The organism is Thiothrix sp. (assembly GCF_028714775.1).
Classification (GTDB): Bacteria; Pseudomonadota; Gammaproteobacteria; order Thiotrichales; family Thiotrichaceae; genus Thiothrix.
In genome coordinates this window covers 111915-167297 of the sequence record NZ_JAQTLS010000010.1, presented here as the reverse complement: position 1 = coordinate 167297, position 55383 = coordinate 111915, and the positions used below count along the sequence as shown (strand labels likewise).

The window sequence follows — 55383 nt, the reverse complement described above, 5'->3', positions numbered from 1 at the left end:
GAAGGCGACCCCGGACGCTTACGCCAGATCATGATCAACTTGGTGGGCAATGCCATCAAATTTACCGAAAGCGGGGAAGTCGCGGTGAGCGTCGCGCTGCAAAGCAGTACACCGACCGAACCAGTGCAGCTTTTGTTTGCCGTGCGAGATACCGGCATCGGGATTCCGCCGGAAAAGCAGGCGGCAATTTTCCAACCGTTCCAACAAGCCGACAGCTCCATTACCCGCCGTTACGGGGGCACGGGCTTGGGGCTGACCATTTCATCACGGCTGATTGAGATGATGGGCGGGACATTGCGGCTGGAAAGCGACCCCGGCAAAGGCAGCATTTTCTATTTCAGCGTGCCCTTCAAACAAGCCGCCACGGCAACCATCAGCACTCCCAGCGAAACGAAACCGCACCAGCCCTTACAAGTCGCCCGCCCGTTGCATGTGCTGTTGGCAGAAGATAATGCGGTGAACCGCATGTTGGCAGTGCGCCTGCTTAACCGCGCCGGACACACCGTCAGCGTTGCGGAAAACGGAAAAGAAGCCTTGGATGGCTGGTTAGCTAACCCGCCAGATGCGATCCTGATGGATATGCAAATGCCCGTCATGGATGGGGTGGAAGCCACTATCCTGATCCGCCAGCAGGAACAACGCGGCGGTTTACCACGCACCCCCATCATTGCCCTGACCGCCAACGCCATGTCCAGCGACCGCGATAAGTGCCTGCAAGCGGGAATGGACGATTTCCTCAGCAAACCGTTCAACACCCAAGACCTGCTGAATGTGCTGGATCGCACCTGCGTGCCCACGGAAGCAAGCGCATGATCCCTGCTGAAACCATCCTTTCCGCCAGCCGCTACCTGCAACATTGGCTTACACGTAACCCGCACTGGCAGCTTGCCTGCGAAACCAGCCAACCCTACCGCGACGGCGAGTTGGTGCAAAAGATTGCGGCTGAAATCCAAGCCGTTACCGATGCCACGGCACTACTCAGCACGGTACGCCAAATCCGCCACCGCGAAAGTGTACGCATCGCTTGGCGTGACCTCAGCGGGCTGGCGCAACTGGACGAAACCTTACGCACCACTTCCGACCTTGCCGATGGCTTGGTGGATGCCACCCTCAATGGATGTTACACCGAACTTACCGCCAAACACGGCATTCCCCGCAGCCGTAGCGGTACACCGCAGCACATGGTGATCATTGGTATGGGCAAGTTGGGGGGGCGTGAACTGAATTTTTCCTCCGACATTGACCTGATTTTCGCCTTCCCGGAAGCAGGGGAAACCGACGGCAAACGCCCGCTCGACAACCAGACCTTTTTCACCCGCGTTGGGCAACGGCTGATCGGGGTATTGGGGCAAACCACCGCTGACGGCATTGCCTACCGTGTGGACATGCGCTTACGCCCTTTCGGCGAGGTTGGCGCACTGGCGTTGTCGTTCGACGCGATGGAACATTACTACGAAACCCACGGGCGCGAGTGGGAACGTTACGCCCTGATCAAAGCGCGGGTGATCGCTGGCGACCAAGCCAACGGCGCGGAATTGATGCAACGCTTACGCCCCTTCGTTTACCGCCGCTATCTGGATTACGGAGCGGTCGAACAGCTACGCGATATGAAAGCCATGATCAACCGCGAAGCCGAACGCCGGGGCAAATACTTGGATGTAAAACTCGGCACGGGCGGCATCCGCGAAATCGAATTCACCGCGCAAGTGTTCCAACTGATGCGCGGCGGACGCATCCCCGAACTGCGTCAACGTAACTTGCTGGCAACCCTCGACGCGCTGCTGGCGCAACAACTACTGACGGTGGAAGAAGCAGCGGTGTTACACCCCGCTTACCATTTCTTGCGCCGCACCGAAAACCGCCTGCAAATGTGGAATGACGAACAAACCCATTCCCTGCCCAGCAACCCCGAGCAACAAGCCAGCCTTGCGCACTCAATGGGCTTTGCCGATTGGGAAAGTTTCCACGTGGAACTCAACCGCCACCAACAGGGCGTCAGCCACATTTTCCAGCGGGTTTTTGCCCTAGAAACCCAGCAAAGCCAGCCCTTACCCGAACACCCCGCTGTACAAGCGCTGCTCGCCAGCCGTTTGTACAGCACGCTGACGGATACCGGGCGTAACCGCCTTAACCGCCTGTTGCCGCAACTGGTTCACACTTGCCAAACCCAGCCGAACCCCGATGAAACCTTGGAACGCTGCCTGCGGGTAGTGCAGAAAATAGCCACCCGTTCCGGTTACATCGCCATGCTGGCGGACCACCCGAATGCGCTGGATCAGTTCGTGCGGCTGGTCAGCGACAGTTTGTGGATTACCAGCCAATTGACCCAGCACCCGATTTTGTTGGATCAACTGCTGGATGCCCGCCAACTTTACACCCCGCTCAACCGTGCCGAACTGGGGGCAGCCTTGCATTTGGAACTGGAACGCATCGACCAGCACGACACCGAACAGGTGATGGAACGCCTTCGCCAATTCAAGCAAGCGCAAGTATTACGGGTAGCGGCGGCGGACATCACCGGGGTGTTACCGCTGATGAAGGTTTCCGACCAACTGACGTGGATCGCCGAAGCCGTGTTGGAAGAAACCTTGCGCCACCTGTGGGACAGCATGACTGTACAAACGGGTGTGCCGCGCTATCAGGTTGGCGGGGAAACGCACACTGCCGGTTTCGCCATCATTGCCTACGGCAAGTTGGGCGGGCTGGAATTGGGCTACGGTTCCGACCTCGACATCATTTTCCTGCACGACAGTCACGGACAAGCGCAGCAAACCAACGGCGGCAAAGTGCTGGAAAATGCGGTTTTTTACGCACGGCTTGCGCAACGGATCATCCATACCCTAACCACGTTCACCCCCGCCGGACGTTTGTACGAAACCGATATGCGCTTGCGCCCCAGTGGTTCTTCCGGCCTATTGGTCAGCAGTTTGGAGGCATTTCGCACCTACCAACAGGAAAAAGCATGGGTGTGGGAACATCAAGCATTGCTACGCGCCCGCGCCATCACTGGCTCCGAGAGTTTACGAGCGCAGTTTGAACAAGTGCGCCGTGACATCCTCTGCCAGCCGCGTGATAAGGCGGAACTGCGTAAACAAGTCATCACCATGCGCCAAAAAATGTGGGACAGCCTCGGCAGCAAGCACAACAGCAGTTTCAACCTGAAAAAAGACCCCGGCGGCGTAACCGACATCGAATTCATCGTGCAATTCCTGATCCTTGCCCATGCACATGACCACCCGGAACTGGTCCGCTGGAGCGATAACATCCGCCAATTGGAGTCGCTGCAACAGGTCGGTATCTTACCTGCGGAAACGGCAGAAACCTTGGCGGACATTTACCGCAGCTTACGCGACCACATCCACGCGCTTTCTTTGCAAGAGCAAGAGGCCAAAGTCGAGCCGGGAGCGTTTGTGCGGGAGCGGGAATTTATCCGCACGGCGTGGGTAGATTTGGTGGAAAGCGACCAATAGCCGCCGTTTATCCATCTGCTTGCTGCCAAACCCCGAATTTTGCGTAGAATCATCAGGATATTAACCACAACTTACGAAAAATTATGCGTATCGGTCTGCTGTGTTTGCTTCTGGTGTTCAGCCTGCCGCTTCTCACCGCCAACGCGGGTGTTTACCGTTGGGTGGATGCGGATGGGAGCGTCGTCTATGGCGATAACCCGCCGAAAAAGAGCGGGGCGAAATCCGTCGACCTACCGATCCTGACCGTCGCCGATGGCTATGCACCGCAACAACCCGGAACAACCCCGGCGGCCACCGCCCCCGCAACTCCCCCGGAAGAAGAAAATACGGCAGCTTACAGCGACTTCAAAATCACCGCCCCGGCGGCGAATGAAGCTATCCGCGCCAATGATGGCAACCTCAGCGTCAATATTTCCCTGACCCCCGAACTCAAAAACGGCGACGGCATCACCCTCTACCTCGACTCAAAACAAGTCGCCACGGGCGCTGCACTGGCTTTCCCACTGACTGGCGTGGAACGCGGCGAACACACCGTCTTCGCGGTGCTCAATGATGCCAAGGGCAATATCATCCAGAATACTGAAACGGTGAAATTTAACGTGTTGCGGAATGTCGTGGCAAAGACGCCGTAGTACCGCTTTAACTTTTCGGACTACCCATACCGCGCAGCCGTTTCATGCACCATCCCCGATGAATGCATCACCAGCGGATTTACGTGCTTCACGCCTGCAAACCGCTTGAAATCATTGTCGCTGGAATAAACGCGATAGCCCTGCTCAATTGCCAGCGCAGCAATATGCGCATCTGTCGTCAAATTACCCGCCATACCCGTCTGTTGCAGCAGGTTACGCAAGATCGCCCAATGCTTGTCACCCGGTGAAACCAGTTTTGCCACAGGTTGCGCCAACCATTCATCCACATACGCCAATGCCTGTTCCGGCGTTAAGGGCTGCGGAAAAATACGCGGATTGGTAGTAATGCGCAGGAATGCCAGTGCCACAACCCACGGAATACCGACGGCTTGCGTACCGGATAAAACGCCTTCCCACCAACTTTTCGCCTGTTTGTGTAGCGGCGCATCTTGATTGATGGCGTAAATCAGCAAATTGGCATCAACCAGTATCATTTGCGTAACTCCATTTTTGCCATGATCGCCATGTCTTCAAGGTCATCCGCCAATTGCAGCGCCTTGTCGAGATTGATGCCGGGGTAAGCCGCACCCATTGCAACAGCTTGCAGGCGATAGGTTTTGGCTTGCCGCTGCTGGCTATGGGCAAGCCCTGCCATCAGGGTTTCATTGATGACTTGTTTGAATGGCTTACCGGACTGATGTGCCAGTTTTTTCAGGGAATCCGCTAAAGCATCGTTAAGCGTGAGCGTGGTGCGCATTTTGATGTTCTCCAATTAGGCATCAAGACATCAAAATTATAGGGCAAACCTTTCAAGCTTGCACCACCCGCAACAAATTTCCGTAATACAAATCCTTGCCGGTGCTGGTTTGCATCCACAGCTCGCAGATTTCCGTCTTGGCGGACTTAAAATACTGCTGCGCTAAGCGCGTGATTTCAGGTAAGCCGATGCTCGGTGAATAGGTATTGAGGATCAGGAAACCGCCTTTCGCCAGCAAACCTTGCGCCCCTTCCACCAGTGCTTCGAGCTTGTTTTCCAGCTTCCATTTTTCGCCTTTTGCTCCTAAGCCCCACGCGGGCGGATCCATGATGATGCCTTGGTATTTCCTGCCGCGTTTGAGTTCGCGTTCGACGAATTTCAGCGCATCTTCGCGCACCCACTTGATGTCACCCAGCCCGCTGCGCTCCATATTGCTATGCGCCCAGGTAATCAGTTGCTTGATGGAATCAACGTGCAAGGTTTCCGCCCCGGTTTGCCGCGCCATGCACGACGCCGCACCCGTGTAGGCGAACAGGTTGAGGAAACGTCCCTCTTCAGGCAGGTGTTGGGCAATAAAATCCCAATTGCTGCGCTGTTCGGGAAATAGCCCAAGGTGTTTGAAACGGGTCAGTTCCAACTGGAAGCGCAGGCCGTGGTAGCCGATTTCCCACTGTTTGGGGGCGGTGTCGCGCAAGGCATACCATGTGCCGGAATGTTTATCGGTTTCGGTAAATTCCCAGTGGGCGAGGCTTTGCCATTCGCTGTAAGGCTTGCCGGGTTTGAAATAGGCTTGCACGTCGGGGCGGATGGTGACAGTTCGCCCCCAACGCTCCAGCTTTTTGCCGTTGCCTGCGTCGATCAGCTCGTAGTCGTCCCAACCTTGGGTGTAAAGGCGTTGGTTCATTGCCCATTTCCTTGTGGTTTGCGTTGATTACCGAACAGGCGCTCGTAATCCCAATCGCGGATCGCCACCAGCACGGTGGAACCCTTGCGCTCGCCAATCGGCAGGCTGGCATCGTCTTTGCTCAGCGTATCGAAATCTTTCGCCAGTTGCGCCATCTTGCGCTGGAACAAGGCATTGCTGGCGTCACTCAACATGCCGTTGAGCACGATCAGTTTTTCGCTGTCCTTGGTAAAAGTGGTACGGAAATATTCAGTTTCAATTTTAGCGCGGAACAGTTGCATGATCGGGCCATCATCACGCCATTTGAAATTGGGCGCGACCAGCAGCTTGATGCGGTTGCCCGGTTGTAACTCAATAATGCGCAAGCGGTCGAGGTGCGCCAGATAACGGATCACCTGCGACTCGCTGAAATTGTAATAGGTGGTAATGTCCGGCAATCCCCAACGGTTGAGCACACACACCGTAACCATCATCAGTTGCAGGTCGTCGGCGATTTCCTTTTCCTGCGCGTAACTGATCTCACTGATCGGTTTGGCGTGTTCCGAATGCATCTCGCGCACAAGGTCAGAAATTTCCATTTCCAACAAACCACAAATGGCATCCAGCCGTTGCAGCGACAGATTCTGTTCGGAAAACAGGCGTTTGACGCTGGCTTCCGAAAGTTGCAGGCAATCCGCGACATCCACATAGGTCTTGTTGTGGCGCTTGAGCAGCTTTTTTAGGGTCGTCACAAGTTCGGTGGTTTGTGGCATGGGTCTCTGGAATCCGTTCTTGAAATACCTGACAATACTGCCTTTGCCGTTTAACAACAGCAACAACTACAATAGGTTTCAACATGAATGATTACCCAATGAATGCCGCACCGTCCACGGATTTCCTGTCTTCCACCTTTCTGATGGGCAATGTGGGCGCACCTTTTGTCATTGGCTTGGCGGTTGGTTATTTCGCCAAGAAAATGTTGCGCTTGGCGCTTTTCCTTGGCGGTGCTGCCATTGTGCTACTTTTCATCAGCGAATATTACGGTGTCACGCAAATGGCGGACGCTAAACTGCAAGGCGCTGCTGAAGCCGCCACCACAATGGCGAAACATTCCGGTGGTTTTCTGGTCGACCGCCTGTCGCACATTACCAGCAAAGGCATAAGCGCGGTCGGTGGATTTTTCGTTGGCTTGAAGTTCGGGTAATGCCAATTCACGGATAATCCTTGTATTTTTCCCAAACAGCTACCATATTTATGGAAACATTGCGGTGGGAAAGCGAACGAATTGCTGCTGCCAATGTCGATATAGCAAACGACATGCACACCAAGGGTCAGGACAAATGAAACAAATTTTAACCACACTGGCGATAGCCGGTATTCTGACAGCAGTACCTGCATGGGCAGACGATGCTGCTGCAAGCAACACAGGAAGTGAAAGCAACGCTTCTGCCGTTGCTAGCCTGTGCAGCACTTACGCGGAAGAAGATGGCATTGCTGCTGCCAAGAAAGATGCTTACATCCAAGAATGCCTAAAAAACATGACTGACTTGAGCGAAGGCGTGCAAGAAACAGTTCCGCTAGTGGCGGACACAACCGAAGAACCACTTGCTGCCCCGACCTCAGAAAAAGTTAACAGCGACCCCGAACAGCTTGTCAAAAGCGAATTGGTCGAAATTCCCGACCCTACCGCCGAACAATTGGACGCTGACAAAAAATAACTGCCGCCTTCCATCCCAATGCTGGTCAAGCCCGCCCGGTATTGGGATAATCCGCGCCTATGGCACTTTTACACTTACGCAATATTCACCTTGAAAATGGTGACAACCGCCTGTTCGACAGCATTGACCTGCAAATCGAACAAGGCGAACGCCTGTGTCTGGTCGGACGCAACGGTACAGGCAAATCCACCCTCATGAAATTGCTGTGCCGCGAGGTACAAGCCGATGACGGTGAGCTTATCCATTCCCCCGAATTGAAAATCGCCCGCTTGCAGCAAGATGTTCCACATGGAACCGAAGCCCGCGTGTTCGACATCGTGGCGCAAGGGCTAACTGACCTGCACCCCGAAGACGACTGGCAAATCCAGTGGAAAGTCGACACGGTGCTGTCGCGCCTGCAACTCGACGCAGACACCCCATTTGAAAGTTTGTCAGGTGGCTGGAAACGCCGCGCTTTACTCGCCCGTGCACTGGTTTCCGAACCCGATTTGCTGCTGCTGGACGAACCAACCAACCACCTCGACATTCCCGCGATTGAATGGCTGGAAAACTTCCTGCTCGGTTTCAAAGGCACATTACTGTTCGTGTCGCATGACCGCGCCTTCGTGCAAAGGCTTGCAACGCGCATTATCGAGCTGGATCGCGGCAGGCTTACCAGTTGGCCGGGTAATTTCCAGAAATACCAAGAAAACAAACAAGCGGCACTTGATGCCGAAGCCCAGCAAGCCGCGCTGTTCGACAAGCGTTTAGCCGATGAAGAAGTATGGATACGCCAAGGGGTCAAAGCCCGCCGCACCCGTAACGAAGGCCGCGTGCGCCGTTTGGAAGCGATGCGCGAAGAATTCAAGCAACGCCGCAACCTGCAAGGCAAAGTACAAGCCCAAATCGGGCAAGCAGAAAGTTCCGGCAAAGTGGTGATCGAAACCAAGCACCTGAACTACGGCTGGGATCAGATCACGCTGATTAACGATTTCAACACCACTGTGTTGCGCGGCGACAAAATCGGCATTATTGGCCCGAATGGGGTGGGTAAAACCACCTTAATCAAGCTGCTGCTGGGGCAATTACAACCCACTTCCGGCAAGGTTGAACAGGGTACGCGCTTACAAGTGTCCTATTTCGACCAGCACCGCTCGCAATTTGATGGTGAAAAAAACCTGCGTGATAACATCGTTTCCGGCTCCGATTTCGTCGAAATCAACGGGCAGAAGCGCCATATCATCAGCTATTTGCAGGATTTCCTGTTCACCCCGCTGCAAATCCAAAAGCCTGTGAAAGTTCTCTCCGGCGGCGAACGCAACCGTTTGCTACTGGCACGTTTATTCGCGCAGCCTTCCAACCTGCTGGTGCTCGACGAACCGACCAACGACCTCGACGCCGAAACACTGGAATTGCTGGAAGAACTGCTGATCGACTACCAAGGCACATTGCTGCTGATTTCACATGACCGGAGTTTCCTCAACTCGGTCGTTACCCGCAGCATTGTGTTTGAAAATGGCACGATTGGCGAATACGCGGGCGGTTACGACGACTGGCTACTGCAACGCCCAGCACCTGTTACTGAAAAACCGACGGCAAAAACTGACAAGCCAGCGGAAAAACCCAAAGCAGAAAGCAAACCTGCGCCCAAGAAAAAGCTCAGTTTCAAAGATCAACGCGAATTGGAACTGCTTCCAGCACGCCTTGAGAAACTGGAGACTGACATCAACGCCTTGCACACCGCTATGGGCACAGCAGAGTTTTACCAGCAGGACGCCGCCACCATCACCGCCAAACAGGCGGAAGTGGAGAAGCTGGAAGCCGAACTTGAACAAGCATTTGCACGGTGGGAAGAACTGGAGTCGATGACTTGAGCGCCCGCAACCATTGACGTATAATTTTCACTAATCAATACGTCACGGTGCATTCCATGCAAACCAAACTGACTCTCCGCCTCGAAGACAATCTCATCGAACAGGCCAAAACCTACGCCAAACAACATGGCAAATCCTTGTCGCAAATGGTGGCAGACTATTTCAGTTTGCTAACCATTGAGCCAGACAACTTCATGCCTGCCCCCATTACCCACAGTTTGACGGGCTTGTTGGCAGATTCTGGACTGGATGAAAGCCATTACAAACAACACTTGTCTGAGAAATACCGTTGAAAATCCTCTTCGATACCAACGTCGTGCTGGATGTGATCCTCAAGCGCGAGCCATTTGTGGCGACGGCGGTGATGCTCATGTCCGCCGTCGAAGAGCGGCGTATGACAGGCGTACTGTGTGCCACCACCTTGACCACCATTGATTATCTGGTCAGCAAAGCAAAAGACACCAACCAAGCACGGGCAACCGTCAAAAAATTATTGATGTTGTTTGATGTGGCTGCTGTGGATTCCCCGGTTCTGCAAACTGCCGCAGAATCAGGCTTTACCGATTTTGAAGATGCCGTTTTGTACTTTGCAGGCAAACGGGCAGGCGTTGATGGCATCGTAACGCGCAACCAAGACGACTTTACGGCAGCAGAATTGCCCATTTACCAACCCGACGAATTGCTGGCAATCTCAGGGTTGTTCCGCATCCATGAACAAGCCGCCGCTTATGGGCGTGGATAACCGCAAGGAGTGCGTATTGACCCTCATGAATAAACAGCAAGGCGAAATCCTGTTTTACACCACACCAAAGCAACAAGTCCACCTCGAAGTCCATTTTGAGGATGAAACCTTCTGGCTCACCCAAAAGCGTATGGGTGAATTATTCGCGGTAGAATCCAATACCATCACGTATCACCTCAAGGAAATTTTTACCAGTGGTGAACTTGATGAAAACTCAACCACTCGAAAAATTCGAGCAGTTCAACAAGAAGGCCAGCGGCAAGTTTCCCGCACGTTAGACTTCTACAATCTGGATGCCATCATTGCTGTTGGCTACCGCGTCAACTCTGCCGAAGCCACCCAGTTCCGTATCTGGGCAACACAAACCCTCAAGGAATACATCATTAAAGGCTTTGTGTTGGATGATGAACGCCTCAAAAATGGCAAACAATTCGGCAAAGACTATTTCGCCGAGTTGTTGGAACGTATTCGTGAAATTCGCGCCAGTGAGCGCCGTTTCTACCAAAAAATCACCGACATCTACAGCCAGTGCAGCATTGATTACGATGCAAAAGCCGAGATTACCCAAACTTTTTTCAAGACCGTGCAGAACAAACTGCACTTTGCTATTACGGGGATGACGGCTGCTGAACTGATCCAGCACCGTTCTGACAGTGAAAAACCCCGCATGGGCTTGAAAACATGGAAAAATTCACCTGACGGTAAAATCTTGCGCACTGATGTCACCATCGCCAAGAACTATTTGGACGAAAAGGAATTGCGCGACCTCAACCGCATTGTCACGATGTATCTCGACTTTGCCGAAATCCAAGCAGAACGCCAAACCGTCATGAAAATGAAGGATTGGGTAGACAAATTGGATGCATTCCTGCAATTCAATGGTTACGAACTTCTGCAAGATGCTGGGCGGGTACGCAAAACGGTGGCGGATAAACTGGCATTGGCACATTACGAAAAATTCCGCATCAATCAAGACCATACTTACGAATCTGACTTTGACCGTATGGTGAAACAACTGGAAGACAAACAACCATGACCCGACAATACCGCGCCGTTTCGCTGATTTCCGGCGGACTTGATTCGATGCTTGCCACCAAAGCCGTGCTGGAACAGGGTGTGCATGTGGAAGGCATCAATTTTTTCACCGGCTTTTGTGTAGAAGGCCACACCCACGCGATCCGCAAGCAGCACGGCGACAAGCCCAAACGCAACAATTCGCTATGGGTGGCGGAACAACTCGGCATTAAGCTGCACATCGTCGACATTGTGGATGATTACAAAGACGTGGTACTCAACCCCAAGCACGGCTACGGCGCGAACATGAACCCTTGCCTCGACTGCAAGATTTTCATGGTAAAAAAAGCCCACGAGTGGATTCAGCAGCACGATTTCGATTTCATCATCACTGGCGAAGTGGTCGGGCAACGCCCCATGTCGCAACGCGCCGCGACCTTGCCCGTGGTAGCGCGGGAATCGGGGGCGGAAGATTTGCTGTTACGCCCACTGTGCGCCCATCGCCTGCAACCCAGCAAGCCGGAACGCGAAGGTTGGGTCGACCGCGAAAAGCTGTTCGGTTTCAGCGGACGCAGCCGCAAGCCACAAGTCGCGCTCGCCGCCCACTGGGGGATTGAGGAATACGCCCAACCTGCGGGTGGTTGCTGCTTCCTCACCGATGCCAATTACACCCACAAGCTCAAAGATTTGTGGGCAAACCGCCCCAGCCGTGACTACGAACTCGACGACATCATGCTGCTGAAAATCGGGCGGCATTTGCGCCCACGCCCCAATTTCAAAATGATTGTGTCGCGTGAAGAAGGCGAAACCAACTTTCTGGAAGGTTACAAAAACCAATTTGTGTGGATCAAAACCGCCAGCCACGCAGGGCCATTGACCATTTTGGATGGCAAAGACATCAGCGACGCGGATATTGAATTGGCAGCGCAGATTTCCGCCAAATACAGCAAAGGCCGCAATGAAGAGGCCGTCATCTGCAAAGTGGCACGCCCCGGCGAGGAGTTCCGTGAGATCAGCGTAGCGCCCTTACCCGAAGAAATTCCGCCCGCTTGGGTGCTATAAGTCAGGCTGCGGCTTGCCCACGAAAGTGGTAAAGTAGCGCCTCGTTTTTGCTGTCGTTTGCCCAAAAGGATTTTTTCGCATGTTAGTCGCTGCCAATGTCACCATCCAGTTCGGTGCTAAACCGTTATTCGATAACGTTTCCGTCAAATTCGGGGACGGCAACCGCTACGGCCTGATCGGGGCAAACGGCGCGGGCAAGTCCACCTTCATGAAAATCCTGTGCGGCTTGCAAGAGCCAACCCACGGCAACGTTTCCAAAGACCCGAACGAGCGCATGGCTTACCTGCGCCAAGACCAGTTTGGCTTTGAAGACGTGCGCGTACTCGACGTGGTGCTGATGGGGCACGATGAAATGTGGAAAGTGATGGCGGAAAAAGATGCCATTTACATGAACCCGGAAGCGACCGAAGACGATTACATGAAAGCGGCGGAACTCGAAGGCCACTTCGCTGAAATGGGCGGCTACACGGCGGAAGCACGCGCGGGCGAACTGTTACTCGCGGTCGGCATCCCCACCGAACAGCACAACGGCCCAATGAGCCAAGTCGCCCCCGGCTGGAAATTGCGCGTATTACTGTGCCAAGCGCTATTCGCTAACCCTGACATCCTGTTGCTGGACGAACCGACTAACAACCTCGACATCAATACCATCCGCTGGTTGGAGGAAACGCTCAACAACCGCGAATCCACCATGATCATCATTTCGCATGACCGGCACTTTTTGAACCAAGTCTGTACCCACACGGCTGACTTGGACTTCGGCAAAATCCAGATTTACCCCGGCAACTACGACGACTTCATGGAAGCTTCCACCCAAGCGCGTGAACGCCAAGCGAACGCCAATGCCAAGGCCAAAGACCGCATTGCCGAGCTACAAGATTTCGTGCGGCGCTTCTCCGCCAACAAATCCAAAGCCAAACAGGCTACCAGCCGCCGCAAGCTGATCGAAAAGCTCAAACCGGAAGACATCAAACCTTCCAGCCGCCAATACCCGTGGATCCGCTTCGAGTATGACGAAAAAGAACGCCTGCACCGTTTTGCCGTCGAGGTCGAAAACCTCACCTTCGGCTACGAAGGCATGGCGAAACCGCTGATCAATAACTTCAGCTTCGCCATCGAAGCGGGTGAAAAAGTCGGTATCATCGGTGAAAACGGTGTGGGTAAAACCACGTTGCTCAAATTGCTGGAAGGCCAATTACAGCCGCAAAAAGGCAGCATCAAGTGGGCGGAAAAAGTACGTATTTCCACCTACGAGCAAGACCACGAAGACGAATTCAAAAGCGACAAATCCCTCACCGAATGGATGGCTGATTACGTGCGCAAGAGCGGTTACGAAGGTGAAGATGCCGAAACCCAAAACCGTGGCACGCTCGGGCGTTTGCTGTTCGGCGGCGACACCGTGAAAAAACCCGTGCGGGTACTTTCCGGGGGCGAAAAAGGCCGCATGATTTTCGGACGGATGATGCTGTCACGCACCAACGTCATGCTGATGGACGAACCGACCAACCACTTGGACATGGAATCCATCGAATCACTCAATGGCGGCTTAGACAAATACGACGGCACATTGTTATTCGTGTCGCATGACCGGGTATTCGTCGGCTCCTTGGCAACGCGCATTTTCGACGTGAAAGGCGACGGTACGATTGTCGATTACCGTGGCACTTACGAAGAATACTTGAGCAGCCAAGGGCTGGAATAATTCCCAGCCTCAGCCCTTACGCTGCGCATCCAGCACTGAGGGCAACTGCAAGAGCTTTTCCAGCACATCGCCCAGTTGCCCTACATCTCGGATTTCCAAAGTAAAATCCATGACCGCATAACACGGGTCATGGGTGTCGCGGGTGTGTAAGCTGCGGATATTGATCTGCTCCCGCGCCAACAAGTTGGCAATATCCCCCAGCACGCCGGATTTGTTGAAGGTGGAAACGGTAATATCCACTTCATACGCTGCCGTATTGTTGCCCCACGTCACCTCGATAATGCGTTCCTCACGCTCCCGCCGCAGGTTGGCAAGGTCGGGGCAATCCGTGCGGTGGACAATCACGCCGCGCCCTTGCGACAAATAGCCCTCAATCGCATCGCCGTAAACCGGGTGGCAACAGGTCGCCATCTGGGTAAACAGCTTGCTGACGCCGCGCACTTCAATCTCATTCCCCGCCGTTTCCACATTTTTGGTTTTACGCAGCTTGAATTCCGGCTCGTGGGAACGCAACAGGTAATTCCTGATCTGGGCGGGGGAAATATCCCCCTTACCCACGGCGACCACAAAGTCACGTTCGCTACTGCGGTTAAACTGGCGGGCGAAATCGGCGTAATCCAGCTTGACCAGATTGAGTAAGTGGCGCTCTTTTTCCAGCAGCTTTTCGCCATCGCGGAAATTCTGCTCTTGGTTTTGCTGGCTAAACCACTGGCGGATTTTCTGGCGGGTACTGGCAGACTTCACATAGCCCAGTTCCGGGTTTAACCAGTTTTGGCGCGGGCGCTCTTCCTTGCCAGTGAGGATTTCGACTTGTTCGCCGTTCTTCAATACCGTATTCAAAGGCACGATATTGCCGCAAACTTTCGCACCCCGGCAGCGATGCCCGACGCTAGTGTGTATGTAATAGGCAAAATCCACTGGCGTTGCGCCTTTCGGCATGTCGATGATTTTGCCTTTGGGGCTACGCACGAATACGCGGTCGTTGAACACTTCAGTGCGGAAATCTTCCAGCAATTCGCGGTCGGTTTCGTTGGAATCCAGCATCCGCCGCACAGCCGTAATGACCCGTTCCAGCTCCGGGTCGAGCCTGCCACCTTCCTTGTAACGCCAGTGGGAAGCCACGCCCTGTTCGGCACGCTGGTGCATCAAGCGGGTACGGATTTGCACTTCCACCGGCTTGCCTTGCGGCCCCAGCACAACGGTATGGATGGACTGGTAGCCATTCGATTTGGGGTTGGTGACGTAATCGTCAAACTCTTCGGGAATCGAACGCCACAGTTCCTGCACAAGGCTCAATACCTCGTAGCAAAGCTGCTTTTCTTCCACGATGATGCGCACTGCCCGCAAATCGTAGAGGTTGTCGATTTCGACATGTTTGCGCTTTTGCTTTTTCCAAATGCTGTAAATGTGTTTCGGACGCCCGTAAACCTCGGCCTTGATGCCGTGCTCAGTGAGCAACATTTTGACGCGCTGGATAAAATCGGCAATGAATTGCTCACGCTCAATGCGCTTACCACTCAGCGATTTGGCAATGGTTTTGTAAGTTTCTGGCTGAAGGAAACGGAACGCGAGGTCTTCCAATTCCCACTTGATCTGGCTGATGCCGAGCCGGTTTGCCCACGGCGCGTACAAATTCATGGTCTGCTGGGCAACACAACGGTGCAAGCCGGACACTTCCTTGCGTGACAGCAGGCGCAGGTATTGCAGGTTCCACGCCAGCTTGATCACAATCGCCCGCAAGTCGCTGACCATTGCCAACATCATACGGCGCAATTGTTCGCCCTGTTCCTCGTCGGTGACGCCGGGTTCACTCTGTTCCGTGCAGTCATGAAAATGTTGCAGGTTACGGATGTTTTCACACAGTATCCGCACGGTTTTGCCGTAATCCCGCCCAATTTCATCCAGACTGAGGGTTTGCTCAAAGCGCTCATCACACAACAGCGCAGCAATCAGGGTGGTCTGGTCAACATCAAGGTGACGCAAAATTTCCGCGACATCCAAGCTACAGGGCAGCAAGGGGTCAGCCGCAGGCGGCAACTGCAAAAGCGCATCAATGACTTTTGCCAACAGAAAATAATCCTGTTCATCGTCGGAAACAGTAAAGCGCTCAACCCATGCCTGACGGGTACGGGCTTCGGTATTGGAGAGATAGCTATGTTGCATGTTGGCACTATTCCTCTATGCCAGAATGGTCATTAATTATAGTAATCGACTAATTATAATAATGGAATTAATGTTTTAAGTTCAGCAAGCGTCGTCACCGTAGCATCCGGTTCCGTCCCGCCCGGCCATGCTTGTTGTTGCGGGTTAAACCAAACGGTACGCAAGCCCGCATTGGCAGCACCCTGTATATCCCTTACGGGGTCATCGCCGACGTAAACGGCTTTATGCGGCGGAATATTCACCTTTGCCAGTGCTTGCTGGAAAATCAGTGGATGCGGCTTGGCAACACCTGCTTCCGCAGCACTGTGCACAAACTGGAACAAATGCCCCACCCCGATATGGTGAACGTTGGCGTTACCATTACTGATGACGCCCATGACAAACTTTTCCGCCAGCGCATGGAGCACTTCCAGCGTACCGTCAAAAAAAGTGACTTCATTGCGGGCTAACCAGAATATTTCAAACCCATCATCCACCATCGTTTGTGGATAAGCGTATTCTGTTGCCAGTGTTGCAAGCCAATTTTTGCGCAGACGAGTAAGATTATAATGCAATTCGGGATATTGCTGCATGTAACTTACACGTTTTTTAACCAGCTCAGCGGATGTATGGTGCTGTGTAATGCGCGGGTAATGTATTTCCAGCCACGCATAAAAGCGCCGTTCAGCGTGTTCGATAACCGGCTTGCAAGCCCACAGGGTATCGTCAAGGTCAAAAGCAATACAGCGTATGGTCATGATGAAACTCACGGATTCCAGTAGAATCCCATATTAGCATTGACTAACGCATGATAACGATAAACGGAGGACAACGTGAAAATCCGCTATGTGATAATGCTGGCTTTAAGCCTGCTACTGCTACCTGCCTCCTTATGGGCAAAAACTGTCGTATTCGTACACGGCTTCCAGTCGAACGGCATGGGATGGAGGACAAGTGGTGTAACGCCCGTCCTCCAACAACGGGGCTGGCGGGACGGCGGTCATTTCGTCCTCACCCCGCAAGGCCCTTACAACCTGCTGCCTACGCTCAGCATGGGGCGACCCGAACAGGTTTTCTACACACTCGACCTGCCGCCGCGCTCCCCCATCGCGCTGCAAGCCAGTTTGCTGGACAGTTACCTGCAAGCCATTTACGCCCTGCGGCAAGAACCCTTAACGCTGGTCGGACATTCCGCAGGCGGGGTCGTGGCGCGGACATGGTTGGTGCGTACCCCCACCGTGCCGGTCAATGCGCTGATTACCATTGCCTCACCGCATTTGGGTACGCCATTGGCGGACATTGCCAAGCTCGCCACCAATACACCGATGGCAACGCTGGGCAACAACATGGGGCTGGATAAATGGCTGGAAGATGCGGAAAACTTCTACGATGACTTACGCCCTGAAAAGCCGGGGAAATTCCTTTACTGGCTGAACCATCAGCCGCATCCGGCGATACGCTACGTTTCAGTGGTGCGCGACAACCAGCCGCGTCCCGACCAGTATGATTTCACCGTACCGCGCAACAGCCAAAACATGAACAATGTCTTCGCCCTGTATGGACACTCAGAAGTCGTATCGGTGAAAGGCACGCACTTCCCCGACATTGAAGATGGTTTTGCACTAGCCGTCATCCTCAGCCGCCAGTAAACCTTACAGCCGACTGCGGATGGCTGCTGCCAGTTCCGCAGGTGGGGCGGCGTGTTGCACCACATCCTGTAACTTGCCGTCCTTCCCAATCACATACAAGGTGGCGGAATGGTCAACGGTGTAAGCCATCGCTGACCCCGGCATTTCCACCTTGCGGAAGAATGCGGCGTATTGCTTGGCAATGGCTTGCAACTCATCCAGTTTGCCACTGATACCCCTGATTTGGGGGTGGAAAAAGCTCGCGTAGCCTTGCACATGCTCCAAGGTATCCCGCTCTGGGTCAACGGAGACAAACAGGCATTGTACCTGCTGCAACTCCGCTGCGGTCAGTTGCCCCAACGCCGCTTTCAAGGTAGCCATTGAAGTCGGGCAAATATCCGGGCAGGCGGTATACCCGAAATACAGCACCACCACCTTACCCCGGAAATCGCTCAGGCTAACCGGGCCGGAAACCGATTGCAGGGTAAAATCACCACCAGCGGGTAAGGGTTTTGCCTGTTCCGCCACTGCTTTTTCGGGAGCACGCCATTGCACGGCATACCAGGCCACGCCAACCCCTAGCAACACTGCCAGTAGGACGCTAACGACTTGTTTCAACATAAGCACTACTCAATTTACCAGTAAAAGTGTTACGATAGTTTCTCATTAAAGGGGCATACCTTGAAAAAAAGCAAGCGGGATAATATTAAAATCAATATCCTGCCGACAGAATGAATTACCTGCGAACCAGACTATGCATGTTTTGCCGATGAACCTTGCGGATGAACCGCTTGCCAAGACACTTCCGATTGCACTGCTGCTGCACCTGTTGCTGATTGGCGGTGTTGGTTTCGTGCCGGGGATCAACCCGAAAGCCTACTTGTCGCCGGTACTGGACATCACGCTGGTGCAAACCCATGCCGACAAAGCTCCCGATGCAGTGGATTTCATTGCCCAAGCCAACCAACAAGCCAGTGGCAGTGGCGAAGAAAAAAACCGCCCTACCAGCCCGTTATCATCGCTCCAGCCCAATGACACGGAAGGTGAATCGCCCGTCCAGACTGATGCCAGCATGACGGAAGCTTCCCCCAAGCTCAGCCCGCAAATCCTTACCACCAAAGGCGAAACCTTCAAGCCTGTGGATAAAGCCCCGGAACAACCGGAGGATCAACAGCCCGTCGTCGCCGATGAACGTTCCGATTCCACCCAAGAAATTGCCCGCTTATTGGCTGAAATGGATGAGGACGAAGCGCGTTATGCCCGCCGCCCACGCATCCATTTCATTGATGCGGTCAGTGCCAAAAGCGCGGTGGAAGCCGAATACATCGACGATTGGGTGAAAAAAATCGAACGGGTCGGCAACATCAATTTTCCCGAAGAAGCCATCCAACGCAACCTCAGCGGCAAGCTGATCCTCAACGTTACGCTCGATCATGGCGGTCGTGTTGTCGATGCACAAATCAGTGTATCATCAGGCTATGACGTGCTCGACAAGGCTGCTTTGCGTATCGTCACGCTGGCGGGGCCGTATCCAGCCTTGCCAGAGGAAATCCGCCGCAAGTGGGATCAACTGAACATTACCCGCACGTGGATTTTCCATAGTGGAACCTTGAATACCCAATAAGATAACCTGACCGCTGTTAGTAGAAACCCCGTAATGAGTGAAAATGTCCTCAACCTGCGCAATCATTTGTTGATCGCTATGCCAAGCATGGGCGACCCCAATTTTGATCACAGCGTCAGCCTGATTTGCCAACACGATGAGTATGGCGCGTTCGGCATCACCATCAACCGCCCGTTGGAACTGACTGTCGGTGAATTGCTCAACCAACTCAACATCGAAATTAATGACCCACACATTTCAGGGCAACTCGCCCTCAGCGGTGGGCCAGTGCAAGCCGAACAAGGTTTTGTGCTGCACGATGGCGGACGCAACTGGGACAGCACCTTACGCATTACCGACAACCTCGCGCTAACTTCTTCACGCGACATCCTCAACGACATTGCTAATGGCATCGGGCCTACGCATTTCCTGTTGGTTTTGGGCTGCGCGGGCTGGAGTCCGGGGCAACTGGAACACGAAATCAAAGAAAATGCGTGGTTAACCTGCCCCTCAACAGCGCATATCTTGTTCGAGATGCCCTACAATCAACGCTGGAACGGCGCGGCTTTCACCTTAGGGGTTGATGTCAACTTGCTGGGTATCGCGGCGGGTCACGCATGAGCAGCATGACAGTGCTGGGTTTCGATTACGGTAAAGCACGTATCGGTGTGGCAGTTGCCAATACCTTAACTGGCATTGCCACCCCGCAATCCACCGTTACTGCCCGCGATGGCGCACCCGATTGGGATGCCGTTAGCCGTTGCCTGAAAGAATGGCAACCCTCCCGTTTGGTGGTGGGAATGCCGCGCAAATTGGATGGTTCGGATAGCGCGATGCAGGAGCCGATCTTGCGTTTTATCCGCCAACTGGAAGGCCGTTACCACCTGCCGGTAGACGTGGTTAGTGAGCAACTGTCCTCCCGCGAAGCCGAACAACGCCTAAAGTCGGCACGCCAAGCGGGGCGCAAACGCAAAGTCCGAAAGGAAGAAATTGATCAGGTGGCTGCCGCCATCATTCTCGAAAGCTGGATGCAGGAATATGCCCATGGATAACAACAACTACAACATCAATGCGCTGCTCGACCAACTGGCGCAACAAATCCGCGACTGGATGCAAACCACCGGGGTTGATAACCCGCTAATGGTCGGCATCCATACCTCTGGTGTGTGGATTGCCAAAGAATTGCAGAAACGCCTGCAACTGGAAGATGAGCCGGGGGAACTGAGCATCACCTTCTACCGCGACGATTTCAGCCGCGTTGGCCTGCACCCGCAAAGCAAACCCTCCTTGCTATCCGATGTCGACGACCGCCACATCCTGTTGGTAGATGACGTGCTCTATACCGGGCGTACCTTACGTGGGGCAATGAACGAGTTGTTCGACTTTGGGCGTCCGGCCTCCATTACCGCTGTGGTGTTGGTGGCGCGGGAAGGGCGGGAACTGCCGATCGAGGCGCAAATCGCTGCGTTGCGGGAAGAGCCGGGCAAGGAATTCAAGTATGAAGTTACCGGGCCGGAGCCGTTAGCGTTGGTTCTCCTGAAAAAGTAACGCCATCCGCCCATCCAAAAAACACTTCTCTCACGCACACATAATTGCTAGCATTGATAGCAACTTTCCTATGTGGAGCCTAAATCCATGTCAAACCTGATTGTCCGAAAACTTGAACCTGAAATCATCGAAGCACTGAAGCAACGCGCCGCCCGCAACGGCAGAAGCGCTGAAATGGAACACCGTAGCATCCTGCGGGAAGTCTTATTAGTGCTGAAAAAACGTAGCCTTGCTGAGGTGCTAGCGGCAATGCCTAACGTCGGAACAGATGCAGATTTTGAACGTATCCAAGGCAAGAAACAGGCCGCTGATGTATTTGCTTGATACCAATGTCATCAGCGAAAACCGTAAAGGGCAACGTGCTAATCCGGGGGTACAAACCTTTTTCCAACGGGTCATCAGCAACCGCGATAAATTATTCCTTTCTGTCGTAACGGTCGGGGAGTTGCGCCGTGGCATTGAATTGATCCGTCACCGCAATGACCACGTACAGGCAACCCAACTGGAACAATGGTTAGAACAAATATTGACTGACTACCAAGACAACATCATCGGGGTTGATGCCGACACTGCCCAATTGTGGGGAAGGTTGCGTGTTCCACACCATGAGCATGAACTGGATAAACTGATTGCCGCCAGCGCATTACTCTATGATTTGACGGTAGTGACACGTAATGTGGATGATTTCGCCGGGACAGGTGTTAAGTTGCTGAACCCTTTTGCTGATTGCACGTCGGATCATATTGTTTCAGGAACAGGATGTTGTCGTGATGCCAACCCCAAATGACCAGCTATATGCCAAGAATTCACACAAAAATCAGTCGATAGCGAACAAGCGTTTTACTTCACCGAATCCCAACATAGTGCGGTGACAACGGTAATCACCTGCTTCAAACTGGATGCGGCCTGCCACAATTGCCGGGTGAATATTCAGCTCACCAGCAAAACGGTGGATAGCGTCGCTGCTGACCGTTGGTTGTAACCCTGCCGTTTGCCATGCCGCTTCATCAATTAACATCCGCTTGGCGAAGTTATCGGCTTCTTGTTCCAGATCATCAAGCTCGTTCGCGCCTTTCAGATCGTCAAAAAAGGCCGGGGTATCATCGTTCAGATGCAAATACAGGTGGGATAACTCGTGCAGCAGCGTGAACCAGAAATTGTCCAGCCGGTCATGCCGGGTTGTCAGCCCAACAATGGGATTTCCATCCAGACCCAACATGACAGCACCATCCAGATAGGTTTTATCAAAGTGCGGCTCAACAATCAGGTGAATCCCTTGTTTATTCAACAATTCTTTTGCCAACAATGGCCCTTGGTCTGACCAAGAAGTTTTAACCACACGCTGGATGAATGCTTCATCAATCCCTGAATAACGGGTTGGTAACGGCTGCTGCAAGGCTTTTTGCTGCACGCTGACTTGCCATGCGTACAAGGCAAAACTGTCCATCGGTCGCCCGGAACGCTGGTGTATATTGCTCCGCAGCAAAGCAGGTATTGCGGCATCACAAGAAGGCAGTAAGTTTAAAAACCCCCGTACCAACTCTTCGGCATAGGTTTTCAGCTCGGCGATTTTTCCCGTGAAGCTGGGGAAACAGCCCCGTTCGTGCATCTCTTTGAGGGGGAACTTGTCCCATTCCAGCGCATGTTCATCACTGGCGGACAGTTTTTCCGCTTTCCCAATCAGCACAGCAGCGGGGATACCCAATCCCTCATTGAGGGAACGGATCATATTGAGGCTCAGGGGGCGACGGCGATTAAGGATTTCTGAAACACGCGCGGCAGTACCAATGTAAGGGATCAGGTCTTTTTGTGTCAGCCCTTGTTGATCCATACGGAAACGGATGGCTTCCACCGGGTCGGGCAAGTCGATGGGGAAGTGCTCTTCTTCGTATTTTTCAATCAGCGTCGCCAATACTTCGAGTTGGTCAGCTTCTGGGCTACCCTCTTCAGGGTTGGCATCCATCAACTCCATCAGCGCGTTCATGGCTTCTTCGTGTTCAATATCTGATTTAATGACCTTGAGTTGCATATCCTACCCTCTTCAAAATGTTTTCTTGTCATATTCTGCGTGAGTTCCCACCCACTCAACGGCGACTAGACCGTTCTGGTAGCGTACCTGAACAGCCAAACGGTAGTTGTTGCCCTTAATGTTAAAAATCACACGGTTATCTGCCAAAAAAGACGCAGAAGCGTAACGTTTTTTGATGTCTTGTGAAGTTTTCCACTGACATTCAGTGGCGCTTACCTCGTGAAACCAGCTATCCAGTGCTGTTTTTGCATCGGCGTGTTTTTTGCCGAATTTGTCTAATCTGTCACGTCCAAGGACTTTCATTGAGTTGCTCCATCCCGCTCATAGTGTCCTTGAGTTTCCTTATTGGGAATATATGATATACATCCCATAATGGGAACTCAATTGTTTTGATAGCCTTTCGTCCACATTTTATAACACCCGATGATACCGCATCGCCCTTAGCCACGCATGGCTTACCATCCCGCCGCCAAGCTCAGTTTTTCTTCACAATCGTAGCTTTATCCCCCTGTCACAAACCTGTAAGATAAGCGCACTCCCATCTGTCGAAAATATAAGCGAGTGATGAATGCTGAACGCTCATCTTTCTCCGGGCCCCCTGCCATCCAAGATGCAACTGACGGCGGATCGCAGGTTAAAACACTTCCTCACGGTTGAAGGGCTTCCACCGTTATTGCTGGAAGAAATCCTCGACCGCGCCGAACAATTCGTGACCGTACCCAATAAGCAGCAGAAAAAAGCCCCGCTGCTACGCGGCAAAACGGTGATGAACCTATTTTTCGAGAATTCCACCCGTACCCGCGTGACCTTTGAAATCGCTGCGCAACGGCTGGGTGCGGATGTCATCAACCTCGACATCCGCACTTCTTCGGCTTCCAAAGGCGAAACCTTGCTGGATACCGTGCGTAACCTTGAGGCCATGAACGCGGATATGTTTGTGGTGCGTCACGAACACGCGGGCGCTGCGCATTTCATCGCCCGCTACTGTGCGCCACATATCGCGGTACTGAACGCGGGTGATGGTCGCCATGCCCACCCCACCCAAGCGATGCTGGATATGTTCACCATCCGCCAGAAAAAGGGCAGTTTCCAACCGCTGAAAGTCGCCATCGTTGGTGATGTGCTGCATTCACGGGTGGCGCGGTCGCAAATCCACGCGCTGACCACGTTGGCTACCGGCGAAGTGCGCGTGGTTGCGCCGAAAACGTTGGTTCCGGCGGGCATTGAGAAAATGGGCGTAAACGTATTCCACAACATGGAAGAAGGCATCGCTGACGCCGATGTGGTAATCATGCTGCGCCTACAACGTGAGCGGATGCAAACCGCGCTGCTGCCTTCCGAACGCGAATTTTTCAAGCTCTATGGCCTCACCGAAGAACGCCTGCAACTGGCAAAACCCGACGCCATCGTGATGCACCCCGGCCCCATTAACCGGGGCGTGGAAATCGACTCGCGGGTCGCCGACGGCTTGCAATCGGTCATCCTTGAGCAAGTGACCAACGGGATTGCGGTGCGCATGGCGGTCATGTCGATGATCATGGGGCCACAAGCCGGAGGTGCGGCATGAGTTTACTGATACGCAATGCCCGTGTGCTGAACCCCGCTACCGGGCTGGATGGCTTACGCAATGTGCTGCTGGATAACGGGCGCATTAGCGCATTGGCAGAAGCTTCCGCCGATTTCCATACCGATAAGGAAATCAACGCGACTGGCCTATGGGTATTCCCCGGTGGGGTGGATTTATCCGCGTGGCTGCGCGAACCGGGGCTAGACCACAAAGCGACTTTACGCAGTGAAACTTTGGCAGCGGCGGCGAGCGGTTTGACGACCCTGTGTTACCAACCCGAGCCGGGGGCGAATTTCGATTCCGCCGCGCAGGTCAAACTGATTGACGAAATCAGCCGCCGTGCGGGTTACGCCAATGTCGCCGTGCTGGGCAACCTGACCCAAGGCATGAAAGGCGAGCAGCTCAGTAACATGGGTAGCCTGAAACGCGCCGGATGCGTGGCTGTCACCAATGGCTGGCAACCGTTCCATAGCTTGCAAACCTTGCGCCGTGCGATGGAATACGCCGCCACCCATGAGCTGACGGTGTTCGTCTATCCGCTGGAACACGCGCTGGCAGCAGGCGGTTACATGCACGAAGGCGAAGTTTCCACCCGCGTGGGGATTCCTGCGATCCCTTCCGCTGCCGAAACTGTTGCGGTGGCACAAACGCTGGCGTTGGCAAGCCACACCGGGGCAAAGGTGCATTTCTGCCGCCTTTCTGCGCGTTTGAGTGTGAAACTGATCCGCCAAGCCAAAGAAAGCGGCCTCGACATTACCGCCGATGTAGCTGCCCACCAGTTGTTCCTGACCGAAATGGATGTGAGCGATTTCAACCCACTGTGCCACGTGATGCCGCCGCTGCGTTCCGCCCGCGACCAAGACGCGCTGCGTGAAGGGCTGGCAGATGGCACGATTGACGCGATTTGTTCCGACCACCAACCGCATGAGTTGGATGCCAAACTCGCACCTTTCCAACAAACTGCACCGGGCATTTCTGGCTTGGAAACGCTGTTACCGCTGACCTTGCGCTTGGTGGAAGACGGTGTGCTGGATTTGCAGGCTGCGTTACGCAAAATTACCAGCAACCCCGCCAAGATCATTGGCAGCGATGCGGGGCAAATCAGCGTTGGCGCACCGGCGGACTTGGTGCTGTTCGACCCCGATGCCTTGTGGGATTTGGACATCAGCACGATGCGCAGCGCGGGCAAAAACACTCCGTTTGCGGGCTGGAACTTCAACGGTGCGGTCAAGCACACTTTATTGGCTGGGAAAACGGTTTTCAGTAGCTGATCATGATTGAAATTGCTTTATACCAGCCGGAAATCCCCCCGAATACCGGCAATATCATGCGTTTGTGCGCCAATACTGGCTGCCGTTTGCACCTGATCCACCCGCTGGGCTTTTCGCTGGATGAAAAGCAGGTGCGGCGGGCGGGGATGGATTACCGCGATTTGGCGGTGGTGCAGGAGCATGAAAGTTTCGCCGCCTTCAACCTTGCCATGCAGGGGCGGCGGGTATTTGCCTTGAGCACCAAAGCCAGCCGCACTTACGCCCAAACCGAATTCCAAACGGGCGATGTGTTGCTGTTTGGCCCGGAAACCCGTGGCTTACCGGAAGCTTTGCTGTTGAGCCTGCCGGATGAACTCAAATTGCGCGTGCCGATGTTACCCGATAGCCGCAGCTTGAACCTGTCAAACACGGTGGCGGTGGTGGTGTACGAAGCATTACGCCAACACGATTTCCCCGGTTTGGGGTAAACTTAGCAACCCATGAAAATTCAAGTCAGCAAGCTCATCGTCAAATTCCTGCAACGGCTGGGCGTCGATACGCTTTTCGGTATGCCCGGTGCGCATATTTTGCCAGTTTACGATGACCTGTATGGCTCCAACATCCAAACGGTGTTGGTCAAGCACGAGCAGGGCGCGGCGTTCATGGCGGGAGGATACGCACGGGTCAGTGGGCGTATTGGCGCTTGCATCACCACCGCAGGGCCGGGCGCTAGCAACCTGATCACCGGCATTGCCAATGCTTACGCTGACAAATTACCCGTGCTGGTGATTACCGGCGAAGCCCCTACCTATATTTTTGGGCGCGGCGGCTTGCAAGAAAGCTCAGGGGAAGGCGGCAGCATCGACCAAACCGCGCTATTTTCCGGCATCACCCGTTACCACAAACTGATCGAACGCACCGATTACCTCATCAATGTACTGAACCAAGCTGCCCGCCAACTGATGTCGGATGTCCCCGGCCCGGTGGTGTTGAGCATTCCGGTAAATGTGCAAAAAGAGCTGGTGGATGCGGCAATCCTCGACAAATTGCCGGAACTGCACCCCCTCCCCAAGCTGAAAATTGCCCCGCAAACACTGGAACAATGCGGCGAAATGATCCGCGCCGCCCAACGCCCGGTGGTCTTAGCAGGTTATGGCTGCATCCAAGCCGCACAAGCACACGATGCCCTGCGTGAATTCAGCAACCGTTTGAACATCCCGGTGGCTTCCAGCCTAAAAGGCAAAGGCGCAATGGATGAACGTGCGGAACTGTCATTGGGCAGTTTGGGCGTGACTTCCGGCGGCTATGCCATGAACTATTTTCTGCATGAAGCCGACCTGATTATCCTACTCGGCGCGGGTTTTAATGAACGCACCAGTTATGTGTGGCAAACAGCCCTATTACACGGAAAAAAAATTATTCAGGTTGACCGCAATGTGGCGCAACTGGAAAAGGTGTTTAAGGCAGATTTAGCGATCCAATCTGACCTTGGGGACTTTCTACAGTCGATTAATGTTTATTGCACACAGCAAGTGATTGAACCTAAAGTCCGCCCGAATTTAGCGACTTTCAAACGCACCATAGACCAACAAATGGTTGCTGATGGTGCGGTAATTTTCGGTGAAAAGTTCGATTTGGTGAAACGCTTTTTTGCCTTGCTGGAACAACAGTTCAATGATGGCATTGTGCTGGTGGATGACAATATCATTTTCGCCCAGAATTTTTATCGCGTGACCAGCCAAGACCATTTTGTGCCAAATACTGGGGTTTCATCGCTGGGTCATGCAATACCCGCAGCAATTGGTTCACGCTTTACTGTGGATAAGCCAACCTTTGCAATACTCGGTGATGGGGGCTTCCAAATGTGCTGCATGGAAATCATGACAGCGGTGAATTACCACATCCCACTGAATATTGTGCTATTCAATAACCAGACCTTGGGCTTGATCCGCAAAAACCAGCACCAGCAGTATGAACAACGCTTCTTGGATTGCGATTTCAAAAACCCGGATTATGCGTTGCTGGCACAGTCATTCGGCATTACGCATTTTCGCGTTGAAAACACTGTTGATTGCCAACAAGTATTTGAACAAGCTGATTTCCATCACGGGATTAACCTGATCGAGCTAATGATTGATCAGGATGCTTATCCGAATTATTCCTCACGCCGCTAAGGGGTGCTTATGTCGGGTGTTACTGACCTGTCCCATTTCATTATCAGCATTCCTGTCGCTGACCGCCCGCCCCATTTACGCAACTGTCTGGAAAGTATTTACCAGCAGCGCGAACGCTATGCGTATGGCGGTAAAATCACCGTGCTGGTAGCTGAAGATAGCCGTGAACCGCAGCATATCGACACGCATAAGGCACTGGTCGCGGAGTATTCCCAAAAAGGGTTGGAGGTTATCCATTTCAACCTGCCGGAACAATTTCAGGTATTGCAAAGCATTCCCGCAGCGCAGCGGCAACATTTGGGGCATTTGCTTACTACCCAACCTGCCGAGCGTTTTTTCCGTAAAGGACAGGCAGCTAACCGCAATTTAAGCTACCTGAAAATGCTGGAACTCACGCAGGATAAAGACCGCACCCTTTATTATCTGGTGGATAGCGACCAGCTATTTTTGCCGGAACTGAATTATTTCAACCACATTAACCGTATTTTCCAAAGCAATGACATCACCATGCTAACCGGGAAATTGGTGGGTGATCCGCCGGTATCACCTTCGGTAATGGCAGCGAACTTTCTCGATGATGTAGCTGCGTTCCTGCATGAAATCGCGGAATTTGAGCCGCAATCCGAATGCCAATTCCACCGCGATACGCCCTTGCCAGGTGATGCGGCTTATCACGATCTGGCGAAGCTATTCGGTTTTAACCAGCAAGTCGACCATTTTGATTACCGTTGCCCGCTGGAAGGGGAACATGATCATGCCGCTTGTTTAAATCATTTCGCCAAGCGTTTGCAGGCATTCTTTTTCGGAGAACATTTGACCCGTAAAACCGCATTCCAACCTGACGCTGATGTAACGAAATTGGCTCCGGCACGCACGGTTTACCCCGGAAATTACATCGTTAATTTCGATGGGCTGAAATACATTATTCCGTTTGGGCATTTGCGCTTGCGGATGTCGGGGCCGACAGCGGGACGTTTGATTCAGGCTGAAATTGGTGAACGTTTTGCTTCCGCTAATTTGCCGATGTTGCATAAGCGCACGACCGATGAAGAAGAAGGTTTCCGCCCCGGCGTGGAACAGCAACACGATGCCGCGATTGATATTTCGGATGAATTTGAACGCCAGTTTTTTGGTGATTTAATGCTATTTTCGGTAGTGGAATGGCTCAAACACTACGATTTGGCGCAATTGACGGATGCTGAACGTTTGCGGCAAGTTGTGGATAAAGTCGAAGCCGAGATGCTGGCCTTGTATCAGGCGAAACACGCCGCCGTGAACCAACGTCGCCACGCGCTTGAGACTTGGCTTGCATCACAACACGCTTGGGAGGCGACACCTGCTTCGCAGCAAATCGCGCAATTTTTGCAAAATATCGAGCGGAATTTCGGTGATGACGCCACTGCATGGCAGCAAATACAATCCGCTGCTCACCGTGAAGGGCGCAAGCAGCAGATTATTGCCGCGCTAATGAATTATCGCGGGGAGCGCGAGGTGTGGGATCAGTTATTCACGCGCTAAAAAGACTGCTTGGCGTATTGCAGCAATAGGGCGCGGCTACTTTGGTAAGCTTGCTCTGCCTGTTGCAATAACGTCGCATCCAATTCCACATCATCCAGCGCTTCTTGAAAATTCGGTAATACTTTGCCCGTGTGAATGAGTGGTGAAGTATCCCCCGCACCCGCTACGCCCGTTTTGGCAAAGCTACCGTATTCACGCGATAACGGTTCAGCCACACCTATCCATTGCTGTAACTGGCTTAATAAGCCGTCGGTGTCAGTACAGACTTTTTCGGTATCAAAATAGTAATAACGTTGCGGGTGTTGCTGGGCGAAGTCGGCAAGAGTTTGCAAACGCTCAAGGTAATAGTTGGTTGCGCCAGTGGGTTGCGCATACAAATGATCGTCGGATTTCTTCCGAAACAACTTAATGATACTTTTAATGGTTGGCTCAGGTTCGCGCAATGCAATAAAAATGACAGCATCTTGCAACGCGGGCAGGCTTAAATTCAGTTGGTAATCGTTGTGCAGCAGTTTATCAAACTGATAGTGACTGTTTGGTTTTAAGCTATCGTGCTGGCTATAATCCGCGATTTGCTGGGCTAAATCAGCATCGCAGAGGTAGCTTTGGTGCATTTCGTAATAGCCATTGATGCGTGGGTGTGAGCCGATAATATGCCCCAACGTACTGCTGTAGGCTCGCATGTGGCTGAGTAAAAAAATTCGGTAATAGGGCTGTGTCATGGTTTAGGGGTTCCAATCAAATTTTCGTGGGATTTACCTGAGCTGATTAATCCAATGATCCATAGGAAAAGGTGTTTATCGCCATCAATGTCTGAATTGATGGGCGCGACGGGGAATAGAATTGTGCGAAGTCGCGGGCTGTCACCGCGTCCGTCGTCGACATAATTGTTAGGATTATTCTATCGATAGGGATCAACATAATTTCCCATAACGATAAACGCGCCTTCATCGATATCGATAATGTCACTATTCATATCGATGCCAGCATAGAAATAAGATATTTTGTCAATTAGGCCTGCTTCGTTTTTTGTCTCTTCGACGACGCCGAGCATATAAAATTCGTTCCTATTATCAAAAGCCCCCACCTGAATATTCCCACCCACAGATGCCACTCTATTGCTTTTAATCAAGCTTTTTAATGCAAATAAGGGTCTCGTTGATAACGGTTTGTTAAAATGAATATCTAAGTAAAGTGGATATTCATTCTCACCAGAACCGATATAATAAATTGGATCATTGGAATTCTGATAATCGATTACTTCAAGTTTTGGATCAAAGCGACTTATATCTTCACCATAATCTATATAAAATTTAGCAAGCATAATCTTTTCGTTCTTTGGGCAATAGCCTGAGAGAAAAAAGTCTATGCTTTCACTATCAATTTCACTTTTAATCTTTGCTGATAATTCAGAATATATTTTATATGTGATACGACAAATATTTAAAAAAGAAACTTCTGAGAATGCTGGAATATACTGAAGCCGTTGTAGTGATATTGATAAAAAGTTTCTTATTATGGATGCGCCTGCAAAATCACCTGCGAAACACATTCCGTATACGCAATCGAAAGCAACGAAGGATTGCTCGCCGTCTCGCGTTGGCTCAAATACTTTGATATGAACTGGTACAACCTTTACTCCATAATCAGAATTCTTATCACCTTTAGATATTCTTGAGTCAGAGGCGAAATGAATACCATCGTGACGATTCCATGCAACGGCAAGTGTCATTATTTTATCCTAACGTCATGTGTGGCGGGCGCGGCGGGGAGTAAGTGGTAAGAATCGCGGGCTGTCACCGCGTCCGTCGTCGATGTGCTCGTTATACTCTTTAATCGCATTGATTCAATTGATCTTGATATGGCTTCAGGCATATATTCTCTCTGCCAATATGTCCTCTCTTGTGCTGCTCATTGCATCTGGGGCATTTGATTATTTCATCATAACATTTCCAGTATAGTCTTTTCTTTATAACCCACTCTGGAAGAGTATTATCCCAAATACATATAACTTTATTTTGATGGTCGACGCACGAGTTACGCTCACAAGTGCAAGAACCAGTAGCCACAATATCTCTTTTATGTACCCAGTATCCGTTATCAAGCCGAATAAGTTGTGACGTATCCGATGCAACTATTGTATGGTGAAAAAGTCCACCACCAAGGTCTTCAACAAAAGATTCAAGTTCTTCAATTGTTATTGACTTTTTATTTAGTTCTGTTTGTATTTTGGCGAATAGTTTATCTTTTTTAACATCCTTTTTAATATGGCATTCACTTTTTATAACGGCATCTTTTTTTTCTAAGAGTTTTTCGATGATTATTTTTAAAGAGTAGGTAAACTTGAATGTTTTGTTTGATTTTTGTTGATTGCAGCGCAGGTGGGTTGGTAGCCAGTTAGCAAAACTGTTTATTTGAAATGTTTTTGGCAAATCATATTCATCGACAATTCTATCAAATTCAGGCTTATCTTCTAACAAACTCTCAGGGATGACATGATCAATTGAAGCATCGGCAAAGCGAAGCGGCTCTTCACATAGCCAGCATCTTTTTCCGTGATTAAGCCACACCGCGTATCTTTCTGAATGTGAAAACTGGTATTTGTTCATTGGTAGAGTTGCTATTAGGTATAACTAACAGTTTGTTAGACGGAAGCCTTGTCTAACAGGCTATGCGGAAGCAGTCTATAAGGATATGAAGCCACCTGCACTATACCGTAACTTGTTGTCAACATGACACATCTTCCCGTTTGGTAATCAATTTCACAGGATTATACAGCCGACGAACGGCAGGCGCATTATTTTTTGCGCTGGATTCGGCAACCACGCCGTTGTCTGAACTGGGATTTTTAGGATTGAAGGATTAACAGGATGGGTAGGACTCCGAACAGTGGATGGCGGTGACTCTTCATCCTGCTAATCCTTTAATCTTGTGAATCCCAGTTCAGACAATACCCCCATAGTTAAGTGGCTTGCGTTCCCATCCGTTCCGCAAGTTGCGCTTGTGTCAGACCTGCATCAAGTCTTGTTTTAAGCAACTGGCCAAGCAACTCGATTTCTTCTTGCTCAATCCGCTCAACCTCAGCACGAACACCGGGATGGGACATCAACTGCTCAACTAATTGATCATGTGTTTTCACGTTTGACCTCCTTCATTTAGCGTTAGATATTTTCAATCCAACTGAGATGATTGCCATGCGCAACACCTTGAATTTTCAGGATGGGGCGAATTTTCTATTACACCTTTGAAATCAGTATATTATCATGAAAAGTGCTGCTGACCGTATCTGGACAGATATTGCCCTACCGATAAGGGTTCACGCTATACGCTAACACCCAACGCCGCCAGCCCCACTGCAATATGCTATCATCCTCACTCATCACTACCGTGCAGGACGTGCCATGAAAATCCCCTACGGCTTAAGCAATTTCAAGAAAGTCATCACCGAAGGCTTTGTCTATGTGGACAAAACCGCCTACATCGCCGCGTTAGAAGCCGATGGGCAGTACCACTTTCTGTTGCGCCCGCGCCGTTTCGGTAAAAGCCTGTTCATCTCTGCTCTGGAGTATTACTACGACATCAAGCACCAAGCAGATTTCGAGGCGATTTTTTCCCAACTCCACATCGGGCAACATCCCACCCCGACGAGGAGCAGCTATCAGGTGCTGTTCATGGATTTCAGTGGGATTGCTACGGATAGCGCGGAATCGGTTTACCGTGTATTTACCCATAAAGTCGATGTGGCTTTGCAACGCACCCTTGAACGTTATCACTATCCGCCTGAAGCCATCGCCAGTGTTGCGAAAAGCCCATCCCCCTACGAAAAAATGGAATCTTTTTTCAAAGCGACTGAAACACAAAAAATCTTCCTGTTGATCGACGAATACGACCATTTCGCCAATTCCATGCTGGCGGATGACCCGAAATTGTTCCAAAGCGTGATGGGCAAAGGCGGTTTCGTGCGCAGTTTTTATGAAACGATCAAGACGGCGACCCAGCGCGGCACGATAGACCGTTTGTTCATCACAGGTGTCACTCCGTTGATGCTCGACAGCATGACCAGCGGGTTCAATATCGCCAGAAACCTGTCGCTGCATCGTGATTTCAACGCAACAATGGGTTTCACCCAAACAGAAGTCGCGGCTTTGATTCAGCCATTGGTTGAAACCTGCCAGTTGGATACCAACGTTTTGTTGGATGATATGGCACACTGGTACAACGGCTACCGTTTCCACCCCAAAGCAACCGAAACGGTATACAACGCCAATATGGTACTGTATTTCCTCGATAATTTCCGCTTGGAAGAATGCGCTTACCCCGAACAAATGCTGGACGAGAATATCGCCTCCGATTACCGCAAAATCATGGCGTTGTTTGGCATCGGTGATACGGAAGCCAACTATCAAGTGCTGGATGAACTCATTACCACTGGCACGGTAAAAGCCCAACAGCAACGCAAGTTTGAGTTGGACAAAAATTTCAGCCGTGACGATTTCATCAGCCTGCTGGCTTACATGGGATTTGTGACCATTAGCGGCAGCACCCTGACGCAAACGGTGTTCGCCATCCCCAACCATGTGATCCGCGAACTCTATTTCCACTATTTCAAGGTGGAACTGGAACGCCGCAACCAGATCAGCATCCCCAACCAATCCTTGACGCAAGCCATTGAACTGTTGGCATTGCAAGATGACATCCAGCCATTGCTAAATGAAATGCAGCGGGTGTTGCAGGTGCTTTCCAACCGCGATTTCATGAAGATGGATGAAAAGCACATCAAAACCCTGCTGCTGACGTTGCTCTACCATTCTCCGGTGTATTTCATCCAAAGCGAGCGCGAAATGAATCACCGTTACCCCGACATCCTGCTGCTGGAGCGCAGCCCGTATGCTGTGCCGCACCAGCATTTGATCGAACTGAAATACGCCAAAAAATCCGAGGGTGTGAAAGGTTGGGAAGCCAAGCGGGAAGAGGGCATTACGCAAGTGCAAGGCTATCTGCAATTGCCCGAAATCGCGGCATTACCCAAACTTAGCGCGTGGGTGTTATTGACCGATAGTGAACAACTGGATGTGGTGAAAGTACAATAAAAATGTCTGGCTACCGGAATTGAGCACCATCCGCTAGCCACCCGCGAACAGCAACAGCCCACCGAATAAGCAATTTCCATATACATTTCTGTGGTAAGGTAGATAGCATCTATTTTTTATTGGAGTCCAGTAATTTTTACGTACTGTCAGCAATTTCGCTGCACAGGAACCCCACGAATTACCCGGAGCACAGAAACCATGAGCAAAGAAAAAAAGCCCAATAAGGAAGCGAAAAAGAAAGCCATCATGACCCCAAAAGAAAAAAAGGCGGCGAAGCAAGTGAAAAAAGACACCAAGGGTTTGTTTGATGCCTGAGTAGTTGCTTCATCGGCTCGCAGCACGACGACTGCTTATGCCCGCATACGCCAGTTTTACCCCACAGTTTGCGCTGTTTGGGGTAAACTTCCCGCATGAAACTGATACGCCGCATCTTACCCGCACCCGCTTCCGACCCCGGCTGTGTTGCCACCATCGGTAATTTCGATGGCCTGCACCGGGGGCATAAGTCCGTCATCCAGCACGTCGAATGGAAGGCGCAAGCCCTGTCTTTGCCTGCCACCGTGATCAGCTTTGAACCGTTGCCGGTCGAATTTTTCCGCGCCCCGCCGCCGCCGCGCATTTATGCCTTGCGCGACAAACTGCGCCTGTTGCAGGAAATGAGCGTTGACCGTTTCGCCTGCCTGAGTTTCACCCCGCAATTGGCAGCGATGGAGGCGGAAGATTTCGTCCAAAACATCCTTCTGGATGGCTTGAAAGTACGCTATTTGGTGGTCGGCGATGATTTCCGCTTCGGCAGAGGGCGACGCGGTGATTACCATTTGTTGCAGGCAATGGGTGCGGAACAAGGGATGCAGGTGGTCGATACCCCCACTTTCCTGCACGATGACGAGCGTGTCAGCAGCACCCGCGTGCGCTTGGCACTGAGCACCGCAGAGTTGGAACTCGCCACAGAATTGCTGGGAAAACCTTACCGCGTTTCCGGGCGGGTACGTCACGGCGACAAACGCGGACGCACCATCGGCTTCCCCACCTTGAACATGCGCGTGCCGCAACACATCGCCTTACGCAAAGGCGTGTATGCCGTGAATGTTTACGGGTTGGCAGAAAATGCAGTCGCAGGTGTCGCCAACCTCGGCGCACGCCCCACCGTACATGGCATCGAAAACCGGCTGGAAGTCCACCTGTTCGATTTCAACCAATACGTCTACGGCAAGCACATTTGCGTGGAACCGCTGGCGTTCCTGCGGGATGAAATGAAATTCGCCTCACTCGACGCCCTGAAAGCACAAATTGCCCAAGATGCCGCCCAAGCACGCGAAATGTTCTGAAAGCCCCTCGCCCGCTTCGCGGGAGAGGGGTTTGGGGTGAGGGAAATACCAACCCTCAACCTGCGTTATGGTACGCCGTCACCAATTCCACCTCATTGCGCGACCCCATTACCACCGGCACACGCTGGTGCAAATCAGTCGGCTGGATTTCCAGAATGCGTGTGTAAGCAGTAGTCGCTGCCCCGCCCGCCTGCTCAACGATGAAACCCATCGGATTGGCTTCATACATCAAACGCAGCTTGCCGGTTTTGCCCGCCGCTTTCATTTTGGAATCCAGCGGATAGATAAAGATGCCGCCACGGGTCAGGATGCGGTGAATTTCTGCGACCATTGATGCCACCCAACGCATGTTGAAATCTTTACCGCGCGGCCCTTCCACCCCTTGCAAACATTCACCGATGTAACGTTGCATCGGCGCTTCCCAATAACGCTGGTTAGAAACGTTGATGGCGAATTCTTTGGTGTCGGCCGGAATCCGCACATCTTCGCGGGTCAGCAGGAATTCCCCACAATCTTTATCCAGTGTGAACATATTCACACCATTGCCGGTGGTCAGCACCATCATCGCCGACGGCCCGTACAAGCAGTAACCAGCAGCAACCTGCGTTGTGCCAACTTGCATGAAATCGGCGGCGCAGGGGTTTGCCACACCTTCCGGCGCTTTGATCACGGAAAAGATCGTACCGACCGACACGTTCACATCCATGTTGGAAGAGCCATCCAGCGGGTCAAACGTGACAAGGTAATGCCCACGCGGAACCGCTGCTGGCAGGTTGTAAACTTCGTCCATTTCTTCGGAAGCCAGCGCTGCTGTGTGACCACGGGACAGTGCTTCGATCATCACGTCATTGGTGATGATGTCCATTTTCTTCTGTTCTTCGCCCTGCACGTTCTCGGAACCGGCAGAACCCAGCACGCCGATCAGGTCGCCTTTGCTGGTCAGGGCGGCGATTTTCTTGCAGGCAAGGGCGATGTCGTTCAATACGCAACTGAATTCGCCAGTCGCGCCGCTGTGCTTACGTTGTTCTTCGAGGATGAATTGTGTCAGTGTGGTGCCGATTTGGTACATAACCCTAGTTCCCAATAGTAAAAAACCTTAAAATCAATAGGCTGGGCACGCAGGTCTCCCCAAATGCTAGCTATATAAGTTAATTATGATATGCTGATGCGTCGCTTGCAAACAAAAAAAGGCGGATCCGAAGACCCGCCACAACTTGCGAGGGAGTATTATAACTTTTAAGGATTACTAGTTTGAGTGTGTGTAGTGTGTCAGTTCAACAACGGACTGAGCCGCTCATCATTACAAACCGGACGATAATCTAAGAAGCTGGCGTACCAGCCTCACTTGTTTGCTTTGATTATGGAGTTTGTCGCAGAAGGTTGGGCTGCGGTTCAAACAAGCTCAAAAAAATTTACGACTCAGGACGGGCATACGCCGTCTTCTTTGGTATGAAATGGCACAACATATTGATTTCACAGACGGATTGATTCCGCATATGCGGTTTTCTCGTCCATTTGTCAGTAAAAATCAATTTAATTAGAACCAAATAAGCACAAAGAGCGACATAGAAAATGGAAGGCTATCCACAAGGCAGTACGATCCGCACTGAAGCGGGCAATAAGCTTTCAGATGAAACGCTGCTGGAGCGCATCAGTCAGGGCGATCAACAGGCATTCAGCCAGTTATACCTACGTTACCAGCCACAACTGGTGAGGCATTGCGCCCGTGTACTGCGCGATGACCTTGCGCAGGCGGCTGATCTCGTCGACGAAGCCCTGTTTGATGTGTGGCGGTCAGCCGGAAGTTTTGCGGGCAGGTCGAAACCATCAACGTGGATATATTCCATTGCCCGCAACAAAGTGATTTCGTGGTTGCGGAAAACTTCAGAGGTGGCGTTAGACGATGAGTCGATTCTTGATGCACTGGTTGATCCCTCCCCCGGCCCTCACGAGGAGTTGGCGATGGATGACATGAAACAGCAATTGTTACGTTTAATGGATCAGTTGAGCGAGGAACACAAGGAAGTACTAAGATTGACCTATTTTGAAGATTTATCGGTCAAAGAAGTAGCTGATTTGTTGGGAATTTCTGAAAACACCGTCAAGACACGTATGTTTTATGCTCGCAAAAGGATGGCGCAACTGCTGGATAAGGCAGGTATTGTTGCTTTTGAGCTGTAAATAACCGAGTAAATTTTTTATGAGCCTATTTCCCAATGGTGATCCTGCTGAAGAAGCCCGCTTACTGCTTCCTTGGTACATCACCGGAAAACTGACTGAACCAGAGCGCAGGCTGGTTGAACAGATGCTGGCGCAAAACCCAGAATTAAAGAGCGACTATCAGCGTGAACTGCGGATGGTCGGCCTGATCCGGGAAAATACCAGCCTGTTACAACTGACCACGGTTGACTCAACCCCGCAACGGCTAGACAAGCTGATGAAACGGATTGAGCGAGAGGAAAGCGCCAAAGCTGCCCCTGCCGCGCGTCCCACGACCACTGCCAAACCCAAAGCGGCACTTGGTTGGTGGCAACGCCTGCGCAACCTGTTGCCCGATAGCGGATGGTTGACGCCTGCGAATGCGGTGTTTGCCACCTTGCTGGTCATGCAAGTCGGGGTTTTGGGGTGGTTTGCCCATTTAGTGACAGCACCGACGGAAGACCTCTACGTTTCTGCTTCCGTTGCCGATAAGCAAACTGCCGTTCCCGTTACGGATGGGATGAAGCTCTTGGTGGAATTCAAGGATAACGCACAGGTGCAAGAGTTACGCAGTTTCCTGCTCAAATGGAATGCGCACATCACCGATGGGCCGGATGCCAACAACCTGTTCAAAATTGAAATCCGGGATACCACCGCCACGGACAAACATTCCGCAGTGATCTTGCAGCAAATGCAGCAAGATCAGGCTGTTGTCACGTTTATTGGTCAGGAATTTTGATCCCTACCTGATTTTTTCCTTTAAAACCCGGTTATACTGCCATGACACTAACAACCTTATGAATATTATGCAGTTTACTCGGATTCTCTTGATTGTCGGCATGTTACTCCTCAGCGGCTGTAGCCTCACCCCAGCCGAATACAAAGTTATCGGCACAACCACAAATTCAACGACCTGCCAAGTCAGTGACAATATGTGCATCGAGTCGCACGTTTTCCGTCCGATTGATTACGAAAAAAATGAAATGCTCCTCACCTACGACAGCGGCAAACCCTCCGATACCGCTGATGGCATCCTGAAAAAATACAAACTGCGGGCAAAACGCAGCGACAACCTCGGCTCCATCAACACCACCATGATCACCGCTGCCACCAACGGTCAAGACCCTTACGATTTGGTTCATGCCATCAAAAAGAATGAAAAAGAAGTGGATGCCAGTACCAGCAGTTTTTTCACCACCGCCAATATCGCGGGTGGCGATGTTCCCGCATACCCCTTGGGCATGACGGGCGTGATGACGGCACGTAACCGCACGGCGGGTGCTGGGGTCGTCATCGGCATGATCGACACCCCGATTGACGTTGATTACACGGATTCCTTGCACTCCCCGATTGAGCGCATCGACTTGGTTGGCGCGGGCGATGAACGTAACCGCCTGCACGGTACGGAAGTGGCAGGCGTCATGATCAGCAAAAACCCACGCATCGGCATTGCCCCCGACGCCAAATTGATTGCCATCAGCGCTTTCAGCACTAATCCCGCAAACCCCGATGAACGCCGCAGCAATGCCGGGCTGGTGGCACGGGCGTTAGAAATTGCCATGAACCAAGGGGTGGACGTACTCAACCTGAGTTTTGCGGGCGGCTCTGATCCGGTGGTAGATAAGCTGGTGCAAGCCGCAGTGCAACGCGGCATCGTGGTAGTGGCGTCCGCTGGTAATAGCGGGCCTGGGGCGCAACCCGCTTACCCCGCCGCCTTGCCGGGTGTGATTGCCGTCACTGCCGTTGACCGGGGCGAAAAAGTTTTCGGTCAGGCCAACCGGGGGGATTACATTGATTTGGCAGCACCGGGCGTTGGCATCTTGACCACTGCCCCACGCGGAACCTTCCATGTCGCTAGTGGCACATCGCTGGCAACTGCCCACGCCTCCGGGGTGATTGCTTTGCTGATGTCACTGAACCGCCAAGGTTTCAACCCTAACCTGCTGAACAATACTGCAATTGATCTTGGCAGTCCGGGGCGCGACAACGATTACGGCTACGGTTTAATCAACGCCGAACGGGCACTCGGCTCCAATGGCGTCCACTAAACCGCAAAAACTTGATCTGTAGCAAGAAATCCACCGATGCTTTGGCAGTTTTGATTTGTCTCAAAGCAGCAGGATAAAGCCCACCCTACGATGAGTACAGTTTTACTCAAGTAAGGGAGCGGTATTGTATGCATTTCTTTTCCAGTATGCAGGGCATTATGGTCATGTCCATTTTCACCATCGTGTTTATTCTCGGTTTCTTAGGCTATCTGGCATGGAAATTCTTTAAACTTTCCAACCACAAACCACAACCCGGTGAAAAAAGCTGGTAAGCCCTCAGGGTTCCGCTAACCAATCACGGCTACACAGGAAGTCGCTGTAAAGTGTTGCTTCCGCGCTGCCTGCTTCGGGTTGCCAGTTGTAACGCCATTTGACCAGCGGCGGCAGTGACATGAGGATGGATTCGGTGCGCCCGCCGGATTGCAAGCCGAACAGCGTTCCCCGGTCATACACCAGATTGAATTCCACGTAACGTCCCCGGCGGTAAAGCTGGAAGTCGCGTTGTGCTTCCGTGAAAGGTAGGTTCTTCCGCTTGTTAACGATTGGGCGGTAAGCATTGACGTAGGTGTCACCAACACTACGCATGAAGGCAAAAGTTTTCTCAAACCCCCACGCATTCAAGTCATCGAAAAATAGCCCGCCAACCCCACGTGGCTCATTACGGTGTTTGAGGAAGAAATACTCATCGCACCAGTGCTTGTAACGCGCATACACATCCTCGCCGAACGGGTCACACGCGGTTTTGGCAGTACGATGCCACCCCACGCAGTCTTCCTCGAAACCGTAATACGGCGTCAGGTCGAAACCACCACCAAACCACCATACAGGTTCCTCACCGTCTTTTTCCGCGATGAAAAAGCGCACGTTGGCGTGTGAGGTCGGAACCATCGGGTTGTGTGGGTGGATGACCAGCGAAACGCCCATTGCCTGAAAGCTGCGCCCTGCCAATTCCGGGCGTTGCGCTGTCGCAGAAGCAGGCAGTTGCTCGCCGAACACATGCGAGAAATTTACCCCGCCTTGCTCAAAGACTGCACCATTGCTGATCACGCGGGTACGCCCGCCGCCACCGCCTGAGCGTTCCCATGCATCTTCCACAAAGCTTGCGCCGCCGTCTTCGGCTGCCAATTGGTTGCAAATATCGTCCTGCAATGCCAGCAGGTAGTTTTTGACCGCTGCGATGTCCACTTGCGACATGGTGTTACGCCCTTCCGATACCGATAATGTTGACTATTGTACCGGGAAAAGTGCGTAAGCCTAAAGCCTAATACGGCCTTTCGCCCACCCAGTTACCCGGCGGATTGTAATTACACACCCATAATTGGGCTTTATCCGGGCAAACCGTCATCCCGCAACCGACTTCGGTGGTGCTGCGCCACACCATTTGGGTGTAATGCCCGCATTGCGCACCGGGGCGGCAGGTGTTGCTGACGTAATTGTAATCGGCGCGTTCGTCCGCCCAATCTTGGGCAACTTTCGCGGGGCTGATAGTTTGCACCTCAATGCGCCCATCTGACCAGCGCAATGGGCTACCCCAGAACAGGTTTTCCCCAGCATCCAGCAGGTTCGCATGGGCATGGGAACGGTGCTGCATTTCGCAACCATTGTTCAGCGCCAGATGTTCTGCCCATTGCTGCGCATAAGCTGCCATCTGCCCCGACCACTGCAAGGGAGGTACGCCGACACTTGCCCGCACTTGATTGTGGGTGGCAAGCATCCCCTGCATCGCGGCGGGTTCAAGTGCCGCCGCAGGTGGTGGGACGAAATTCGGCACAAGCGGCGCACCGATTGCCATGCAAGCCGTACACAACAGGCTGGCACTGAGGATGGTATAAAAATGACGCATACGGAAACCCTGTCATCATCAACGAATGAATGGATTGTGCAGGCGTTCCGTGCCGATAGTGGTGTTAGGGCCATGACCCGGCACGACGGTAACGTCGTCACCCAGCGTCCATAGCTGCGTCTTAATAGAGTGCATTAATTGCTGATGGTTCCCGCCGGGGAAATCGGTGCGCCCGATGGAACCTTGGAACAGCACATCCCCGGCAAACAGCACCGCGCTTTCCCTCTGGAAAAACACCAGATGACCGGGCGTGTGTCCGGGGGTATGCAGCACTTCCAGTTGCTGTTCCCCAAGCTGTAGGGTGTCACCGTGTTGCAACCAACGATCCGGCACAAATACCCCAGAAAGCGGTAAACCGAAACGTTGCGCCTGCACTGGCAGCGCGTCCAACCAGTATTTATCCGCTTCGTGCGGGCCAGAAATGGGGATACGGTAATGCTTTGCCAACGCCGCTGTGCCGCCGACATGATCCAGATGCCCGTGGGTGAGGAAAACGCCGACAGGTTTGAGGCCACGCTCGCTTACTGCGGCAATCAAATCGTTAGCATCGCCGCCGGGATCAACAAACGCACACGCTTTCGTGGTTTCGCACCAAATAATACTGCAATTCTGCGCGAAGGCAGTGACAGGAAGGCTAATGTATTGCATAAACTCGTCAGGACATTGGAAACACGGAGATTATACGGTGGAATGGTATTTACTGGTGGCCTTTCTGGGCTTAGGGGCCGTGGTCGGGTTCGCAGCAGGTTTGTTGGGGATTGGTGGTGGCGGGATTATGGTTCCGGTGCTAACGACGATTTTCATGGCAATGAAATTTCCGCAAGAGCATGTGGTGCATCTGGCTTTGGGCACGTCGATGGCAGCGATTGTGCCGACTGCGGTGGCGAGTATGCGGGCGCACCATAGCAAAGGCGCGGTGTTATGGCCTGTGGTGAAAAAGATTACGCTGGGCATTTTAGTGGGGACATTTGCTGCAACGTTTGTAGCGGCGTTCTTGCCAACCTTGTGGCTGGCGGTATTTTTCGCCTGTTTCATGGGCTATGTGGCTGTGCAAATGTGGCTGAATATCAAGCCGCAGCCGCACCGTGAATTGCCGGGAATACAGGGGCTGACGGGGGCTGGGCTGGTTATTGGGGGGATTTCCGCGCTGGTTGCCATTGGTGGCGGTTCGCTGTCAGTGCCGTACATGATGTGGTGCAACGTCAATATCAGGAATGCGATTGCGACTTCAGCAGGGATCGGGTTGCCGATTGCAGTCGCGGGGACATTGGGTTATCTGGTGAATGGCTGGAATGTCGCGGGTTTGCCTGCGCATACTTTGGGCTTTGTGTATTGGCCTGCGGTGGTGTTGGTCGCGTCGGTGAGTTTCTTTACCGCACGCAAAGGGGCGGAATTGGCGCATACCTTGCCTGTGGCAACCTTGAAAAAAGTCTTTGCGGTGTTACTGGTGTTGTTGAGCCTGAAAATGCTGTCTTCGGTGCTGTAAAGGGCGCTGGCGAGTAACCAGCGCCCCGTTTCCGGCAATATTTTCATCTTGCTACAAGCGGCGTTGTGGGCTTATGATTTTAGCCCCAATGCCGATGTAGCTCAGTTGGTAGAGCACGTCATTCGTAATGATGGGGTCGGGAGTTCGATTCTCTTCATCGGCATAGTTTCCCTTACTTCTCCAACTGCGTAACGTCACGCACCGCACCACGCGACGCCGAAGTAGTCATCGCCGCATACGCTTTCAGCGCCGCACTCACATAACGGTCACGGTTCACCGGCTTCCAACCTGCTTTGCCGAGCGCATCCATTGCCGCACGACGGCTAGCAAGCTCTTCATCGCTGACACGCACGTTGATGGCACGGTTGGGGATGTCGATGTCGATCATGTCGCCTTCCTGCACCAGACCGATTGCGCCACCTTCGGCCGCTTCTGGGGAAACGTGCCCGATGGACAGGCCGGATGTACCGCCGGAGAAACGCCCATCAGTGATCAGTGCGCACGCTTTGCCCAAGCCTTTGGACTTGATGTAAGAGGTCGGGTAGAGCATTTCTTGCATACCGGGGCCGCCGCGTGGGCCTTCGTAGCGGATCAGCACGATGTCGCCAGCGACGATTTGATCGCCGAGAATGCCCGCAACCGCAGCATCTTGTGACTCGAAAATACGCGCAGGGCCGGAAAATTTGAGGATGCTGTCATCCACCCCAGCGGTTTTGACCACGCAACCGTCCAGCGCAATGTTACCGAACAGCACGGCAAGGCCGCCTTCGGTGCTATAAGCATGGGCTTTGTCGCGGATACAGCCTTTTTCGCGGTCAATATCCAACGTATCCCAGCGTTTGCTCTGGCTGAAGGCCACTTGGGTTGGCACATTGCCGGGGCCTGCGCGGAAAAATTCATAGCGTTTTTCGTCGTTGGTCAGACGCACATCCCACAGCGACAGCGCTTCTGCCATATTGCTGGCATGGACAGTGCCGACTTCGCGGTGCAACAAACCTGCGCGGTCGAGTTCGCCGAGGATGCCGAATACCCCACCTGCCCGGTGTACGTCTTCCATGTGATAAAGCTGGGTGGAAGGTGCAACTTTGCACAATTGCGGTACTTTACGGCTCAAGCGGTCGATGTCATTCATGGTGAAATTCACCCCCGCTTCCTGCGCCGCTGCCAGCAAGTGCAGGATGGTATTGGTGGAACCACCCATCGCAATGTCCAAGCACATCGCATTTTCAAACGCTTCCATCGTGGCAATCGAACGCGGTAGCACGGAAGCATCATCCTGTTCGTAGTAACGTTTCGCCAGACTCACAATCATGCGCCCGGCTTCGAGGAACAAACGCTTGCGGTCGGAATGCGTCGCCAGCGTCGAACCATTCCCCGGCAAACTCATGCCCAGTGCTTCGGTCAGGCAATTCATCGAGTTGGCGGTAAACATGCCGGAACACGAGCCGCAGGTAGGGCAGGCGGAACGTTCCATGGTTTCCACGTTTTCATCGCTTTCGTGGCTATTGGCGGCGGAAACCATCGCGTCCACCAAATCCAGTTTCACCAGTTTGCCGCCGATCACGGCTTTGCCGGATTCCATTGGCCCGCCTGAAACGAAAATGGTGGGAATGTTCAGGCGCAGCGCGGCGTTCAACATCCCCGGCGTGATTTTGTCGCAGTTGGAAATACACACCAGCGCGTCGGCGCAATGCGCGTTGACCATATATTCCACCGCATCGGCAATCAATTCACGCGAAGGCAGCGAATACAACATCCCACCGTGCCCCATCGCAATGCCATCATCCACCGCGATGGTGTTGAATTCTTTAGCGACACCGCCTGCGGCTTCGATTTCCCGCGCGACCAATTGCCCCATGTCTTTAAGGTGCACATGCCCCGGCACGAACTGGGTGAACGAGTTGGCAATAGCAATGATCGGCTTCTGGAAATCAGCATCAGTCATCCCAGTAGCACGCCACAAAGAACGTGCGCCAGCCATGTTGCGGCCTGCGGTCGAGGTGCGGGAACGGTAAACGGGCATGGTGTACTCCTACAACGAAAATTCCAGTAAAGCGGCATTCTAACGCGGGGAACGCGGCGCGTCACATAGTGCTGTGCCGCATAAGTTGATAGGCTTCACACGAAATTGCAATTCCCCGCCCGCTGTTACACACTGCCTCGACAATTCAACTGCCTACACACCAGAACCTGAGCCGCGATTCCATGAAATTCGACATCCTCAAGCAGCAAATTTTGTATCAGGGGTTTTTCCGCATGGAAGCCTACGAATTCCGCCACGAACTGTTTGCAGGTGGTTGGTCAGGCACGGTCAGGCGAGAAATTTTCGAACGGCGCAATGCGGTGGCGGTACTGCTGCACGACCCGGTAGCAGATACGCTGTTGATCGTGGAACAATTCCGCCCCGGTGCAGCCTTGCGGGATGCGCAAGGCGCGTGGATGCTCGAAATCGTCGCAGGCATCACCGAAGACGGCGAAAGCAATGAAGATGTGGCACGCCGCGAAGCCCAAGAAGAAGCCGGGTGCACCATCGACACCGTGGAACACATCATGGACTACTACCCCAGCGCGGGCGGCTCAACCGAAATCGTCAGCTTGTATTACGCGCCGGTGGATTTATCGGCAGTACCCACTGGTATCCACGGCTTACCGGAGGAACACGAAGACATCCGCGTTTCCGTCGTGCCGCGCCAAACGGTGATAGCGTGGTTAAAGGCAGGCAAAATCCAAGCATCAATGGCGATTATTGCCTTGCAGTGGTTGGCGTTGGAAAAGCCAAGCCCTGTCCCTTGAGCAATTTTGGGTTACACTTCAGATAGCTTTCCAACCACCCAAACGGATTGAGTATGTCGGCGACCAACCCCAAAAACCGTAACCGCGAAACAACCCCTTGGTTTTCCCTGCTGCTCGGGGTGGCTTTGCTGGCATTCATTGCACAGTTTCTGGGTTTCTGGTCGCAATTGGAACAACCTCTCGGCAACTCACTCTATAGCGCCGCCAATCTTTTACTGAACAGCGAATTCATTAAACCGGAGGAAATGAACCTGCGCACGGGCTTCATTATCATCGGGCAAATACTAGGTTACATCGCCTTCTATGGCATCCTGCTGCGATTGGGGTGGGTATTGCTGGGTGATAACCTTAGGGCAGCGCATGTCAAATGGCGCTATAGCGACCACATCATTGTATGCAGCCTCAACGGACAGGGGCAGGCTTTCATCAGCAATCTGCGAAATAGCGACCGGAAGCAACAGATTGTCGTACTGCTCGACCATATCGAAAGCGAACAGGAAAACTGGTGTCAGCAACAGGGCGTGATGCTGTTGTACGGCGATGCCACGTGCGCAAATGACCTGCGGGCGGCTGCCGCAACCTCCGCTAAGGCCGTGATCGCCTGCGGTGCATCCACTGACATCAACCTGCAAATTGCCAAAGCCGCGCAAGAGGTAATGGAAGAACGCCCCGCGAATACCCCTGCCTTAGATTTGTATCTGGCGGTGAGCGACAGCATGTTGACCGATGGGCTGGGCAACGAAAACTACCGGCATTTCTTGCAACCCAGCGAACGGCTAAACCCTTGCGCTTACAACGCTGACACCCTACTCGCACGCTGGTATTTCAACCAGTATCCGCCGCATACGTGGGCAGACCAGCACGGGCAGCAGCAAGTGCATCTGGTGTTTGCCGGTTTCAGCCCACTGGTGGAAGCCTTGATTTGCCAATACGCCAAAATTTCACCTTACAAGGATTTCGCCCCACCCGTATTTACCCTGCTGGGCGAAGGCGCGGAACAGCAGCGGCAATTACTGGTGGCACGTTACCCGGTGTTTGCCAATGGCAGGACAGGAGCGGAACAGGTGATCGGCGGTTTGTATGCACTGGAATGTAACACCATCTTCAAGCTGGATGAAACCAAACTGGCACAGGTTGCCGCGCTAACAGGGGCTAACGTGCCAGTAACAGCAGTCTTGTGTTGCGGCAGCGATGATGAAGCAAACTTCCGCCGTGCTATGAGCCTGCACCAGCAAACGCTGCTGTTTAACTGCTGGCAAGTGCCGTTTTACGTGCGCTTAGGGCAGAGCGAAGGCATCCATGCCCTGCTGGATTCCGCCAATAAGGATACCACGACACCACTAATCCCATTCGGCATGGCGGAACAGATATTCGACCTTGCGCGGCTAGCACAAATGGAACGCAATGCCCGCGCTGTACACGAAGCTTACCGCCAAAGCATGTTGCAGGCTGACCCCGGCACGGCAATGTCAGCAGACAGCATGAAGCCGTGGGAACAACTGGCAGAAACTTATCGTGCCGCCAACCGACGTTCCGGCGACCATCTGCCTGTCAAACTGGCAAGCATCGGCATCCCGTTTAAACCCGGCAAACCGCTGGTACTTGATGCATCCATCCGGCTGGATGAGCCAGCGGAACGGCGCGAGTTGCTGAGTCGGCTGGAACACCGTTCGTGGCGGCACGAACGGCTGGTCAATGGCTGGCGGTATGGGGAAACACGCAACAACCCGGAACGGCTGCATCCGTCGATTGTACTGTGGGAGGATTTGTCGGAAAGTGAGCGAAAAAAAGACTTGAATCAAATAGAAAGTGTCAGAAAAGTGTTAGCCTCGGATAATAAAATTTCCATATAGGAGAATGTTATGAGCAATCCCGTCCATGTCACGTTTATTCATGGGCTTGCCAATAAACCTAGCCCATCCGAACTAAAGCGCATATGGCTTGAAGCATTGTCGATGCCTACTGCAACGGATCAGGGTTTTGATCTGGGAGAATCGGGCGTAACAACGAGCTTTGTATACTGGGCGGATTTGTTTTACGCAACCCCTTTAGCTTCATCTACCTATGAAAGTCTAGCCGATGACCCAACTGAGGAACTTAGCGCAGGTAATACTGAACTGTCTGAAAATGACTGGACAAGAGCACTGCACAAACGATTCCCTGAAATCAATGAATCACCAGACGGCACACCAGAAAGCAGCCTTTCCTCTGGCTTCGAGCGCATCCCTTTGCCTGCGTTTTTGAAAAACAAAATCATGGCTGAGTTCATGCGGGAAGCGCATGACTATCTTTTCAACGTACAAAGTATTAGAGACATTATCCGCACAAGGGTGATCAATAACTTAAGAGAAATCCCTGTCAATGCCAGAAAAATAATCGTCGGTCATAGCCAAGGGTCGTTTATTGCTTATGATGTAATGACTGGAGTAAACGAGTGTCCATTGATTGACAGTTTCATGACAATTGGCAGTCCTCTGGGAATTGACGAAATACAAGATAAATTGATCTGGACACGGGACAATGGATTTCCGGTAAAACTGCGTGGCGACTGGGTGAATATTTATGATCCTCTCGACATGGTAGCCCGTCCCGATCCTCGCCTAGCTAATGACTTCCGCCAAAATGGGCAACAGGTCGTCATTGATATTCGTGAATCGAATCAGGGAACATGGCGACATTCTTCAACCAAATATCTTAAAGGGACGCAATTTAGGCAACAACTGCGACGCTTGTGCCAACGTGAGGTTTGACCCCATGCTTTTACAACCCGAAGACTACTTGCAAGAACTGGAACTGGCCTTAAAGGAATACCGCTTTCAAGACATAAGGACACTGGCAGATAAAATTGATCCCGCTACCTTTTCCCCCCCGCAAATCAAGGCAACCTTGTCCTTGTTACGACGCAAACGCAGATTCAAGGAACTTGAGCATGTGGCGGGGCAATTCTGTCTCGCAGGACACGATGACCTGCTGATTCGTCGCCAATGGACACAAGCCATCTTGGATCAAAATAAACTCGAACAAGGTATCCGGGAACTTGAAGGACTCGCCCAGAAACATGATTCAAAAGAAAAAGAAGGCTATGAAGTTCGTGGTTTGCTGGGACGCGCATACAAGCAGCTCTATGTAAATGAAGGCGGAGCAGACAACTTGCGTAATGCCATCACTGCTTACAAGCAGGACTGGAAATCAAAACTGGGCGACTCTCGCTGGAGAGGCATCAACCTTGTTGCACTGATTAGCCGCGCCCGCCGTGATGGAATCTCCCTACGTGACAGACTTGACCCTGCCAAAATAGCCAGAGACTTGCTGGAAACAATCAAATACAAAAAAACAGCGGATGCGTGGGATTACGCTACTGCGTTAGAAGCAGCAGTTGCCCTTGATGATGAGCAAACCGCGCTGGGATATACTCAGAAATACCTTACCCACGCTGATGCAGATGCATTCGAGATCAGCAGTACTTTGCGCCAACTTAAAGAAATCTGGCAAATTGAAGGCAAATCCATCGGTAAAAGCATTTTGCCCGTGCTTGAATATGCGTTACTGCAACGTGATGGCAGCAAGGTTGAACTACACAACATCGGCGACAGCGCCCGCAACAGTGCCGGATTTGAAGCAGTCTGGGGACAAGAAGGTGTCATTTACATGCAATGGCTTGACACCATGTATAGCCGTTGCAATGCCATTGCCCGTATTTCTGACAGTACTACAGGCTCACCCAAAGGGACAGGATTCCTTGTCACTGGATCAAAACTCAAACCCGCATGGGGCGACGCCCCTGTTTTCGTAACCAATTCCCATGTCATCAGCCCCCATCCACAAGACCAAGCTCCGCTGATACCGGAAGAAGCCTTGGTTGAATTCACCCGTATTCCAAACCGTCCCAAAGTCGTTCTCGGCGAACTCCTTTACAGCTCACTCCGCACAGAGCTTGATATAAGTATCCTGCGCATAGAAGCCCCGCAAGGCAGCAGCAGCATTGATCCGTTCCCCCACCTGCCTGTCATTAACACAGAGAATCCTGACGAACAACGGATATACGTCATTGGGCATCCCTCCGGTAATGAAATGGCAGTTTCCCTCTATGATAACAGTCTCACGGAATACGAGAACCAGTACGTCCGCTACCGAAGCCCTACGGAAGAAGGCAATTCAGGTTCCCCTGTTTTCACCAAGAAACTTCATGCCATAGCCGTTCACCATCGCGCCCTGAAAGACAAAAAACTTAACGAGGGTGTTCTGTTAAATGAAATAAAAGCCAGATTACAATAGCCATAACAAAGAGGAAAACCATGCCAGAAAACAACTCCATCTACCTGAGCGCAGAAGAATACATAGACCAGCGCCTCAACGACCAGATTAACTGGTACTCAAAGAAAAGCGCCTTCAACCAATCCCGCTTCAAACGCTTGCGGTTGGTAGAAATCGTTGCGGCAGCCCTAATCCCCTTCCTATCCGGCATGGGTACACAAATTCCCTTCGGGCAATGGGTTGTCGGCACGTTAGGGGTAGCGATTGCCCTGTCGATGGCGATCAACACCTTTCTCAAGCATCAGGAAAACTGGATTCAGTACCGTACCACTTGTGAACAACTCAAACGTGAACAGTTTCTGTTTGCTACACGAAGTGCTCCCTACAACGATGAAAACGCTTTTCAAACACTGGTCATGCGGGCTGAAACCCTGATGTCCCAAGAGGTATCAACGTGGACACAGGTCATGCACGATAACAGCACGACCAAAAAACCAGCGTAAACATCCCGGAAAGAAGTTGATGCACAGCTAATGGATGTGGAAGCGATGGCCTAAACCAACCGAATCCCTTCCTTACTCAGCAAAATCCGCTGCTGCTTAAAGAGCAATCCGATGGCGCGTTTGAAATGCGCCTTACTGACCTGAAACTCGCGGTAAATCGCTTCCGGTGAACTTTTGTCGCTGAAATCGGAACTGCCACCCCGCGCTTGCAAGTGGTCAAGGATTTTCTGGGTCAGTTCATCGTGCGCCACTGCACTGGGCAATTGCAGCATCAGGTCAATTTTCCGGTCGGGGCGGATCGCTTTGATATAGCCCTGCACCCGCTGCCCAACACGCAAGGGCTGGAACACTTCGTTGGCATACAACAAACCGAGGTGTGTACCGTCGATTACCGCTTTGAAACCCATGTCAGTGCGCTCATAAATCAGCAAATCCACCGCTTGGCGGGGTGTGTAGCCAGTGCTGAATTCGTTGAGGAACAGTTCCAGCCGTGACGAGCCAGCGATAGTTTCAGTTTTTTCATCGACATAAACGTAAACCACGTAGGACTGGCCTTCCTGCATCGGATGCGCTTGTTCACGGCGTGGAACCAGTAAATCCTTGGGCAAGCCCCAATCCAAAAACGCCCCGAAACGGCTGAGCGCGACAACTTTCAGGCAAGCGCATTCGCCCACCTTGACCAGCGGGGCATCGGTGGTGGCAATCAGGCGGTCTTCCGAGTCCAGATAGATGAACACCTTCAGCCAGCTATCGGCTTTGCAGCCTTGCGGCACGTAACGCTTCGGCAGCAGGATTTCGCCGTAATTCGCACCATCCAGATACACGCCGAATGACGTTTCTTTCACCACCCGCAAGAGGTTATGCCGACCCAGTTTTAACATGAAGTTGTTCCTTCCTTAGTGTTTGCTACGGGGATTATCGCACGCTTTGGCACGGTTGGCTGACATGGTTCACCGCAGGCTATCCATTCAGGGCAGAAAATTTTGCGCAATTCTGCCGCAAATTTGATTAAGTTCGCCTATATTATAGACTTATAATTTTTGAGGTCATTTAGCATAGGGGGACTTCGATGCCAGCTAGCTTTTGGGTCGGTGGAATGATCGGCTTTCTTTTGGGTCTGATTTTTAAATCATGCCCAAACAACAAAAAACGTGACTACAACGATGGCATGAAAGCCATGTACATTGAGATGACCACCCGCAAATATGGCAAGGATGCCCAAAGCATTATTGATGCGGTTGAGAAGGAGAAAGCCAGCAAAAAATAAGCGGCCTCCTTTTCATCGGCGCAACAACAGGCGGGGTTCAATAACGAACCGCCTGTTTCATGCCATCACTTGCACAATCTGGTTTGGTAAGCCGCCGCATTGCCGCGTCCAACCTGACAACGCCATGCCCGTTGGATCGCAGTGACTTGCCACGCTGTTTTGGTGGCAGTAAACGTGATCTTTTGCAATGAACCTGCCACGGAATCGTCGGGCAGGTTTTCTTCGCGCAGGGTGCAAACTTGTTTGCCATGCACGGGTTTTGCACACCAAGTGTAAGTTTTCACCTTACTCTCTGCATCCATCGGCAAACCACGCAATAATTGCAGCGGCGTTAATACCTTTTTGGGGGATTGCGCCGCAACTGCTTGCATCACGCTTTCAAAGGCTTGCACATCCGCTTTCGGGGAGGGTTTAAAGTTTTTGACCGGGTAATTTCCCGCCGCCCACAGCGTGCTTGAGAAACAGCATAGGGCAAAAGTTGTGAGAATGTATCGTTTCATGATTGTTACGCCCGCAAGGATATTGGTAATCGTTGTTTAATTCTGTATTGCCTGAAGCATTGACCGATAACAAGCCGGAAAAGTTCGGTGCTGTGTAAACATTAGCGACCAATAGTGCGCAAAATTTTATCTTTTCTCAACTTAAAGTTCCTCCACTTACACCCTAACTCACCATTGCGCATGGATATGGTCATCATGCCGCGCCGCACGACAGCCCTGAAACTTAAGGTTAGCGGCTTGTACGCCCAAGCGTACCTGCAAATGCGGTTCCAACAGCACTTTTTGCGCATCCGCCACCAGCAATTGCAACAAGGCACGGGTACGTTCCGCGTCGATTTCATAGGCTGCATAGCGGGATTGCAACCCCTCAAAATCCCAGCGTAACCAGCTTTTTTGCCCCGTACATGCCGCTTTTTGCCGGGACGCAGGTTGCTCGTAAAACCAGTAGCCATGCCAAGAAGGGGAAAAATCCACCGATTCCTGCGACCCTTTGCGCTGGTAGAAATAGGCAAGGTCAACCTTCCTGCCGTCCTTGTGGCTCAAGTGCGGCAGCAACGGGAAACCATTCATAAACGGAAAATTCGCATCCAGATAACGTACCGTGCCATTGGGATAATGCTGGCGGAATTGTTGGGCAACACGCACCAAATGGGCTTTGGTGTCAGGCGTGACATAATTACGCATCAGCAAGCAATAGCCGAAATTCGCGGGACGTAACGGTGCATCAGCAGTCGCAGTGCAAAGCAGCGGCACACGCCCACCCCAACTGGCAAGTTTCGGTACAATCACAAACACACATAGCGCGTAAACCAACAGGAACACCCCGAGGCGCAACACACTTTGTTGCCAGCAAGAGGCGAGCTGGATCAGGTTCAACAGCGGAAGGCTGAGCAATAGCACTAGCCCGCCGACTTGGGTCAGCATGGTCAATAACAGCACAGCGATGCCGTAACCCAACATTGTCATTCCACAAACTCCGCAAACACACCATAGAATTCGGTGGCGAAATTGAAATTATCAGGAGATGCTTGACGCTTATCAAGAGAAACAGCACACAAACAACCTATTATGAGTATTGTAGATGCGATGGAAAGCTAAAGTCCCTATTGTGGATTTTTACACAGCGTGGTGCTTTAGCAAGCAATAATGTATGACTAATAAAGGTTAGGGAGTAAAAGTCATGAAACGTTTTTTTAGCATTCTGCTGAAAATACTCGGCGGTGTTCTCGTGTTTGTAATCTTGATATTGGTGATTGCATTCTACTCAACCTCTGGCATTGTTAGTGTAGCCGATGAGTTTTTCCAAGCAGTAAAAGAAAAAAATATCGCCAAAGCCCACAGCTATCTTGCGGAAGATTTTAAAGCCAGCACCGACGAAGCCGCGCTGAGCGACTTTTTGTCGAAAGGTGCAATCCTCAACTATAAGGACAGCAGTTGGTCTGAACGTAGCGTTGAAAATGGACAGGGCAAGCTGAGCGGTTCCGTCACAACCGAAAGCGGCGGCACTGTCCCCATCGAAATGACGTTTACCAAAGAACATGATGCATGGAAGATTTATTCCATTCAAAAACAAGCCGCTGGCTTACAGTCAGCCAGTAATGCGGGAGAGGAAACTACGGGGACTGCTCCACCTACCGCCGCTGCCTCCAACATCCCCAGCAAGGCCGAGCAAATTGCCTTGGTAAGCCAGTCTATGCATGATTTCGCCATTTCGATTAATGCCAAAAGCATGGATCATTTCCGTAAAGGTATCGCGAAAATCTGGAAAGACCAAGCGTCCACCAAAGACCTCAATGAGACCTATGGCAGTTATATCAAGGCAGAAGCTGATCTGAGCATTTTGGATAATTTGGAACCCAACATCGAAGATGGGGTAAAAGCTGATGAAAATGGGATGATTACCCTTAAAGGTTACTACCCCACTAAACCCAAGCGCGTTAATTTCGAGCAAGGGTATATCTATGAAGGTGGCGCGTGGAAACTGGTTATGTTCAATGCACTGATAAAATAAATAGGAGGATGGTGCTATGTCCGTCAATGTTATCGTTGGTTTGCCGTTTGTATTATTAGGCGTGCTATTTATTTTCTTGGCTAAAAGAAATGCTAAACGTGCAGAAGAAAGTCTGACGTGGCCTTCCGTGCGCGGCACGATTACCTCTTCGATGCTGGCAAGTTTTGATTCAGACGATAGCCCGACGACTTATCAGCCCAAAGTGGAATACGAATACACCGTAGCCAATCAGCCATATACCGGAAAACGTATTGCCTTTGGTGTTGCTGGCTCTGGCAACGAGGCCGCAGCACGGAAAGTGGTCGTCCAGTACGCTATCGGTTCTGCGGTTGAGGTATTTTACAATCCAGCAAAACCCAGTGATGCCGTGCTTGAAAGAAGTGCTGCCGCCTCAAACAAGGTTTTCTGGATCATGGGCGGTGTCTTTACCGTCGCTGGGCTGCTGGCACTGGTTGTTTAAAGGATAGTCAGGAATACCCATGCAATACAACGTAATCATTTCAAGGGGCAAAATGGTGGCGGGGATGCTGCTTTGCGCGGTTTCCATGCCCACATTCGCAGGGAGCGCGGTCTTTCCTGAAAATGGCCTTATTGAACTGGTTACGTGGGAAAATGGGCAAGATGCCTACAAAATTGTCCATACCTGCTCACTTTCCGGCAAGTCCATCCATTGTGATGGCAGCATAGCAGTCCCCGAAGGGCAGGTGAAAATGTCCTTTGCCCTTGATGGGACGGTCAACGGAGGCAACGTTGAGTTGATGGGGGTAGG

At 52.1% G+C, this 55383-nt stretch carries 60 protein-coding genes and 1 tRNA gene (2 of these 61 running past the window's edge); 40 read left to right on the top strand and 21 right to left on the bottom strand.

From position 1 onward, the window contains the following. From PHE17_RS11540 to PHE17_RS11530, 3 genes are all read left to right on the top strand, one after another. Positions 1–813, top strand: the end of a protein-coding gene (locus tag PHE17_RS11540; RefSeq protein ID WP_301016004.1) for an ATP-binding protein. Its footprint begins 855 nt before the window's first position; 813 of the gene's 1668 nt are visible here — the last part of the coding sequence; the start codon falls outside the window, past its left edge; its stop codon occupies positions 811–813. After that, complete coding sequence (gene glnE, locus PHE17_RS11535) at positions 810–3470, top strand: bifunctional [glutamate--ammonia ligase]-adenylyl-L-tyrosine phosphorylase/[glutamate--ammonia-ligase] adenylyltransferase (RefSeq protein ID WP_301016003.1); 2661 nt, start codon at positions 810–812, stop codon at positions 3468–3470. Before PHE17_RS11540 ends, glnE begins: the two co-directional genes overlap by 4 nt. 83 nt (positions 3471–3553) lie before the next feature. Next, positions 3554–4102 carry a DUF4124 domain-containing protein gene (locus PHE17_RS11530; protein ID WP_301016002.1) on the top strand — a complete coding sequence of 183 codons (549 nt, stop codon included), beginning with the start codon at positions 3554–3556 and terminating at the stop codon, positions 4100–4102. 20 nt (positions 4103–4122) lie between these two features. On the opposite strand, the gene PHE17_RS11525 is transcribed toward PHE17_RS11530, so the two are convergent. From PHE17_RS11525 to PHE17_RS11510, 4 genes are read right to left on the bottom strand one after another with little or no spacing between them, the layout of a single operon-like run. Further along, a complete protein-coding gene (locus PHE17_RS11525; RefSeq protein WP_301016001.1) occupies positions 4123–4596 on the bottom strand; it encodes a type II toxin-antitoxin system VapC family toxin in 474 nt (157 codons plus the stop codon). Then, positions 4593–4859 carry a CopG family transcriptional regulator gene (locus PHE17_RS11520; RefSeq protein WP_301016000.1) on the bottom strand — a complete coding sequence of 89 codons (267 nt, stop codon included), beginning with the start codon at positions 4857–4859 and terminating at the stop codon, positions 4593–4595. The genes PHE17_RS11525 and PHE17_RS11520 overlap by 4 nt, the downstream gene beginning before the upstream one ends. A 52-nt stretch (positions 4860–4911) precedes the next feature. Next, the gene (locus tag PHE17_RS11515) at positions 4912–5763 is read right to left on the bottom strand and encodes a class I SAM-dependent methyltransferase (protein ID WP_301015999.1); all 852 of its coding nucleotides are present in this window, start codon (positions 5761–5763) and stop codon (positions 4912–4914) included. Further along, the gene (locus PHE17_RS11510) at positions 5760–6515 is read right to left on the bottom strand and encodes a helix-turn-helix transcriptional regulator (RefSeq protein ID WP_301015997.1); all 756 of its coding nucleotides are present in this window, start codon (positions 6513–6515) and stop codon (positions 5760–5762) included. Before PHE17_RS11510 ends, PHE17_RS11515 begins: the two co-directional genes overlap by 4 nt. Before the next feature lie 83 nt (positions 6516–6598). Here PHE17_RS11510 and PHE17_RS11505 point away from each other — a divergent pair, with 83 nt between their 5' ends. The 8 genes from PHE17_RS11505 to PHE17_RS11470 all read left to right on the top strand — a co-directional run bounded on the left by PHE17_RS11505 (position 6599) and on the right by PHE17_RS11470 (position 13833). Continuing rightward, a complete protein-coding gene (locus tag PHE17_RS11505; protein ID WP_301015996.1) occupies positions 6599–6946 on the top strand; it encodes an FUN14 domain-containing protein in 348 nt (115 codons plus the stop codon). 136 nt (positions 6947–7082) lie between these two features. Further along, complete coding sequence (locus PHE17_RS11500; protein ID WP_301015995.1) at positions 7083–7460, top strand: hypothetical protein; 378 nt, start codon at positions 7083–7085, stop codon at positions 7458–7460. A 59-nt stretch (positions 7461–7519) separates the two neighbouring features. Continuing rightward, positions 7520–9313: an ATP-binding cassette domain-containing protein gene (locus PHE17_RS11495; protein WP_301015994.1), complete on the top strand. Its 1794-nt coding sequence runs from the start codon at positions 7520–7522 to the stop codon at positions 9311–9313. 56 nt (positions 9314–9369) lie between these two features. Then, entirely contained in the window at positions 9370–9606 is a 237-nt protein-coding gene (locus tag PHE17_RS11490; protein WP_301015993.1) for a DUF6364 family protein, read from the top strand. Further along, positions 9603–10055: a PIN domain-containing protein gene (locus PHE17_RS11485; protein ID WP_301015992.1), complete on the top strand. Its 453-nt coding sequence runs from the start codon at positions 9603–9605 to the stop codon at positions 10053–10055. Before PHE17_RS11490 ends, PHE17_RS11485 begins: the two co-directional genes overlap by 4 nt. Before the next feature lie 25 nt (positions 10056–10080). Then, positions 10081–11091, top strand: coding sequence for a virulence RhuM family protein (locus PHE17_RS11480; RefSeq protein ID WP_301015991.1), 1011 nt, complete (start codon positions 10081–10083; stop codon positions 11089–11091). Further along, positions 11088–12131 carry a tRNA (5-methylaminomethyl-2-thiouridylate)-methyltransferase gene (locus PHE17_RS11475; protein ID WP_301015990.1) on the top strand — a complete coding sequence of 348 codons (1044 nt, stop codon included), beginning with the start codon at positions 11088–11090 and terminating at the stop codon, positions 12129–12131. Before PHE17_RS11480 ends, PHE17_RS11475 begins: the two co-directional genes overlap by 4 nt. A gap of 79 nt (positions 12132–12210) precedes the next feature. Continuing rightward, positions 12211–13833: an ABC-F family ATPase gene (locus PHE17_RS11470; RefSeq protein ID WP_301015989.1), complete on the top strand. Its 1623-nt coding sequence runs from the start codon at positions 12211–12213 to the stop codon at positions 13831–13833. Positions 13834–13842: 9 nt separating this feature from the next. Here the strand turns inward: PHE17_RS11470 and PHE17_RS11465 are convergent, their stop codons facing one another. Together PHE17_RS11465 and PHE17_RS11460 are read right to left on the bottom strand one after the other, a co-directional pair. Next, positions 13843–15996 (bottom strand): bifunctional (p)ppGpp synthetase/guanosine-3',5'-bis(diphosphate) 3'-pyrophosphohydrolase, encoded by a 2154-nt coding sequence (locus PHE17_RS11465; RefSeq protein ID WP_301015988.1) that lies wholly within the window; start codon positions 15994–15996, stop codon positions 13843–13845. A gap of 53 nt (positions 15997–16049) precedes the next feature. After that, positions 16050–16733, bottom strand: a complete 684-nt coding sequence (locus PHE17_RS11460; protein WP_301015987.1) for an HAD family hydrolase — start codon at positions 16731–16733, stop codon at positions 16050–16052. A gap of 75 nt (positions 16734–16808) precedes the next feature. On the opposite strand from PHE17_RS11460, the gene PHE17_RS11455 reads away from it, so the two are divergent. Continuing rightward, positions 16809–17624, top strand: coding sequence for an alpha/beta fold hydrolase (locus PHE17_RS11455; protein WP_301015986.1), 816 nt, complete (start codon positions 16809–16811; stop codon positions 17622–17624). 3 nt (positions 17625–17627) lie between these two features. Here the strand turns inward: PHE17_RS11455 and PHE17_RS11450 are convergent, their stop codons facing one another. Continuing rightward, a complete protein-coding gene (locus PHE17_RS11450) occupies positions 17628–18224 on the bottom strand; it encodes an SCO family protein (RefSeq protein WP_301015985.1) in 597 nt (198 codons plus the stop codon). A gap of 148 nt (positions 18225–18372) precedes the next feature. Here PHE17_RS11450 and PHE17_RS11445 point away from each other — a divergent pair, with 148 nt between their 5' ends. From PHE17_RS11445 to PHE17_RS11420, 6 genes are all read left to right on the top strand, one after another. Then, a complete protein-coding gene (locus tag PHE17_RS11445; RefSeq protein ID WP_301015984.1) occupies positions 18373–19227 on the top strand; it encodes an energy transducer TonB in 855 nt (284 codons plus the stop codon). A 33-nt stretch (positions 19228–19260) separates the two neighbouring features. Then, positions 19261–19827, top strand: a complete 567-nt coding sequence (locus PHE17_RS11440; RefSeq protein WP_301015983.1) for a YqgE/AlgH family protein — start codon at positions 19261–19263, stop codon at positions 19825–19827. Further along, a complete protein-coding gene (ruvX, locus tag PHE17_RS11435) occupies positions 19824–20258 on the top strand; it encodes a Holliday junction resolvase RuvX (protein ID WP_301015982.1) in 435 nt (144 codons plus the stop codon). Before PHE17_RS11440 ends, ruvX begins: the two co-directional genes overlap by 4 nt. Continuing rightward, complete coding sequence (gene pyrR, locus PHE17_RS11430; protein ID WP_301015981.1) at positions 20251–20754, top strand: bifunctional pyr operon transcriptional regulator/uracil phosphoribosyltransferase PyrR; 504 nt, start codon at positions 20251–20253, stop codon at positions 20752–20754. The genes ruvX and pyrR overlap by 8 nt, the downstream gene beginning before the upstream one ends. Before the next feature lie 87 nt (positions 20755–20841). Next, on the top strand, positions 20842–21078 hold the full coding sequence (locus PHE17_RS11425) for a DNA-binding protein (protein ID WP_301015980.1): 237 nt from the start codon (positions 20842–20844) through the stop codon (positions 21076–21078). Beyond that, positions 21065–21541: a type II toxin-antitoxin system VapC family toxin gene (locus PHE17_RS11420; protein WP_301015979.1), complete on the top strand. Its 477-nt coding sequence runs from the start codon at positions 21065–21067 to the stop codon at positions 21539–21541. Before PHE17_RS11425 ends, PHE17_RS11420 begins: the two co-directional genes overlap by 14 nt. A gap of 30 nt (positions 21542–21571) precedes the next feature. Here the strand turns inward: PHE17_RS11420 and PHE17_RS11415 are convergent, their stop codons facing one another. Continuing rightward, on the bottom strand, positions 21572–22783 hold the full coding sequence (locus PHE17_RS11415; RefSeq protein ID WP_301015978.1) for an ImmA/IrrE family metallo-endopeptidase: 1212 nt from the start codon (positions 22781–22783) through the stop codon (positions 21572–21574). Between the two features lie 12 nt (positions 22784–22795). Then, positions 22796–23086 (bottom strand): type II toxin-antitoxin system HigB family toxin, encoded by a 291-nt coding sequence (locus PHE17_RS11410; RefSeq protein ID WP_301015977.1) that lies wholly within the window; start codon positions 23084–23086, stop codon positions 22796–22798. 307 nt (positions 23087–23393) lie between these two features. Between PHE17_RS11410 and PHE17_RS11405 the strand changes: the two genes are divergently transcribed. Genes PHE17_RS11405 through PHE17_RS11385 form a run of 5 tightly spaced genes read left to right on the top strand, consistent with a single transcriptional unit; the run spans position 23394 to position 29292 of the window. Continuing rightward, complete coding sequence (locus PHE17_RS11405) at positions 23394–24350, top strand: aspartate carbamoyltransferase catalytic subunit (protein ID WP_301015976.1); 957 nt, start codon at positions 23394–23396, stop codon at positions 24348–24350. Then, entirely contained in the window at positions 24347–25621 is a 1275-nt protein-coding gene (locus tag PHE17_RS11400) for a dihydroorotase (protein ID WP_301015975.1), read from the top strand. Before PHE17_RS11405 ends, PHE17_RS11400 begins: the two co-directional genes overlap by 4 nt. Positions 25622–25623: 2 nt before the next feature. Next, positions 25624–26088, top strand: a complete 465-nt coding sequence (locus PHE17_RS11395; protein WP_301015974.1) for a tRNA (cytidine(34)-2'-O)-methyltransferase — start codon at positions 25624–25626, stop codon at positions 26086–26088. A gap of 12 nt (positions 26089–26100) precedes the next feature. Then, entirely contained in the window at positions 26101–27774 is a 1674-nt protein-coding gene (locus tag PHE17_RS11390) for a thiamine pyrophosphate-binding protein (RefSeq protein WP_301015973.1), read from the top strand. Positions 27775–27783: 9 nt separating this feature from the next. Beyond that, positions 27784–29292, top strand: a complete 1509-nt coding sequence (locus PHE17_RS11385; protein ID WP_301015972.1) for a hypothetical protein — start codon at positions 27784–27786, stop codon at positions 29290–29292. Here PHE17_RS11385 and PHE17_RS11380 read toward each other — a convergent pair. From PHE17_RS11380 to PHE17_RS11365, 4 genes are all read right to left on the bottom strand, one after another. After that, a complete protein-coding gene (locus PHE17_RS11380) occupies positions 29289–30014 on the bottom strand; it encodes a hypothetical protein (protein ID WP_301015971.1) in 726 nt (241 codons plus the stop codon). The two genes, PHE17_RS11385 and PHE17_RS11380, sit on opposite strands and share 4 nt — an antisense overlap. A 179-nt stretch (positions 30015–30193) precedes the next feature. Beyond that, positions 30194–31024: a hypothetical protein gene (locus tag PHE17_RS11375; RefSeq protein ID WP_301015970.1), complete on the bottom strand. Its 831-nt coding sequence runs from the start codon at positions 31022–31024 to the stop codon at positions 30194–30196. 100 nt (positions 31025–31124) lie between these two features. After that, positions 31125–31901 carry a DUF1524 domain-containing protein gene (locus tag PHE17_RS11370; protein ID WP_301015969.1) on the bottom strand — a complete coding sequence of 259 codons (777 nt, stop codon included), beginning with the start codon at positions 31899–31901 and terminating at the stop codon, positions 31125–31127. A gap of 353 nt (positions 31902–32254) precedes the next feature. Next, on the bottom strand, positions 32255–32431 hold the full coding sequence (locus tag PHE17_RS11365) for a hypothetical protein (RefSeq protein WP_301015968.1): 177 nt from the start codon (positions 32429–32431) through the stop codon (positions 32255–32257). A 262-nt stretch (positions 32432–32693) separates the two neighbouring features. Here PHE17_RS11365 and PHE17_RS11360 point away from each other — a divergent pair, with 262 nt between their 5' ends. Together PHE17_RS11360 and ribF are read left to right on the top strand one after the other, a co-directional pair. Continuing rightward, entirely contained in the window at positions 32694–34382 is a 1689-nt protein-coding gene (locus PHE17_RS11360; RefSeq protein ID WP_301015967.1) for an AAA family ATPase, read from the top strand. Between the two features lie 410 nt (positions 34383–34792). Then, positions 34793–35710, top strand: a complete 918-nt coding sequence (gene ribF / locus PHE17_RS11355) for a bifunctional riboflavin kinase/FAD synthetase (RefSeq protein ID WP_301015966.1) — start codon at positions 34793–34795, stop codon at positions 35708–35710. Positions 35711–35765: 55 nt separating this feature from the next. Here the strand turns inward: ribF and PHE17_RS11350 are convergent, their stop codons facing one another. Beyond that, positions 35766–36779, bottom strand: coding sequence for a class 1 fructose-bisphosphatase (locus tag PHE17_RS11350; RefSeq protein ID WP_301015965.1), 1014 nt, complete (start codon positions 36777–36779; stop codon positions 35766–35768). A gap of 503 nt (positions 36780–37282) precedes the next feature. Here PHE17_RS11350 and PHE17_RS11345 point away from each other — a divergent pair. The 4 genes from PHE17_RS11345 to PHE17_RS11330 all read left to right on the top strand — a co-directional run bounded on the left by PHE17_RS11345 (position 37283) and on the right by PHE17_RS11330 (position 40229). Continuing rightward, on the top strand, positions 37283–37891 hold the full coding sequence (locus PHE17_RS11345) for a sigma-70 family RNA polymerase sigma factor (protein ID WP_301015964.1): 609 nt from the start codon (positions 37283–37285) through the stop codon (positions 37889–37891). 19 nt (positions 37892–37910) lie between these two features. Next, positions 37911–38648 (top strand): hypothetical protein, encoded by a 738-nt coding sequence (locus tag PHE17_RS11340; RefSeq protein WP_301015963.1) that lies wholly within the window; start codon positions 37911–37913, stop codon positions 38646–38648. Between the two features lie 100 nt (positions 38649–38748). Beyond that, on the top strand, positions 38749–39957 hold the full coding sequence (locus tag PHE17_RS11335; protein ID WP_301015962.1) for a S8 family serine peptidase: 1209 nt from the start codon (positions 38749–38751) through the stop codon (positions 39955–39957). A 128-nt stretch (positions 39958–40085) separates the two neighbouring features. After that, positions 40086–40229, top strand: coding sequence for a hypothetical protein (locus tag PHE17_RS11330; RefSeq protein ID WP_301015961.1), 144 nt, complete (start codon positions 40086–40088; stop codon positions 40227–40229). A 4-nt stretch (positions 40230–40233) separates the two neighbouring features. On the opposite strand, the gene hemF is transcribed toward PHE17_RS11330, so the two are convergent. The 3 genes from hemF to PHE17_RS11315 all read right to left on the bottom strand — a co-directional run bounded on the left by hemF (position 40234) and on the right by PHE17_RS11315 (position 42448). Then, on the bottom strand, positions 40234–41151 hold the full coding sequence (gene hemF, locus PHE17_RS11325) for an oxygen-dependent coproporphyrinogen oxidase (protein WP_301015960.1): 918 nt from the start codon (positions 41149–41151) through the stop codon (positions 40234–40236). Between the two features lie 67 nt (positions 41152–41218). Beyond that, on the bottom strand, positions 41219–41800 hold the full coding sequence (locus PHE17_RS11320) for a CAP domain-containing protein (RefSeq protein WP_301015959.1): 582 nt from the start codon (positions 41798–41800) through the stop codon (positions 41219–41221). Positions 41801–41818: 18 nt separating this feature from the next. Further along, positions 41819–42448 carry an MBL fold metallo-hydrolase gene (locus PHE17_RS11315; protein ID WP_301015958.1) on the bottom strand — a complete coding sequence of 210 codons (630 nt, stop codon included), beginning with the start codon at positions 42446–42448 and terminating at the stop codon, positions 41819–41821. Between the two features lie 37 nt (positions 42449–42485). Here PHE17_RS11315 and PHE17_RS11310 point away from each other — a divergent pair, with 37 nt between their 5' ends. Together PHE17_RS11310 and PHE17_RS11305 are read left to right on the top strand one after the other, a co-directional pair. After that, a complete protein-coding gene (locus PHE17_RS11310) occupies positions 42486–43286 on the top strand; it encodes a sulfite exporter TauE/SafE family protein (protein WP_301015957.1) in 801 nt (266 codons plus the stop codon). 90 nt (positions 43287–43376) lie between these two features. Next, positions 43377–43449 (top strand) — tRNA-Thr (locus PHE17_RS11305). A gap of 9 nt (positions 43450–43458) precedes the next feature. On the opposite strand, the gene ilvD is transcribed toward PHE17_RS11305, so the two are convergent. Next, a complete protein-coding gene (gene ilvD / locus PHE17_RS11300) occupies positions 43459–45309 on the bottom strand; it encodes a dihydroxy-acid dehydratase (protein ID WP_301015956.1) in 1851 nt (616 codons plus the stop codon). Between the two features lie 182 nt (positions 45310–45491). Between ilvD and PHE17_RS11295 the strand changes: the two genes are divergently transcribed. From PHE17_RS11295 to PHE17_RS11275, 5 genes are read left to right on the top strand one after another with little or no spacing between them, the layout of a single operon-like run. Continuing rightward, the gene (locus PHE17_RS11295; protein WP_301015955.1) at positions 45492–46079 is read left to right on the top strand and encodes an NUDIX domain-containing protein; all 588 of its coding nucleotides are present in this window, start codon (positions 45492–45494) and stop codon (positions 46077–46079) included. A 53-nt stretch (positions 46080–46132) separates the two neighbouring features. Continuing rightward, a complete protein-coding gene (locus PHE17_RS11290; protein WP_301015954.1) occupies positions 46133–47932 on the top strand; it encodes a RyR domain-containing protein in 1800 nt (599 codons plus the stop codon). Between the two features lie 9 nt (positions 47933–47941). After that, positions 47942–48829: a hypothetical protein gene (locus PHE17_RS11285; RefSeq protein ID WP_301015953.1), complete on the top strand. Its 888-nt coding sequence runs from the start codon at positions 47942–47944 to the stop codon at positions 48827–48829. Between the two features lie 4 nt (positions 48830–48833). After that, positions 48834–50354 carry a serine protease gene (locus tag PHE17_RS11280; protein ID WP_301015952.1) on the top strand — a complete coding sequence of 507 codons (1521 nt, stop codon included), beginning with the start codon at positions 48834–48836 and terminating at the stop codon, positions 50352–50354. Between the two features lie 20 nt (positions 50355–50374). Beyond that, the gene (locus PHE17_RS11275) at positions 50375–50836 is read left to right on the top strand and encodes a DUF4231 domain-containing protein (protein ID WP_301015951.1); all 462 of its coding nucleotides are present in this window, start codon (positions 50375–50377) and stop codon (positions 50834–50836) included. A gap of 50 nt (positions 50837–50886) precedes the next feature. Here PHE17_RS11275 and PHE17_RS11270 read toward each other — a convergent pair whose 3' ends face one another. After that, positions 50887–51717, bottom strand: a complete 831-nt coding sequence (locus tag PHE17_RS11270) for a S1-like domain-containing RNA-binding protein (protein WP_301015950.1) — start codon at positions 51715–51717, stop codon at positions 50887–50889. A gap of 188 nt (positions 51718–51905) precedes the next feature. Between PHE17_RS11270 and PHE17_RS11265 the strand changes: the two genes are divergently transcribed. After that, positions 51906–52103 (top strand): hypothetical protein, encoded by a 198-nt coding sequence (locus PHE17_RS11265; protein ID WP_301015949.1) that lies wholly within the window; start codon positions 51906–51908, stop codon positions 52101–52103. A 65-nt stretch (positions 52104–52168) separates the two neighbouring features. Here the strand turns inward: PHE17_RS11265 and PHE17_RS11260 are convergent, their stop codons facing one another. Both PHE17_RS11260 and PHE17_RS11255 read right to left on the bottom strand, forming a co-directional pair. Next, positions 52169–52603, bottom strand: coding sequence for a hypothetical protein (locus PHE17_RS11260; RefSeq protein WP_301015948.1), 435 nt, complete (start codon positions 52601–52603; stop codon positions 52169–52171). A gap of 168 nt (positions 52604–52771) precedes the next feature. Beyond that, on the bottom strand, positions 52772–53569 hold the full coding sequence (locus tag PHE17_RS11255) for a hypothetical protein (RefSeq protein WP_301015947.1): 798 nt from the start codon (positions 53567–53569) through the stop codon (positions 52772–52774). A gap of 214 nt (positions 53570–53783) precedes the next feature. Here PHE17_RS11255 and PHE17_RS11250 point away from each other — a divergent pair, with 214 nt between their 5' ends. The 3 genes in view from PHE17_RS11250 to PHE17_RS11240 are tightly spaced (at most 19 nt apart) and all read left to right on the top strand, a layout consistent with a single transcriptional unit that may run on beyond the window. After that, a complete protein-coding gene (locus PHE17_RS11250) occupies positions 53784–54614 on the top strand; it encodes a hypothetical protein (RefSeq protein WP_301015946.1) in 831 nt (276 codons plus the stop codon). Positions 54615–54630: 16 nt separating this feature from the next. Then, positions 54631–55074: a DUF3592 domain-containing protein gene (locus tag PHE17_RS11245; RefSeq protein WP_301015945.1), complete on the top strand. Its 444-nt coding sequence runs from the start codon at positions 54631–54633 to the stop codon at positions 55072–55074. 19 nt (positions 55075–55093) lie between these two features. Further along, positions 55094–55383 carry the beginning of a hypothetical protein gene (locus PHE17_RS11240; RefSeq protein ID WP_301015944.1) on the top strand. Its footprint extends 928 nt past the window's final position, so only the first 290 of its 1218 coding nucleotides appear in the window; it begins with the start codon at positions 55094–55096; its stop codon lies off the right edge, out of view.

What these genes read in the sequence shown, in the direction of transcription:
- PHE17_RS11400 (WP_301015975.1), top strand. Translation starts at nt 24,347, where the DNA reads ATGAGTTTACTGATACGCAATGCCCGTGTGCTGAACCCCGCTACCGGG.
- PHE17_RS11345 (WP_301015964.1), top strand. Translation starts at nt 37,283, where the DNA reads ATGGAAGGCTATCCACAAGGCAGTACGATCCGCACTGAAGCGGGCAAT.
- PHE17_RS11315 (WP_301015958.1), bottom strand. Translation starts at nt 42,448, where the DNA reads ATGCAATACATTAGCCTTCCTGTCACTGCCTTCGCGCAGAATTGCAGT.
- PHE17_RS11520 (WP_301016000.1), bottom strand. Translation starts at nt 4,859, where the DNA reads ATGCGCACCACGCTCACGCTTAACGATGCTTTAGCGGATTCCCTGAAA.
- PHE17_RS11320 (WP_301015959.1), bottom strand. Translation starts at nt 41,800, where the DNA reads ATGCGTCATTTTTATACCATCCTCAGTGCCAGCCTGTTGTGTACGGCT.
- hemF (WP_301015960.1), bottom strand. Translation starts at nt 41,151, where the DNA reads ATGTCGCAAGTGGACATCGCAGCGGTCAAAAACTACCTGCTGGCATTG.
- PHE17_RS11260 (WP_301015948.1), bottom strand. Translation starts at nt 52,603, where the DNA reads ATGAAACGATACATTCTCACAACTTTTGCCCTATGCTGTTTCTCAAGC.
- PHE17_RS11410 (WP_301015977.1), bottom strand. Translation starts at nt 23,086, where the DNA reads ATGAAAGTCCTTGGACGTGACAGATTAGACAAATTCGGCAAAAAACAC.
- PHE17_RS11515 (WP_301015999.1), bottom strand. Translation starts at nt 5,763, where the DNA reads ATGAACCAACGCCTTTACACCCAAGGTTGGGACGACTACGAGCTGATC.
- PHE17_RS11505 (WP_301015996.1), top strand. Translation starts at nt 6,599, where the DNA reads ATGAATGATTACCCAATGAATGCCGCACCGTCCACGGATTTCCTGTCT.
- ribF (WP_301015966.1), top strand. Translation starts at nt 34,793, where the DNA reads ATGAAACTGATACGCCGCATCTTACCCGCACCCGCTTCCGACCCCGGC.
- PHE17_RS11330 (WP_301015961.1), top strand. Translation starts at nt 40,086, where the DNA reads ATGCATTTCTTTTCCAGTATGCAGGGCATTATGGTCATGTCCATTTTC.
- PHE17_RS11335 (WP_301015962.1), top strand. Translation starts at nt 38,749, where the DNA reads ATGTTACTCCTCAGCGGCTGTAGCCTCACCCCAGCCGAATACAAAGTT.
- PHE17_RS11375 (WP_301015970.1), bottom strand. Translation starts at nt 31,024, where the DNA reads ATGACACTTGCCGTTGCATGGAATCGTCACGATGGTATTCATTTCGCC.
- PHE17_RS11475 (WP_301015990.1), top strand. Translation starts at nt 11,088, where the DNA reads ATGACCCGACAATACCGCGCCGTTTCGCTGATTTCCGGCGGACTTGAT.
- PHE17_RS11500 (WP_301015995.1), top strand. Translation starts at nt 7,083, where the DNA reads ATGAAACAAATTTTAACCACACTGGCGATAGCCGGTATTCTGACAGCA.
- PHE17_RS11495 (WP_301015994.1), top strand. Translation starts at nt 7,520, where the DNA reads ATGGCACTTTTACACTTACGCAATATTCACCTTGAAAATGGTGACAAC.
- PHE17_RS11295 (WP_301015955.1), top strand. Translation starts at nt 45,492, where the DNA reads ATGAAATTCGACATCCTCAAGCAGCAAATTTTGTATCAGGGGTTTTTC.
- pyrR (WP_301015981.1), top strand. Translation starts at nt 20,251, where the DNA reads ATGGATAACAACAACTACAACATCAATGCGCTGCTCGACCAACTGGCG.
- PHE17_RS11460 (WP_301015987.1), bottom strand. Translation starts at nt 16,733, where the DNA reads ATGACCATACGCTGTATTGCTTTTGACCTTGACGATACCCTGTGGGCT.
- PHE17_RS11370 (WP_301015969.1), bottom strand. Translation starts at nt 31,901, where the DNA reads ATGAACAAATACCAGTTTTCACATTCAGAAAGATACGCGGTGTGGCTT.
- PHE17_RS11290 (WP_301015954.1), top strand. Translation starts at nt 46,133, where the DNA reads ATGTCGGCGACCAACCCCAAAAACCGTAACCGCGAAACAACCCCTTGG.
- PHE17_RS11405 (WP_301015976.1), top strand. Translation starts at nt 23,394, where the DNA reads ATGCAACTGACGGCGGATCGCAGGTTAAAACACTTCCTCACGGTTGAA.
- PHE17_RS11420 (WP_301015979.1), top strand. Translation starts at nt 21,065, where the DNA reads ATGTATTTGCTTGATACCAATGTCATCAGCGAAAACCGTAAAGGGCAA.
- PHE17_RS11425 (WP_301015980.1), top strand. Translation starts at nt 20,842, where the DNA reads ATGTCAAACCTGATTGTCCGAAAACTTGAACCTGAAATCATCGAAGCA.
- PHE17_RS11525 (WP_301016001.1), bottom strand. Translation starts at nt 4,596, where the DNA reads ATGATACTGGTTGATGCCAATTTGCTGATTTACGCCATCAATCAAGAT.
- PHE17_RS11465 (WP_301015988.1), bottom strand. Translation starts at nt 15,996, where the DNA reads ATGCAACATAGCTATCTCTCCAATACCGAAGCCCGTACCCGTCAGGCA.
- ilvD (WP_301015956.1), bottom strand. Translation starts at nt 45,309, where the DNA reads ATGCCCGTTTACCGTTCCCGCACCTCGACCGCAGGCCGCAACATGGCT.
- glnE (WP_301016003.1), top strand. Translation starts at nt 810, where the DNA reads ATGATCCCTGCTGAAACCATCCTTTCCGCCAGCCGCTACCTGCAACAT.
- PHE17_RS11245 (WP_301015945.1), top strand. Translation starts at nt 54,631, where the DNA reads ATGTCCGTCAATGTTATCGTTGGTTTGCCGTTTGTATTATTAGGCGTG.
- PHE17_RS11470 (WP_301015989.1), top strand. Translation starts at nt 12,211, where the DNA reads ATGTTAGTCGCTGCCAATGTCACCATCCAGTTCGGTGCTAAACCGTTA.
- PHE17_RS11510 (WP_301015997.1), bottom strand. Translation starts at nt 6,515, where the DNA reads ATGCCACAAACCACCGAACTTGTGACGACCCTAAAAAAGCTGCTCAAG.
- PHE17_RS11530 (WP_301016002.1), top strand. Translation starts at nt 3,554, where the DNA reads ATGCGTATCGGTCTGCTGTGTTTGCTTCTGGTGTTCAGCCTGCCGCTT.
- PHE17_RS11385 (WP_301015972.1), top strand. Translation starts at nt 27,784, where the DNA reads ATGTCGGGTGTTACTGACCTGTCCCATTTCATTATCAGCATTCCTGTC.
- ruvX (WP_301015982.1), top strand. Translation starts at nt 19,824, where the DNA reads ATGAGCAGCATGACAGTGCTGGGTTTCGATTACGGTAAAGCACGTATC.
- PHE17_RS11280 (WP_301015952.1), top strand. Translation starts at nt 48,834, where the DNA reads ATGCTTTTACAACCCGAAGACTACTTGCAAGAACTGGAACTGGCCTTA.
- PHE17_RS11440 (WP_301015983.1), top strand. Translation starts at nt 19,261, where the DNA reads ATGAGTGAAAATGTCCTCAACCTGCGCAATCATTTGTTGATCGCTATG.
- PHE17_RS11270 (WP_301015950.1), bottom strand. Translation starts at nt 51,717, where the DNA reads ATGTTAAAACTGGGTCGGCATAACCTCTTGCGGGTGGTGAAAGAAACG.
- PHE17_RS11275 (WP_301015951.1), top strand. Translation starts at nt 50,375, where the DNA reads ATGCCAGAAAACAACTCCATCTACCTGAGCGCAGAAGAATACATAGAC.
- PHE17_RS11380 (WP_301015971.1), bottom strand. Translation starts at nt 30,014, where the DNA reads ATGACACAGCCCTATTACCGAATTTTTTTACTCAGCCACATGCGAGCC.
- PHE17_RS11350 (WP_301015965.1), bottom strand. Translation starts at nt 36,779, where the DNA reads ATGTACCAAATCGGCACCACACTGACACAATTCATCCTCGAAGAACAA.
- PHE17_RS11265 (WP_301015949.1), top strand. Translation starts at nt 51,906, where the DNA reads ATGCCAGCTAGCTTTTGGGTCGGTGGAATGATCGGCTTTCTTTTGGGT.
- PHE17_RS11360 (WP_301015967.1), top strand. Translation starts at nt 32,694, where the DNA reads ATGAAAATCCCCTACGGCTTAAGCAATTTCAAGAAAGTCATCACCGAA.
- PHE17_RS11395 (WP_301015974.1), top strand. Translation starts at nt 25,624, where the DNA reads ATGATTGAAATTGCTTTATACCAGCCGGAAATCCCCCCGAATACCGGC.
- PHE17_RS11285 (WP_301015953.1), top strand. Translation starts at nt 47,942, where the DNA reads ATGAGCAATCCCGTCCATGTCACGTTTATTCATGGGCTTGCCAATAAA.
- PHE17_RS11415 (WP_301015978.1), bottom strand. Translation starts at nt 22,783, where the DNA reads ATGCAACTCAAGGTCATTAAATCAGATATTGAACACGAAGAAGCCATG.
- PHE17_RS11340 (WP_301015963.1), top strand. Translation starts at nt 37,911, where the DNA reads ATGAGCCTATTTCCCAATGGTGATCCTGCTGAAGAAGCCCGCTTACTG.
- PHE17_RS11480 (WP_301015991.1), top strand. Translation starts at nt 10,081, where the DNA reads ATGAATAAACAGCAAGGCGAAATCCTGTTTTACACCACACCAAAGCAA.
- PHE17_RS11250 (WP_301015946.1), top strand. Translation starts at nt 53,784, where the DNA reads ATGAAACGTTTTTTTAGCATTCTGCTGAAAATACTCGGCGGTGTTCTC.
- PHE17_RS11490 (WP_301015993.1), top strand. Translation starts at nt 9,370, where the DNA reads ATGCAAACCAAACTGACTCTCCGCCTCGAAGACAATCTCATCGAACAG.
- PHE17_RS11255 (WP_301015947.1), bottom strand. Translation starts at nt 53,569, where the DNA reads ATGACAATGTTGGGTTACGGCATCGCTGTGCTGTTATTGACCATGCTG.
- PHE17_RS11445 (WP_301015984.1), top strand. Translation starts at nt 18,373, where the DNA reads ATGAACCTTGCGGATGAACCGCTTGCCAAGACACTTCCGATTGCACTG.
- PHE17_RS11390 (WP_301015973.1), top strand. Translation starts at nt 26,101, where the DNA reads ATGAAAATTCAAGTCAGCAAGCTCATCGTCAAATTCCTGCAACGGCTG.
- PHE17_RS11450 (WP_301015985.1), bottom strand. Translation starts at nt 18,224, where the DNA reads ATGTTGAAACAAGTCGTTAGCGTCCTACTGGCAGTGTTGCTAGGGGTT.